Genomic DNA, 57,671 nt, shown 5'->3' with positions numbered 1-57,671 from the left:
AGACGGGCATTTTTATTGCCCATGCTCCCATATGGACTATAGTCAGTAAGCATTTTTATTTAACTATGAGGAGTTGAAGCAATAATTCTGTGCGAAATGTCGGTTTGGAGAGTATATTTTTCACTTAACATGAGAAAACCTATAAGAAATTGAAACTCCACTCGTACAAACATGAGCAATTGCAGAGCTTGTTATCTATAAGATAATGAAATTCCACAGCCGGATGATTTTGCAAATCGTCCTTTCCTTATTTTTATTTGTCCCATCTAGGCGCTTGCCGCTGTGAAGGGCTTTTTTATTGTAATTCATTGCCACATTTGTTATAAAGGTGTAAAAGGGAAACAATAGCAATTAAACAAACACTAAAAACAAGTTTCGAAAGCACGTACATATTTTTGAAGTCGAAAAGGTATGAAAGCGGAATTTTATAGAATGGGAATTTCACAATATAACGGAAAGGGTCGAGAGTGGATGGGATTATTGGACAGTAATAAAATCATGGAAATAAGAAGTCATGTTGAAAAACGAGTAGTGAAGCTGCCTGATGGCACGACTGTTCCATGTATAGGTCAAGGAACATGGTACATGGGAGATAAGCCACAGGAGAAAGCTAAAGAAATAAAAGCCTTACAACTTGGAATAGAATTGGGCATGAAAGTAATTGACACTGCTGAGATGTACGGAAATGGCGCTTCTGAACGCTTAGTCGGCGAAGCAATCAAAGGGCGCAGAGATGATGTGTTTTTAGTCTCTAAAGTGTATCCGCATAATGCAGGACTAGACAAGATTTCCGTTGCATGTGAAAACAGCTTAAAACGGCTGGGGACGGACTATTTAGATTTATATCTTTTACATTGGCGAGGCCGCATTCCTTTAGAAGAAACAATCGAAGGTATGGAAAAGCTGCGAAAAGAAGGAAAAATATTAAGATGGGGAGTCTCCAATTTTGACACAGACGATATGGAAGAGCTATGGAACACGCTCAACGGATCAAACTGTGCGACAAACCAAGTGTTATACCATATAGGTTCGAGAGGAATTGATTTTGATCTGCTGCCTTGGCACCGGGAACATCATATACCGATTATGGCGTACAGCCCCCTTGCCCAAGGAGGTACATTAAGAAAGCAGTTGTTGACGGATCCAACTGTTAATGAAATTGCCAAAAAATACAATGTAAAACCATTACAAATTGCACTTGCTTGGACGATACGCACGAATGATGTCATCGCTATTCCAAAAGCTGGGCAAGAGCAGCATGTTCTGGAGAATGCTGAAGCTGCTGCTATTGAATTAACCCAAGAAGACTTGAACCGACTTGATGAGGCATTTCCAAAACCTCGTAAAAAAGTGCCTTTGGATATCATTTAACATGTTGCTGAAGCAATATTCGGTAATACGCCGGAGTTGTCCAGAAAGTCAAGCTCCCATCGAAAACAAAAAATCATAAACACCGATATATCAAAGTTTCTAAAACATTAAAGGGGTCAATAACCCGAAAAAACAACTTATTAGACAGCCCCTTCATTAAAAGGAAATAGAAACGAAGGTCGTCATGAAAACTTTTTTTCAAGGATTGACGTTTCCCGAGTTAGCTCTGGCAGGCAAGGAGCAAGCAAAAAGGGCAGCTAAAGGACATGATGATGAACGGATTCAAGAAACGAATCATCAGCAGCTTAAACTATTGCACCTGCTGGCAGCTGTGAGAGTGTGCCGACAGTCTTTTCTTGAACAGCGTAACTTTTTGGTCTATAGGCGTCTAATGAGCGGCTTATTTTTAGTTCTTCTTTGAAAAATAGAGCCGATGTCTCTTTTTATGGCATAATGAACAGCGGCGAAAATCAGCTTTTTCTCGTTTCTCTAAAGCAAAATGCTAGAGGGGTAACGAGTTTTTTTATTTCTTTACGCTGTGTTCTAAAAGTGATTGATAGGAATGAGGAAGAGATTGATCTCAAATTTTATTTGCGGTTCAAGAAATGGGGAACGACTGACGAAGAAAGGAGAAATCATCCGCTTTGTGAAGCGAGTGACGAAGGAATACGATAGGTTAGTCGTGCTTGATGATGTCAGTTTTTAAGATTGAACGCGGGAAGTTTTACACGCTGCTTGGGATCGGCGGATGCGGGAAGACGACGATGATCGAAGATGACGTTGTTGAATTCACAAAAAAGCAGCTACGTGCGTGGACAAAGGCTTTCGTCTGAATGAGCCCGTCTATGTGATGATCTTTTCTTTTTCATTTCAATTTACTTATGTTAATATTGCATTGCAAAGTGTTAGAAAATATAATTCAAAGGGGTATACAACCGATGCTTTACTTGGATAATAGTGCAACTACAAAGCCTTACCCTGATGTACTTGATACGTACCGGCAAGTGGCGGAAAAGTTTTTCGGGAACCCATCATCTCTTCATCATTTGGGTGTTCAAGCGGAAAGACTTTTAACAAAAGCAAGAGAACAAGTAGCCGATTTGCTAGGTGTAAGCGGACAGGAAATCATATTTACGTCTGGAGCAACGGAAGGAAATAATTTGGCGATTAAAGGCGCGGCTTTTGCACAAAGACATAAAGGAAAGCATTTGATTACGACTGTAATTGAACACCCTTCTGTCAGTGAAGCATTTGAACAGCTTGAAAAAGAATTCGGGTTTGAAGTGACGTGGATTCCTGTAAATGAAAATGGCATTGTGTCTCCAGCTGACATACAAAAGGCTGTACGTAACGATACAATCTTAGTGTCCGTTATGCATGTCAACAATGAAATCGGAGCGATTCAGCCAATTGAAGAGATTGGCGAAATACTTAAAAACTATCCGAACATCGTTTATCATGTCGATCACGTGCAAGGAGTCGGGAAGGTTCCTTTAAATATAAAAAAAGCGGGAATTGATTTATGTACAATATCTGGCCATAAATTTCATGCCCTAAACGGTACAGGAGTGTTGTACATTAGAAAAAATACACCAATTCTCACTCTTTTATCAGGGGGTGGCCAGGAAGCAAGCATTAGATCAGGCACTGAAAATTTAGCGGGCAGCGTGTCCCTAGCGAAAGGTTTAAGGCTGGCATTCAACGACTATGAAGAGAAGATCGATCGTCTGATTAATACGAAAAACTATCTTATAAATGAGCTTGAAAAAATAGATGGCATTATTATCAACACACCAAAGGAATCTTCCGCCCCTCATATTATCAACTTTTCTGTACCTGGTATAAAAGCGGAAGTTTTAGTTCATATGCTTGAAGAGGAGAATATTTATGTCTCCACTACTTCAGCTTGTTCTTCAAGGAAAAAGGGAGAAAGCAAAGTATTGAAGGCGATGGGCAAAAAAAGCAGCATCACCGAAAGCGCCATCCGCATAAGCCTTTCAATTGGGCAGACGATCGATGATGTCAAGCCGTTGATTGACGTCCTGCCATCATCTATACAAAAATTAAAAAATATAATGGGGTTATAAACATGCAATATGATCATATTTTAGTCAGATATGGTGAAATGTCTTTAAAGGGAAAAAATCGTAAACATTTTATTAACCATTTGAAAAACAATATAAAACTTGCATTGTCTTCCTTTTCGTCTTTAGAGTATACAGCGAACAGAGATCGCCTTTTTATCAAATTAAATGGAGAAGAAGGGGAAAAGGTAGCGGAAAAATTGCAAACAGTTTTTGGCATACAGTCCTTCAGTTTGGCAATCAGAACGAAAAGCGACATCGAAGCCATAAAGGACACGGCTTTACAGGCAGTCAAGCAATTGTATAAAAACGGAGACACTTTTAAAGTGTCGGCCAAAAGAGCAGATAAATCGTTTCCGTTAACTTCAGACCAACTCAATTATGAAATTGGTCGGCATATACTTATTCATACTGACGGTTTGAAAGTAGATGTTCATCATCCGGACATAAACGTGCGCGTAGAAGTCCGTCCGCATGCCACATATATAATGTGCAAAGATTTTAAAGGGGCGGGAGGGCTTCCGGTTGGTTCAAGCGGAAAGGCGATGCTGATGCTTTCTGGAGGAATTGACAGCCCTGTCGCTGGGTATTTGTCAATGAAAAGAGGCTTGGAGATTGAAGCGATCCATTTCTTCAGCCCTCCATATACGAATGAAAGAGCGAAGCAAAAGGTTATGGATCTCGTAGAAAAATTAACCGAATTTGGCGGCAAAATCGTGCTTCACATCGTTCCGTTTACAGAAATTCAAGTGACCATTCAGCAAAAAATATTAGAAAATTATACAATGACATCGACTAGAAGAATGATGTTAAAAATTGCCGATGAAATTCGGAAAAACCGAGGCGCCTTAGCCATTGTAACAGGCGAAAGTCTAGGGCAGGTAGCAAGCCAAACGCTTGAGAGCATGTATGCTATTAATGAAGTGACGACAACTCCTATACTGAGACCTTTAATTTCAATGGATAAAAATGAAATCATTGAAATTGCCGAAAAAATTGATACGTTTGAGATTTCAAACAGACCTTATGAAGACTGCTGTACTATTTTTACACCAGCTTCACCGAAAACGAAGCCGAAAAGGGAGAAAATATTAAAGCTTGAAAGCTATGTAGATTTTCAACCTCTCATTCAGAAGGCGATTGAGGAAACAGTAACAATTGAATTTCCAAGAAAACATGATATACAAGAAAAAATAGAAGAGGATTTTGAAAATTTACTATAATATTCCACAAGTTCAAAACAATTACCATTTCGTTTTATGCATGAAGCCATGTGTTTTTTCACATTCTATATCCACAAGGAGGTGAATGACACATGGCTCAAAACAGATCTAGCAACTCTAACCAAATTTTAGTTCCTGGTGCTGAACAAGCACTTGAGCAATTAAAAACAGAAATCGCATCAGAATTCGGTGTAAACTTAGGTCCTGATACTACATCCCGCGCGAACGGCTCCGTTGGAGGAGAAATTACAAAGCGGCTTGTATCTTTTGCTCAGCAGCAACTATCTGGCGGTGGCGGAACATTTCAATAAATAAATATTTTGGCTTTTGAGCGAAAAGGTGATCCTTTTCGCTCATTTTCATGTGCGCCCGGCATGGGTGTAATCTATAGGGTGAAAGTCCCGAGCTGCGAAGGCAGAAGTAGCAGTTAGCTTAACGCAAGGGTGTCCGTGGTGACGCGGAATCTGAAGGAAGCGAGCGGCAAACTTTAAGGTCTCTCGGAACACGAACTTCATATGAGGCTAGGTATCACTGGGTGAGTTTGCAAGACAAAACAAAGCCCTTTCTGCCGAAGGTGATACAGAGTAAATGAAGCAGATGGATGGAAGGAAAGATTACACTCTTACCCGGGGAGGTCTGGCTGGCACGCCAAGTAACCTTGGTAACCTATCTAGTGATAGATAGCTGAACAGTCAGAAGTCAGCAGAGGTCATAGTATTAGTTGGTCTAGAACAACTAAGAAGGACCGAACAATTAAGAGAGAATAGCCCTTGGCATTCAGTGTGTCATGATGAACACAGAAAACGTAGTACCTCACTTGAGGGAGGAAGCGGTGAATCCCGTGGGAGATCTCTTGGAGGGTGGAGTGACCACTGGCATAAAGAGAACAGCTATTCACGGAAGTTATAAAGACTTGCGTCAATTATCTTAATTGAACCGCCGTATACGGAACCGTACGTACGGTGGTGTGAGAGGACGGGAGTTAATCGCTCCCTCCTACTCGATTTTATAAAAAGGTTCTTTTCACTTTATCCCAGAAAGAATTATCTTTTAATTTAACAGTTTTAATTTTTTTCTTTCCTAATTCAATATCCAGCTGGTTGACATGACGAATGCTTAGAGCTTCGTTGTCCATTCCGATAATCGGATAATCGTTGCCGTCCTGCACAACTTTTAATGTAAGCTTTCGATTTCCGCTTAAAATAAAAGAGGATCCTAACGTCCGATATAGATTATTGTTCAAAGATGCAAGTTCAGTTACTTGTAAACAGTCTATGAGCGGATCGACGACAGCTCCCTTCACAGATTTATTGTAGGCTGTGCTCCCTGTTGGAGTGGCAATAATCATTCCGTCGCCTCGGAACGTTTCAAAATGCATATCATCAATAAATACATCCAGAACAAATGTTTTAATAATTGCTGATCTGACACTGCATTCATTTAAGCAGGAAATCTTTACTTCATGGTCGACGGTGACATCGATGGTTGGATATCTTCTTACCTCGACCTTTTCCAGCTGAAAAGCTTCAACTAATTTGTCTTTTTGATCTATATGGAAATCACAATAAAAACTGATATGCCCTTCAGTTGCGATGCCTATGTACAGACAGTCGTCGCGAAATTGCGTTTTTCTAACCGCTTGCAAAAATGTTCCGTCCCCTCCGATTGCTACGATAATGTTCGCATGTCTCCAATCTTCAACAGGACGAAAATCATACTGCTTCGCCAAGTCAATCAACGAAGCTATTTTCTGTTCAAGGTGATCGCTATGTTTGTAAAAGAAGTAGATATTTCGGCGTGGATCCATCAAAAAAACCTCCTCTTTTTGGAAGATTCTCCACAATTATATAAATAAATGTTAAAATACACTATGATATATAGTTTAACATTTTTATAATGGAACATGTCAAAAAAGGTGAAATTGAATCAAGGAGGTAAACATCTTGAGTGGAAAAAGGTGGGCTGCGTTAGGAATTGCCGCAGCATTATTTGTTTTTTCGATGATCATTAGCTTTGCTTCTATGGCTGTTTCAAATGCAGAAAAATTGTCTGGGAATTTTTTTGAATCGCAGTTTTCTGAGGAAGTCCTTGAAGAAGGAATGCCGGATGAAAAAATTGCGGTACTGGAAGTAAATGGAGTGATTCAAGATACGGGAGAAGATGTTACATCGATTTTTGCCAGTGAAGGCTACAATCATAAAGAATTTTTGAAATTGATTGAAAAGGCCGGCGAGGATAAAAGCGTAAAAGGAATCATTTTGCGAGTCAACTCTCCTGGCGGGGGAGTAGTGGAAAGTGCAGAAATTCATAAAAAACTAATGGAAGTTAAAGAAAAGGCGAAAAAGCCGATTTATGTTTCGATGGGAACCATGGCAGCTTCAGGAGGATATTATATTTCAACTCCTGCCGATAAAATTATTGCAGCACCGGATACGATGACAGGCTCGCTAGGGGTCATTATGCAAGGAATAAACTACAGTGAATTGGCAAAAAACTTTGGGGTGAAAGTAGAAACGATCAAAAGCGGTCCATATAAAGACATTTTTTCTTCAGCAAGAGATATGACAAAAGAGGAAAGAGAAATTCTTCAAAAAATGGTGAATAACGCTTATGAAGGCTTTGTAGACGTAATCTCGCAAGGAAGAAAGATGGATGAAGGGGAAGTGCGGAAAATTGCCGATGGACGAATTTATGACGGCCGGCAGGCGAAGCAGCTCCATTTAGTTGACGAGCTAGGCTATTTTGATGATGCGGTGGAAATGATGAAAAAAGACTTAGACTTATCAGATCCATATGTATTCAAATATAAATCGAGCTTTGGATTTGAATCGTTCCTTTCCATGATGGCTGGGAAGGTGATCTCTAAAGATCTGGAAATGCAGGGACTATACAAATTGTTTTCACAACCGAATTCTCCCCGCCTGATGTATTTATATTCGGAGTAGGAGGTGCCAACATGGATGGAACATTTGAAGAAATAAATCAAATTGAACAAAAGCATGAGATTCAAACAGACATCTCTTATCACTTTGCGGGATTTTGGATGCGGTTTTGGGCATACTTGCTTGACCTCATTGTTGTTTCAAGCGTCATCCGAATTGTTGCCAATCCGCTTTTTTTACTGATCGGATTGGAAAAAAGCGATTTTATTTTTTCACCTTATCGAATTTTAAGCGCCTTGTTTTTCTTTTCCTACTTTATTCTTATGACGAAGTTTTTAGGACAAACGCTCGGGAAAATGGTTTTTGGCCTGCGTGTTATATCTTTAAAAAATGATAAGCTTACATGGACCGATGTTTTCTTCAGGGAATGGATCGGACGGTACATCTCCAAGGTTACGTGGATTGGATATTTGATCGTTGCTTTTACAAAAAAGAAACAAGGACTGCACGATTTATTCAGCGATACAACAGTTATTCATGATGAACGGTTTTCAAGATGACCTGCCGAAAAGGCAGGTTTATTTTTTTATAGAGAGGTGATAATGGTTCACTGAAAGGATGTGAAATTATGCCATTTTGGCTTGCAATAGTCTTTTTCCTATTTTTGATATTTGTGCTTCTTGTTGCAATGACAAAATTAACGATTGTACTTTCATATAAACACGATAAATATGACGATCGGTTAAGAGTGACATTTCTATTGTTTTTTGGCCTTATTCGCTACACAATCAAAATCCCTTTTATAAAACTGGATCAAGAAGGTCCAAATATTGTTTATAAACAAGAAAAAGAAACGAAACATTCAACTCAAAAATCGTCCGAAAAAGTGACTCCTGAAGAGCTGTTTGAGATGCTGCAAAATTTTAAAGAAATATTGGAAAATGTTATCCATTTTTGCTTTATTATTCAGAAATTTTTGAAGAAGGTTCGGATTGTGAAATGGGAGTGGCGTACTGAAATCGGAACGGGAGAAGCTGCCTCAACAGGAATGTCGGCGGGTACACTATGGGGGATGAAAAGCTCTATTATTTATTTCGCTTCCCGATACTTTACATTAATAGGTTATCCAGTTGTTTCAATCTTTCCTAATTTCAACCGAATGGTTTTGAAAACGACATTTGTATGTATGATGCAATTCCGACTTGGGAATGCTATCATAGCAGGATTGCGTCTCGTAAAATGGTCGAGATCAAAAACAGCATTATGGCGAAACTTACCGTTTGCCAAGAAAAACAAGAAGAATGAACATAGTTTAGAGGAGGCAAAAGTATGAGCGATCATCCGATTCAAGGGTTAATGAAAACGGCAATGGAAAACTTGCAGCAAATGATCGATGTCAATACCATAATTGGCGATCCAGTTGAAACTCCTGATGGGAGTGTTATACTAACCGTTTCAAAAGTGGGATTCGGATTTGCGGCAGGTGGCAGTGAATTTTACGGTCCGACAGGTGAAAAACATTCAAGCAGTCCTTATGGAAGCAGCACTACAGGTGAAAAAGGAAAACTTCCTTTCGGCGGAGGAAGCGGAGGCGGTGTATCGATTACGCCAATCGCATTTCTTATTGTTGGAACAAATGGAATCAAAATTCTTCATTTAGATGAAAATACCCATCTTTATGAAAAAATTTTAGATGCAACTCCTCAAACGGTAGAAAAAATTCAAGAACTGTTTCGAAAGAAAAAACATATACAAGACGATAACAATGAAAAAGAAAAAATTGATTTTGACATTTAAAGCTGCTTTGGCAGCTTTTTGAAATTTTCAAACACTTTTTCTTTGAAAAGTCTTCAAAAACAAGCTATAGTTAAACTATACATAGATTTGGAGGGGATAAAATGGCAAACGTAACATTTAAGGGAAATCCAGTAACTCTTTTAGGAAATGAAGTGAAGGTTGGAGATAAAGCGCCTGATTTCAAAGTGCTTGCGAATGATTTGTCGGAAGTTACTTTAGCTGATACAAAAGGGCAGGTCCGAATCATTTCTGTTGTTCCTTCGATCGATACTGGCGTATGTGATGCACAAACACGCCGCTTTAATGAAGAAGCTTCCAAGCTGGATAATGTTAAAATTTTAACAATCAGCATGGATCTTCCTTTTGCGCAAAAACGTTGGTGCGGTGCGAACGGAATTGAAAATGTACAATTGTTATCTGACCATCGCGACGCTTCTTTCGGACAGGCGTACGGAGTATTAATCAAAGAATTGCGTCTGCTTGCTCGCGCTGTTTTTGTTGTTGATTCAAACGATAATGTAACATATGTAGAATATGTCAGCGAGGCGACAAATCATCCAAACTATGAAGCGGCGATTGAAGCTGCAAAAGCAGCAAATTAAGGACCTGATGCAAGGTCCTTTTTTTTCTTGCTTATAAAACAATGAAACGCTAAAATGAAAGGATGTGACGAGCTTAAAGGAGGAAGCCTTTATGCAAGGATTTTCAAATGTTGAAAAACTGTTTTCACTCATTAATGAGACGGCAGAAATCATTAAAAACGAAATGAATTGTACATACATTGAAGCGATAGCGAATACAGGAGAAAACCTGTTTCACGGAACTGCAGTTCAAGATTTCATTAGCGAAATTACAAGTAAAAAACTGAACAATATATACCGGACGTTTCATCTGGATCACTACTCAAATGAAGAAATTCGGAGAGCTTTTCAGCTCGCTGTTTTAAAAGGATTAAAGGAAGATAATCAGCAAATCCACCAAATGACCCCTGACAGTGTTTGCATATTGCTCGGCTATCTTGTGCAAAAATTTTTTCAAGATGAAAAAAATTTAATGATTTTAGACCCTGCTGTAGGTTCGGGTAATTTACTCTCGGCTGTCTTAAACCAACTGGAAGCAAAGCAAGTTGAAAGCATTGGAATCGATATAAATGATTTGTTAGTTAAAATCGCTTATGTGAATGCAAATTTGCAGAAGCATTCTATTGACTTTTATAATCAGGACAGCTTAAAAAACCTTTTTATCGACCCTGTGGATGCGGTGGTGTGCGACTTGCCAGTCGGCTATTATCCCGATCATGACGTCGCAAAGCATTTTGAATTGAAGGCTGATGAAGGCCATTCTTACGCCCATCATCTTTTTATTGAGCAGAGCATCCGCTATACAAAAGAAGGCGGTTATTTGTTTTTCCTTATACCAAACCATCTTTTTGAGACGCCTGAAGCTCCAAAATTGAATCGATATCTAAAAGAAAATACAGTGATCCAAGGCCTGTTGCAGCTCCCGCGCTCCATGTTTAAATCGGAAAATAGTCGAAAAAGCATCTTTATTTTGCAAAAAAAGGGAGAAGGAATTGTACCGCCCAAACGGGTTATGCTTGTTGATCTACCGAAATTTTCGAATAAAAAAGCTCTTGCTTCGATTATGGATCAAATTGATGAGTGGATCCGGACAAATAAATGAAAAGATGAAGACACTAAAAGGTGACAGCGATGTCGCCTTTTTTTTAGGATTCGGTTTATTTCTTCTATTTTTCATAAAAACTAAACTAGAGAAAAGAAATCTTCGGTTTTAGCGAATAGTGGCTTCCCGTTTCATTTAGGAAGTGGATGGAAGCGCTTTTTGTTTTTAGAAATTTTTGTATACAGATAGACATTTATTTTTCACTTGAAATGTTGCTTTATCAATGTTTAAATGTATAGAGCGATCATCTCTCTTTTTAAAATTAGACAAGTCTGGTGTTTCACATATTTTGCTAATTTCTATGTCACATGCAGGAATTTTTAAAAAAGTTTCATCAACAAAAAGAAGGAGAGAATGAAAATACATGCCTAAGATTTTAGCTGTAAATGCTGGAAGCTCTTCATTAAAGTTTAAATTGTTTGAAATGCCGAATGAAGAAGTTTTAACAAAAGGGGTAGTTGAAAGGATTGGTTTGGACCAATCATTTTTTAAGATATATGTTAACGGAGAAGAAAAGAAAGAAAGTTGTCAAATTACCGATTTTTCAATAGCGGTACAGCTTGTGCTAAATAAATTAACTGAATATGGAATTATCCGGACGTTAAATGATATTGACGGAATCGGTCATAGGGTTGTACATGGAGGAGAGATCTTCAGTGACTCAGCGCTTATTACGGAAGAAACTTTAAAGAAAATTGAAGAACTCTCTCATTTGGCGCCTTTGCATAATCCAGTCAATGTGCTTGGCATTCGAGCCTTCCAAAAGGTGCTTCCGGACGTTCCAGCGGTAGCGGTGTTCGATACTGCCTTTCACCAATCGATGCCGGAACAATCTTACTTATACAGTTTGCCATATGATTATTATGAAAAATACGGAATTCGCAAATACGGCTTCCATGGAACGTCTCATAAATATGTAACGGAACGGGCAGCTCAATTGCTTGAAAGACCTTTAAAGCATTTGCGGCTTATTTCCTGCCATCTAGGAAATGGTGCCAGCATTGCAGCAGTTGAAGGCGGAAAATCAATCGATACATCGATGGGATTTACGCCTCTTGAAGGTGTTGCGATGGGAACTCGTTCCGGAAGTATTGATCCAGCGCTTATCCCATATATCATGGAAAAAACAGGTAAAACTGCTGATGAAGTTATTAATGTATTAAATAAAAAGAGCGGACTTTTAGGAATATCCGGTTTCTCAAGCGATTTGCGCGATATCGAAGATGCTGCAGCGAAGGGGAATGCTCGCGCCGAATTGGCATTGGCGGTTTTTGCTGACCGCATTCATAAATATATCGGATCTTATGCGGCGCGGATGTGCGGTGTGGATGCGATTATCTTTACCGCCGGCATTGGTGAAAACAGTGACGTTGTCCGCGAACGAGTGCTGCGAGGATTGGAATTTATGGGCGTTTATTGGGATCCTGCCTTAAACAAAGTACGTGGAAAAGAAGCGTTTATTAACTATCCACACTCACCAGTAAAAGTTCTAGTTATACCGACAAATGAAGAAGTGATGATTGCAAGAGATGTAATGAGAATAGCGAATTTATAAGGTTTTGCCGATGGATAACAGCAAAACCTGAACTCATAACCAACGCAACCTTTTTTCATATTCCGAAATGGATATGAACGGAGGTTGCTTTTTTTTACCAATAAAAAGTGGAAATAATCTATTTATATGATGAACGATGCATGGGAACTAAAATGATTCATTCCCTCCAACATTTCTTAAGTGATGATTGGGGGGATGAGAATGATAATAGCGTTGAATATTGCTCCGATTTAAAAAACCGGAGTTTTTTGCATGATTTTCACCTTCTAGACAAATTCTAATAGCAAATAAACGATGAGGATGGAACAAAATGGCTAACAAAAATGTGATATTGTTGATTATCGATACTCTCATGCTCCCTTTTTTGAAAAAAGCAGTAGACAATAAAATGGCGCCGGCTTTCGCCTTTTTCATGAAGCATGGTACTGCTTCAGAAATTATCAGTCCTTTTCCGACGATGTCCGTCAATGTGGAAAGCAGTCTGCTTACCGGGCATTACTCAGATGTGCATCACGTTCCAGGATTAGTTTGGTTTCATGATGAAGAAAAGCGTCTTATTAATTATGGAACAAATGCATCTGAGCTTTTACAGCTGGGGCTCACAAATTCATTAAAGGATCCGCTGTACAATATAAATCATGAGCATTTAAACAAAAAGGCCGCAACCATTTTTGAAGAACTGAGCAAAAAGGGGAAAAATTCCGCGTCTATTAATGGACTTCTCTATCGAGGAAGTCAGGAAAAAGTAATGCAGCTTCCGTTTTTATTATCTTTGCTGCCTACTTTTCATAGAAGCCTTACTGTTAAGGGGCCGGATTTGTTAACTTACGGCTCCTTCATTAAACAAAACCCATTTGCAAAGTATGGACACTTCTGGCAAAGATTTGGCTTTAATAATCGATTTTCTGCTCAGGAGCTTATTTATCTTATTAAAAATCATTCTTTGCCTCCTTTTACAATGGTCTATTTTCCTGATATGGATCAAATTATACATAAAAAAGGAGTTGAGGATCTGTCAGGAATCGTAAAAACAGATCGTGAATTGCAAAAAGTGTTAGACAGTTTTCATTCATGGGAGGAAGCGCTGAAGAACAATGTTTGGATCATTATGGGCGATAACGGCCAAGCGGTTGTCCGCCCGAGAAATCAAAATCCTCTGATCCATTTAGAAAAGCTACTCAGCCCATATCGTATTACCAAGCTGTCAAAAGGTGTACGGAAGGATGATGATATCGTACTTGCGGTCAATCAACGCATGGCGTTCGTATATTTATTACAGCCGAACCATTCGCTTGAAGAAATTGCAAACATTTTGAAAACAGATGCACGCATCGATGTCATCGCTTGGCGGGAAGAAGAGGAAAAAATAAAAGTTGTTTCAGGGCGGCGGGAAGGAATGCTAATGTTTAAAAAAGGAGGTCAATGGGAAGATCCGTATGGAAGTATGTGGACTTTAAACGGAGACATTGAAGTGTTGGATATTTTCACGGAAGGAAGCCGAATTAAGTACGGGGAATATCCGGATGCGCTGGCAAGATTACATGCAGCCGCTTTGTCACATAAAGGACAATTTCTTATGATTAGCGCTTATCCTGGCTTTGAATTCAAGTACGGGTCATCTCCAGTGCATGTGGGCGGTGCGAGTCATGGCGGTTTACACCAGCATGACTCTTTAGCAGCAATCATCGTTTCAGGGACAGAGCGATTGCCGAAGTATAATCGGATGATAGATGTAAAGGATTGGATTTTATCAATGCTCGACTCTTAAGAGTTATATCAATTCCGTGATATAATATCATTGTATATTTGCGCGCATTTTTTTAAAAAGAAAGGCGGTGCATTTTTGGGGGCCATTTTGGAAGAAAGCTGGGAAAATCAAATGAAATGCTGGGAGGAAGAGTTGGAAAAATGTGCATGTAAATGCACGCTTCCATTTGACAAATGGCTGGAAACAAGATTGAATGACCTTCCTGAGCATATTCAAAAAGAAATGTTTGAGAAGGTCGATTACGTTTTGTTTCATATGCATTCGATTTTGCAAAGCTCGATCTTCTATTCAGAAACACGGAAGCGGATCCTCTCATTTGCACGTGTTATTTCCGATCAAGTTCAAACGATCACTGATTTAAAAAAGCTCCCTTTAGAAGAATGCTATCAATTGGCTGAGAAGGAAATGGCGAAGCAGCGGCTGTATTCCTTTATTCAAGGAGGAATCGCTTCTTCCGGTGGAGTTTTTTCGCTAAGTGCAGATATTGTGCTGCAAATGATTTTTCATATGCGGGCTGTGCAAACATTATCTCTTGCGTATGGTTATGAAGTTTCGTCCCCTTATGAAATGATGCTGTCTCTAAAGGTTTTTCACGGCTCTTTAATGCCGAAACATTTAAAATTTGAAGCGTGGAATCAATTAAAAGAGGAATTACAAAATGGAGATGATGCTTATTTTTATGAGCAGAACGAACCATTTGTCAACCATCAAACTGTAAATCAAATCTTAAAATGCATTGCCGTGCAAACATTCAAATATAAAACAATTCGGGGAAAACCGATTTTAAGCTTAATGATCGGAGGCGGCATTCGCTATCGTTCAATGAAAGTGGCCATTGAGTTTGCCCATAAATTTTATCAATATAGACATCATTATGAAAGGATGAGCTTGAGATGAAAATATAACTTCTCAAGCTTCTGTTATATGCGGGTCAATCCGGTACCAAAGCCATAAATCATTAATGATGGAAGCAATCTCACTGATTTCTTCATTTAGTCTGCACGAAAGCTCAAAATCCTCTTCGTTATTCAACTGCTCTTGCTTTTTATTTATTATCGCTTCTAAATGTTTAATGCGGTCAGGAATTTGTCCACGTATACATTCCCAATCCGATAAAATTTGCTGTTGAACCTCATTTGGATATTCCTCCCAATGCTTGCTGAAAGCAGGAAGAGGAATCCCCAATCTTTCGTTATATTCAAACATTTCCATTCCTCCATTTTTTATTATGCAAATTATATCATAAACAAATAATGCTTTTTAAAAAAAACTATTGAAAAAAGTCAGCAAAACTGTTACATTTTTAATTAATGATTGCATTTTTATGAATAAAAAAGTATTTTTATTCATTTTGTATACATCGGAGAGGAGAATGAACATGTCAAAACCAAAAGTAGTATTGGCCTATTCTGGAGGTTTAGATACATCTGTCGCCATCAAGTGGCTGCAAGAAAAAGGATATGACGTCGTTGCCTGCTGTCTGGACGTTGGGGAAGGGAAGGATTTAGAGTTTATTAAAGAAAAAGCACTAAAAGTCGGTGCTGTACAATCTTATATTATAGATGCGAAAAAAGAGTTTGCGGAAGAATATGCGTTGATCGCCCTTCAGGCACACACCCTTTATGAAGGTAAATATCCTCTTGTTTCCGCTCTTTCAAGACCGCTCATTGCCAAAAAATTAGTGGAAATAGCGGAAAAGACCGGCGCTGTCGCAGTTGCTCACGGTTGTACCGGAAAAGGAAACGACCAAGTGCGCTTTGAAGTTTCCATAAAAGCGTTAAATCCTGAGCTGGAGGTTTTGGCACCTGTTCGGGAATGGAAATGGTCGCGTGAAGAGGAAATTGAATATGCGAAACAGCATGACATTCCAATTCCGATTGATCTGGACAGCCCATATTCCATCGATCAAAACTTATGGGGAAGAAGCAATGAATGCGGAGTTTTAGAAGATCCATGGGCTGCACCGCCTGAGGATGCCTATGAACTGACTTCTTCCATTGAAAATGCACCGGATGAAGCGGACATCATCGAAATTGAATTTGAACAAGGCGTACCGGTAGCAGTGAACGGTCAAAGAATGCAGTTAGATGAACTTATTTTGAAGCTGAATGCGCTCGCTGGAAAACATGGCGTCGGCAGAATCGATCATGTGGAAAACAGACTTGTCGGCATTAAATCGCGCGAAGTGTACGAATGCCCTGCGGCTATGACATTGATCAAAGCGCATAAAGAATTGGAAGATTTAACACAGGTTAAAGAAGTAGCGCATTTTAAACCGCTGATCGAACAAAAGCTTGCCGAGCTTATTTACAACGGTCTTTGGTTCTCTCCGCTGAAAAGCGCATTGGAAGCATTTTTGAAAGAAACTCAAAAATATGTAACAGGGACAGTGCGCGTAAAATTGTATAAAGGGCACGCAATTGTTGAAGGAAGAAAATCTCCGTACTCGCTTTATGATGAAAAGCTGGCCACCTACACGCAAGAAGATTCATTTGATCATGAAGCAGCAGTCGGCTTTATTAAACTGTTCGGCCTTCCAACAGCGGTGAACAGCATCGTGAAAAACAAGAAGGTGACAATATGAAAAAACTTTGGGGCGGCCGTTTTCAAAAGACGCCCGAAGCATGGGTCGACGAATTCAATGCGTCGATCACGTTTGACAAACAGCTCGTAGAGGAAGACATTCAAGGGAGCCTCGCCCATGTTAAAATGCTTGCCAAGTGCGGCATTTTAACAAAAGAGGAAGGAGAAGCGATTGAAAAAGGGCTGCACCGTCTTTTGGAAAAAGCAAAAAATGGGGAGCTTGAATACTCCGTTCAATATGAAGATATTCATTTAAACATTGAAAAAATGTTAATAGATGAAATCGGACCGATCGGCGGAAAGCTGCATACATCAAGAAGCCGCAACGACCAAGTGGCGACCGATATGCATCTATACTTAAAAAAACATGTTGAAGCCATTGTGGAACTGATCAGAGAATTGCAAAAAGCGCTTGTAAACAAAGCTGAACAGCATATTGAGACGATTTTGCCGGGATATACACATTTGCAGCGGGCGCAGCCGATTTCATTCGCCCATCATTTATTGGCTTATTTTTGGATGCTTGAGCGTGACAAATCTAGATTTACAGAATCTTTGAAACGGATTAATATCAGTCCGCTTGGCGCTGCCGCATTAGCTGGGACAACCTTTCCGATTGACCGGAAATATACGGCTGAGCTTTTAGGCTTCGATGAAGTTTATTTAAACAGCCTGGATGCGGTGAGCGACAGGGATTTTATTGTTGAATTTATGAGCAACAGCTCGCTGTTGATGATTCATCTATCAAGATTTTGCGAAGAATTAATTTTATGGTGCTCGCAGGAATTCCAGTTCGTTGAAATGGATGACGCTTATTCGACCGGCAGCAGCATCATGCCACAAAAGAAAAATCCGGATATGGCGGAATTAATTCGAGGGAAGAGCGGTCGCGTCGTCGGCAATCTCGTCGGTTTGCTGACGGTTTTAAAAGGTCTCCCTCTTGCCTATAACAAAGACTTGCAGGAAGATAAAGAGGGCATGTTCGATACTGTAAAAACAGTAGAGGGCTGTTTGCAAATTATGACGGGAATGATCGAAACGCTGAAAGTAAATAAAGAGCAGATGGAAAAATCGGTGAAGCAGGATTTTTCAAACGCTACTGAACTCGCTGACTATTTGGCGAAAAAAGGTCTTCCTTTCCGCGAAGCTCATGAAGTAGTCGGGAAACTTGTATATAAATGCATTCAAAAAGGAATCTATTTACTTGACTTGCCATTAGAAGAGTATAAGGAAGCATCCTCTCTGTTTGAAAATGATGTATATGAAGTTCTGAACCCATACGAAGCGGTCAACAAACGAAACAGCTTAGGTGGAACCGGATTTAAGGAAGTAAAGGAGCAAATCAATAAAGCAAAGGCGATTATATAAATCCAACTCCATTTGTTTTAATTGAATAAAGACCTTCAATGAAAAATCAGTCTTCTGCGCATAAGCTGAAACAGGCGGGTACTCATTGTGCCCGCTTTTTTGTATGGAAAGGCCGCCTTGCACTTGCATTCCAACCTCTTGCTGATAAAAATCGTGGAAGCTATTCCGTTTTTGCATTTTAAAAAATTATTGTAAAATGATTGTAGTAAATAAAGGGAGGAATTGATGGGTGCGCCATGCAATTGTTACGGCAGGCTCAAGAGGTCTTGGACGAAAGGTGACCGAATTATTTTTGGAAAAGGGGTACAGCGTGACGGTCAGTTATCACAATAATCAAACAGGAGTTGAACAACTGCAGGAAAAATATGCTTCTATGCGCGACCGTTTGCTGTTTATACGATGTGATGTGACGAAAAAGGAAGATTTAATTCGGCTGATTGATCAAACTTATCAGTGCTTTGGCCGTATTGACTGTTTAGTTAATAATGCGGGTCCGTATATATTTGAGAGGAAAAAGCTTGCTGATTATTCTGATCAGGAATGGTATGAAATGATTGAAGGAAATTTAAGCTCGGTGTTTCATTTAGTGAAACGAACAATCCCGATTATGAGGAAACAAAAGTATGGCCGAATCATTACCTACGGCTTCCAAGGTGCCGGGGATGCTTCAGGCTGGCTTCACCGCTCGGCGTTCAGCGCGGCTAAGACCGGACTAGTCTCTTTGACAAAAACGATTGCTATTGAAGAGGCGGAAAACGGCATCACAGCAAATATGGTTTGTCCAGGAAACATTACGGCGGAAATGAAAGAGGCGACCATTGAAGAAGCTAGAAAGCATATTGACGTGAACACGCCGATTGGAAGATCAGGTACAGGAGAAGATATCGCAAGAATTATAACCTTTTTGTGCGATGAACAGTCAGATTTTATTACAGGCGCCATAATTGAAGCGACGGGAGCCGCTAATGTCATTCATCGATTTCATCAATAATGATAAAACGTTTTCAAAAGCATAAGTTTCCAGTAAAATGAAAGTAGATTCAAAAAGGAGGGGTTTTTTATGAAGGTTTCCTTTCACGGTCATTCCATCGTTCAAATTGAAACAAATGGGAAAAACATTATCATTGATCCGTTCATTAATGGGAACGGGCAAACCGATTTGAAGGTTGAAGATGTGAAAGCAGATGTCATTTTGTTGACACACGGCCATAATGATCATGTAGGGGATACGGTTGAGATTGCAAAAAGAAATGATTCGTTAGTCGTGGCGATTGCAGAGCTGGCTACATACTTGAGCTGGAAAGGGATTAAAACCCATGGAATGAGCATCGGGGGAGCATACGAGTTTGAGTTTGGAAAAGTAAAGCTGACTCAGGCTTTCCATGGCTCCAGCTATACGGAAGATAACCAAAACATTGTGTATACTGGCATGCCAGCAGGAATTTTGTTGACAGCTGAGGACAAAACGATTTATCATGCAGGCGATACAGCATTGTTTTCTGATATGAAATTAATTGGAGAACGCAATGAAATTGATTTAGCCTTTTTGCCGATTGGCGATAATTATACAATGGGGCCGGAGGATGCTCTTACAGCAGCAGAATGGATTCGAGCTAAAAAAGTCGTGCCGATTCATTACAACACGTTCCCAGTGATCCAGCAAAACCCTGAAGATTTTGTTTCCAAGCTTCCAGACGGTGTCGGTCTCCTATTGAAACCAGGAGAAACAATCGAACTGTGAGATTTTTGATGGACGGCTTTTAGCCGTTCATTTTACGTATTATGAGTTCCAAGCATTTGTTTGCTAAACAGTAAATTTTAGGAAAAAATAAGTAAATGTTTGAAGAATTCGCCAATCTTGTAACTTAAAAGGAGGGAAGAAATTGGCGACAAAGCATGAACAAATTTTGAACTATATTGAGTCTCTGCCCGTCGGAGATAAAATTTCAGTCAGACAAATTGCCAAAGTTATGAATGTCAGTGAAGGAACTGCCTATCGTGCGATTAAAGATGCGGAAAATAAAGGCTTTGTCAGCACAATCGAAAGGGTCGGCACCATTCGAATTGAAAAAAAGAAAAAAGACAATATTGAAAAGCTGACATTTGCGGAGGTTGTCAATATTGTCGACGGACAAGTGTTAGGCGGAAGGGCCGGCCTTCATAAAACATTAAATAAATTCGTTATCGGCGCCATGAAATTGGAAGCGATGATGAGATATACAGGTGCTGGAAACTTGCTCATTGTCGGCAACAGGACAAAAGCTCAGCAGTCGGCTTTGGAAGCAGGAGCCGCCGTTTTAATAACCGGGGGATTTGACACAGATGATTATGTAAAAAAACTGGCGGATGAGCTCGAGCTCCCGATAATATCCACTAGCTACGATACTTTTACAGTGGCTACGATGATAAACAGAGCGATATATGACCAGCTGATCAAAAAGGAAATCGTGTTAGTGGAAGACATTTTGACCCCGTTAGAAAAAACTGTCACGTTAACCCCGAATGATCCGATTGAACGCTGGTTTGAATACAACCGGCAAACTGGACACGGACGATTCCCGGTCATTGATCAAGGTTTGAAGGTTGTTGGAATTGTCACGGCAAAGGATATTATGACGTCAGATCGAAAAACATCCATTGAAAAAGTGATGACAAAAAGTCCGATAACCGTTACAGGAAAAACATCTGTCGCTTCAGCTGCGCAAATAATGGTTTGGGAAGGAATTGAAGTATTGCCTGTTGTGGACGGAAACGGCCGCCTATCAGGTATGATTTCCAGACAGGACGTTTTAAAGGCTCTCCATTCAATTGAACGGCAGCCGCACACAGGTGAAAAAATTGATGACATCATCACGAGGCAGATGATCAATCTTTCTGATGAAGCAAAAGAATCAAACATTTTTAAATGTGAAGTAACACCGCAAATGACAAACCAGTTCGGTACCATTTCATACGGTGCCTTCACAACTCTAGTTACAGAAGCGGCCAATTATCATTTGAGACAGAAAAAGAAAGGCGAGCTTGTCGTTGAGAATATGACGATTTATTTTTTGAAACCTGTTCAAATGGAAAGCATGATTGAAATTCATCCGAAAATATTAGACGTGGGTCGAAAATTCGGGAAAATTGATGTGGAAGTATTCCACGAAAACACTTTAGTCGGCAAAGCTATGTTAATGGTGCAAATCATGGATCGTAATTAAAAAAAGACTGTCTGAAAAATAAGGACAGTCTCTTCCATATAATTTTCTTAGCGGGCATTTTCGCTTTCTTTGATTGCCAAAGGCAAATAATATTTGTAAGCTTTATATCCTGCCCAAATGCTCAGACAACCTGTTATAATAAAAACAACACCGACGATGAGCGCAACAGTGGATCGGTTTAAAAACATTTGGTTTAATCCGAAAAAGAAGACAAACAATCCTAGAGAAATGCTAGATTTAGATGAAATCCAGCTTCTTTCCATCGGACGTTTCGTGCGAAAATATTTGATTTTGTAAAAAACATAAAAAGATAAAGAAATGACCGTTAGGATAGCTAAAACAGGCATGATGTCAACCTCCATCTAAGTATCGTATATCATTTTACCATTAGTAAATGATGAAATAAAACATTTATGATGATAAAGGAGAGCTGAAATGAAACAACAGATTTTAAATGAAATAAAAGCATTCGATACGATTATTATACATAGACATGTCCGGCCGGATCCTGATGCATACGGTTCTCAGTGCGGGCTTGCGGAATTGTTAAAAGAATCGTTTCCTGAAAAAAACATATATGTAGTCGGCAACGATGAGCCTTCTTTAACGTTTTTATACAAAATGGATGAAATTCAAGATGACGTCTATCAAGAAGCGCTCGTCATCGTATGTGACACAGCTAACCAAGAACGAATTTGCGATCAAAGATATGATAAAGGGAAAAAATTGATCAAAATCGATCATCATCCAAATGAAGATCCTTATGGAGATATAGTCTGGGTAGACACATCTGCCAGCTCTGTCAGCGAAATGATTTATGAATTTTATCTATTTGGCAAAGATCAAGGCTTAACGTTATCGAAAAAAGCAGCCAGTCTCATTTATGCCGGAATTGTTGGGGATACAGGAAGATTTTTGTTTTCAAATACGACGAAAAAAACGTTCCAATATGCAAGCGAGATTATAGACTATGGGTTTTCATTTACGCAAATATACGACGAAATGTATAAAACGAAACTTAATGTGGCGAAGCTGAACGGTTACGTCCTGCAAAATTTCGTTTTGACTGATTCAGGGGCCGCTTATATAAAGCTTCCTAAAGAACTATTGGACGAATACCGCGTCACTCCTTCCGAAGCTTCACAGCTCGTCGGTGCTTTAGGAAATATTGAAGGGATCAAGGCGTGGGTGCTGTTTGTCGAGGAAAACAACGAAATTCGGGTCAGATTCCGCTCGAAGGGAATCGTGATCAATGAGCTTGCAAAACGCTTTAAAGGCGGAGGCCATCCGCTTGCGGCCGGAGCTACGATCGACAGCTGGGAAACTGCGGATCTAATCATTCAAGAGCTGGTCGCTTTATGTAAAGCATCTTAAGGAGGGCGCTTTTTCCCTCCTTATAATAGGAGAAAAGTTGCCATTATTATTTGCTCAATTTCAATTCTACTTCAACAATAATGGTCGGTGTAATGACAAGCTCCACGACAGTAGCGTTGTATTCTTTGTCATCTATTTTATATTTTCTATTTTCAATCGTTTTGGCAATTAAATGCCTTGTTTTCACAACACTGTCAATATCTTTTGCAATTAAATCAGCTAAATCGTTTTTGATCGTATTTTCAATCGAATATTTCATTAATTCATCCAGCTTATATTTTTCCGCATTTTTAATTTCGATTTTGACATCCTGTACAGTCAATAATTCTAAGTTTCTCTTATTTAGCTCTTTGTAATCCCTCTGCCAAATTTGAATGTCATTTTTTAATTGTTCGATCGTTTCTTGCTGCGTTGAAATGATTTTTACTTGTTTTTCTTGGTAATAGCCAAAGGAATATAGAAAAAACCCCCAGCTAATAAGAGCTCCTACGGCAACTCCGGCAAAAAAACGCTGCCATGAAGGCTTTTTATAATAAGGCGGGATTCTCATTGCGAAACATGCTCCTGTGTGAACCAAGAGATTAAGAGCCAGCCTGTTTGAGAACCACCCATGGCGGAAATGATTAACAAAATCTGTTTCACAATGTCCTTTGTCGCTCCTTCAAAAATCCCTCGTTCAAAGCTGTAAAACGCATCAAACGTCCCTCCAATAGCTGCAACAAGAGCCCAAATTTTCAATTTGTTTGCCATTCTGAAAATGGAGGTGAGAGGAGCATCGCCTGTAATATATGCGCCAATACCGCCGATTAACGAGCCGCCGAAAATGACTCCTAACGCAATAAAATACACTTTAATAAAGGTTGCAATAAAAGTATCTGTTTCCATTGAGCTTCCACCATCCTTTCTTCCGTTCATTGGTGAAATATGATTATAATAAACTTGCTAAATAGCCGGTTTCAGCAAGCAGTGAAAAGGCTTGTTTTATTCTCTTTCTTTATATGTATATGGATGGGAAGATAAAAGTATGAAGTTTGTCTTTCATTGAAAACAATGACTATAATTGTTTTAAGAAATCATTGAAAAAAGGTGGGGTCTTCATTGCCTTTTGTTCACCTACAAGTGAAGAGCGCCTATAGTTTGCTGACTAGTGCTGCGGGATTGGACAAGCTTGTCCGCTATGCGAAAAAAACTGGTCAAACAGCTCTAGCCTTGACAGACCATCATGTCATGTATGGAGCGATCTCTTTTTATAAAATTTGTAAAGAACACGGGATTAAACCGATTTTCGGTTTAACTGCTACCGTTATCATAAAAAACGAACCGTATCCTTTTGTTTTGCTTGCTAAAAATAACAGCGGATACCGCAATTTGCTTAAATTAAGCAGTTTGCTGCAAACAAAGTTTCCGAAAGGACTTCCGCTTTCTTTTTTTAAACAATACAGCAGGGATCTTTTTGTGATCACACCTGGCAGACAAGGCTTGATTGAGCAGCTGCTTATAAACGGACAGATTGCAGAGGCAGGAAAAGCGGTGGAGTTTTTTCAAAGCATGCTCGATCCCAATTCTTTTTACATATCCGTACAAAATCACGGCTTGCCGGAAGAGCAGCAATTAAACGAAAAAATTGCGGAGCTGAGAGAAACGATCAAAGTTCCGATTGTCGCAACGAACGATGTTTTATATGTTGAAAAGGATGATGCATTTGCACACCGCTGTTTGCTGGCGATTAAAGACGGAACGACTGTAGAAGAACAAGACGCAGCGTTTGCTTGCGAATATTATTTAAAATCCCCGGCGGAAATGCTAAACAATTTCGCGAACTTTCCTGATTCCATTGAGAATACTGTTCGGATCGCCTCCGAATGCCATGTTGAAATAGAATTAGGCAAAACAAAATTGCCTAAATACCCCTTTTCTGGAGGATTGAGCAGCGATGATTTTCTTGAACAGCTGTGCTTTGAAGGATTAAGAAAAAAAGTAACATCCCCTTCGAACGAGTATGTCAAAAGGCTGTCGTATGAGCTGTCTGTTATAAAAAAAATGAATTTTAGCGATTATTTTTTAATCGTTTGGGATTTTATGAAATACGCGCATGAAAAAGGTATTGTAACCGGTCCAGGCCGCGGTTCAGCAGCCGGCTCTTTAGTGGCATATGTACTAGATATTACGAATGTAGATCCAATTCGCTATAATCTATTGTTTGAGCGTTTTTTAAATCCTGAACGTGTTTCTATGCCAGATATCGATATTGATTTTCCGGATACAAGACGGGATGAAATGATTGAATATGTTGCGCGAAAATACGGAAAAGGGCATGTGGCTCAAATCATCACTTTCGGTACTTTTGCGGCCAAAGCTGCTATTCGAGATGTGGCAAAAGCGCTTGGAGCTTCGAATAAAGAGGTGGATGTGCTCGCAAAGCACATACCTTCAAAGCTTGGAATTACTTTAAGAGAAGCATTTGAACAATCGGCAGTATTTCGAAACATCCTTCATTCAATGGAAAAAGGAAAGGAAATTTTTGAAACGGCTTTAAAGCTGGAAGGCTTGCCGCGCCATGTATCGACGCATGCTGCGGGAGTGGTGCTAAGCGATCACCCGCTGACTGAAGTCATTCCGATTCAAAATGGTCATCACGATATATATTTAACACAATATTCAATGGATTTTTTAGAAGAAATCGGGCTGTTGAAAATCGATTTTTTAGGTCTGCGAAATTTAACGTTAATAGAAGATATCAAACGTTTAATTGAACGTTACGAGGGAACAAAGCTCTCTGTTCACTTTACAAATTATGATGATGAAAAAACGTTTTCCCTTTTATCGGAAGGAAATACGACAGGTGTGTTCCAATTTGAGTCAGAAGGAATGAGGAAAGTTTTACAAAAGCTAAAACCTACTAATTTGGAAGATTTGGTTGCTGTTAATGCTTTGTATCGTCCAGGACCGATGGAAAACATTCCTGTCTATATCGAACGGAAGCACGGCCGGATGCCGGTAGAATATTTGCATAAAGATTTGCAGCCTATTTTAGAAAAAACATACGGAGTCATTGTGTATCAAGAGCAAATAATGGAAATCGCAGCGAAAATGGCCGGTTTTTCGTTAGGGGAAGCAGACCTGTTGAGACGAGCCGTCGGCAAAAAAATTAAAACGATTTTGGATGAAAACAGAAATCGCTTTATTATAGGTTGTTTAAAAAAAGGATACGACGAAAAAACCGCGAATAAAGTATACGATCTCATTGTTAAATTTGCCAACTACGGTTTTAACCGCAGCCACGCTGTTGCCTACAGCATGATTGCCTATCAGCTTGCTTATTTAAAAGCCCACTATCCTTTATATTTTATGGCTGCGTTAATGTCGAGCATCGGAGGAAATCAAGAAAAATTAGCGCAATATGTTCGAGAAGCTTCAGAAATGGGAATTACAATCCTGCCGCCGTCCATTCATAAAAGCGGTTTTTCTTTTTTAGTGGAAAACGGATCTATCCGATTCGGACTTGCCTCGATTAAAAATGTTGGCATTGCCGCCATGAAAGAAATTGCAAAGGAAAGAAAAAAGAAGCCTTTTGAAGATTTGTTTGATTTTTGTATCAGGATGTCTTCAAAGGCAGTCAATCGCCGAACAATAGAAGCGCTCATTTTTTCTGGTGCGATGGATGATTTTGGGCAAGATCGGGCAACGTTGCTTGCTAGTATTGATGTTGCGCTCGAGCATGCAGAATTATTCAAAATGGATGAAAAAGAGCAAATCGTTTTTCCGCTTGACGATCTTGCTGCGATTAAACCAAAGTATGTGGAAGTGGAACCGTTCACCATTGAAGAAAAATTAAAATTCGAAAAGGAAACATTAGGATTTTATTTATCAAGCCATCCGATTCAGCCTTACGATTCGGTTTTGAAGCAGCTGGGGGCAGTTCGATTAATGGATTTATCGCAATGGATTGAAAAAAAAGTTCATGTGGGCGCGTATGTGACGAACGTAAAGGCAATTCGCACAAAAAGCGGCCAGGCGATGGCTTTTCTCAATATAAGCGATCAAAGCGGGGATGTAGAAGCGGTCTTGTTTCCTAATGAATACGCAAAGTTCAGCGGAAAAATAAAGAAAGGGAATGTATATTTGTTGACCGGAAAACCGGAAATTAGAAATGAACATGTTCAATATATAATTCAAGACGTAAAAGACATCTCGGAATTTAAACGGCAGCGTGCTTTATTTTTAAAAATTGCAGATGAAGCATCAGAGAAACAAAAGCTTCTCGAAATAAAAAAAGTATTGCAGGATTATCCAGGCAGCATACCTGTATTTATTTACCATGAACGAAAAAAGAAAGCGGTCAAACTTCCCGAAACATTTGGTGTACAACCGTCTGAACAATGTTTGAATCGATTGCGGGCATTGCTCGGAGAAAGGAATGTCGCCTTGAGAGAATAAACATGTCTTTTTCTTTACAACGGATTGCATGTATAATAATTTAGAAATATCTAAAAAGTGGTCTTTCCATTTTGACGATTATCCATATTGTTAAGGAGTGATAAAGGTTGTCATTAAGAGAAGAAGCTTTACATATTCATAGTGTTCAGAAGGGAAAACTTGAAACAAAATCAAAAATTCCGGTACGAAATGCAAAAGATTTAAGTTTAGCATACTCTCCTGGAGTGGCTGAGCCGTGCAAGGCAATTTATGATGATAAAAGCAAAGTGTATGAGTATACGATGAAGGGGAATATGGTGGCGGTTGTCTCTGATGGAACAGCCGTTTTAGGGCTTGGAAACATCGGACCGGAGGCAGCTCTCCCTGTCATGGAAGGAAAAGCTGTTTTATTTAAAAGCTTTGCAGGTGTCGATGCGTTCCCGATTTGTATAGATACGACAGATGTGGAAAAAATTATTGAGACAGTAAAGCTTCTTGAGCCGACTTTTGGCGGCATAAACTTGGAAGATATTGCCGCACCAAATTGCTTCGAAATTGAAGAGCGTTTAAAAAAGGAAACGAACATTCCGATTTTCCATGACGATCAACACGGAACCGCCATTGTAACTGTCGCTGGTTTATTAAATGCGTTGAAGCTGGTCGGCAAAGAGATGTCAAATATTAAAGTTGTCGCAAACGGAGCAGGAGCGGCTGGAATAGCTATTATAAAATTATTATATCGCTATGGTGTTCGTGACATTATTTTGTGCGATTCAAAAGGAGCCATTTTCGATGGACGCCCTTACGGAATGAACAGCATAAAAGCTGAAGTGGCTAAATATACAAATCATAATCGCTTAGAGGGCTCTTTGACCGATGTAATCGAAGGAGCGGATGTTTTTATCGGTGTGTCAGTCGCAGGAGCCCTAACAAAAGAAATGGTAAAATTAATGGCGGATAATCCGATCATTTTCGCTATGGCCAATCCAGATCCGGAAATTATGCCTGACGATGCGAAAGAAGCTGGAGCAAAAGTCATTGGAACAGGACGTTCAGATTTCCCTAACCAGGTGAATAACGTTTTAGCATTTCCAGGGATTTTCCGTGGAGCATTGGATGTAAGAGCAACACATATAAATGAACAGATGAAAATGGCTGCTGCTGAAGCGATTGCTTCTCTTATTAAGGAAGATGAGCTTCGTCCTGATTATGTTATTCCGGCGCCGTTTGATCCAAGGGTTGCACCATGTGTTGCTGCAGCTGTTGCGAAAACGGCAATGGAAACAGGTGTTGCACGCATAAAAGTAGATCCGGAAGAAGTTGCGGAAAAAACAAGAAAGCTTGCTATTATTGGAAAATAAAAGCGGCTACAAATGGCGAAAGAATGAGAAACCTCTCTTCTCTGCTGTTGGGAGAAAGAAAAATATGATATATTTATAATATTTGAATACCTCTCAAAAGATATAGGAAGAAGATCCGGAAGATTTAAGATTGATTGAAGGTGTCATCCCTTGCAATGAAGACATTATTCAGCCAAAAAGGGAGGTTCTATTTTGATAAAAAACATTTTTTCAAAAAAGAAAAAATATGCATCGATCCCTTCCGGACATGCAAAATATGATGTTCCTGAAGGTATTATGACAAAATGTCCAAAATGTAAAAAGATTATGTACTCAAAAGAAATTGAAAAAAATTTGAAAGTGTGCAACAACTGCGGCTACCATTTTCAAATGGGAGCGAGAGAAAGAATTGCCAGCCTTTTAGATCATGGCAGCTTTTTAGAATATGACAGCGATATGCGTTCTGAAAACCCTCTTAATTTTGAAGGGTATTTAGAAAAGCTAGAAAAAGACAAAGAGAAAACGAAGCTAAATGAAGCTGTCGTAACAGGCGAAGGAACAATCGGCGGATTTCCAGTAGTGATTGCCGTTATGGATGCGAGTTTTCGCATGGGGAGCATGGGTTCGGTAGTTGGAGAAAAAATTACAAGGGCAATTGAAAAAGCGAAGAAAAAAAACATCCCCTTTATTATTTTCACAGCTTCAGGCGGTGCTCGTATGCAAGAAGGCGTCCTCAGTTTAATGCAGATGGCGAAAACTAGCGCTGCTTTAAAATTATTCAGCGATGAAGGCGGACTCATTATTTCGGTTATGACCCATCCGACTACAGGGGGTGTATCGGCTAGCTTCGCTTCTTTAGGTGACTACAATTTTGCCGAGCCTGGTGCATTAATCGGTTTTGCAGGGCGCAGAATCATAGAACAAACGATCAGAGAAGAGCTTCCGGAAGATTTCCAAACTGCTGAATTTCTGCTGAAGCATGGGCAGCTTGATTCTGTATTGCACCGCCACCAACTGCGGGATACGTTAATCAACCTCTTGGATATACACCAAGCAAAGGGGGATGTAGATTGGTAGGAGAACTGGAATTTGAAAAGCCGATTATAGAATTAAAGAAAAAAATTCATGAATTAAAGGAATTTACAAAAACAGCGGATGTAGATTTGTCGGCTGAAATTGAAAAGCTGGAAACAAGACTAAAAAATTTAGAAAAGGAAATATATGATCACCTCTCCCCGTGGAATCGCGTCCAAATCGCACGCCATCCGAATCGCCCTACAACGCTTGATTATATTGAGCTGTTATTTGAAAATTTTTTCGAATGCCACGGAGACAGATATTTTGGTGATGACGAAGCGATTGTAGGAGGCGTTGCAAAATTTCATGGGATCCCTGTAACGGTAATCGGGCAGCAAAGAGGAAAAGATACGAAAGACAATATCCGAAGAAATTTTGGTATGCCGCATCCTGAAGGTTACCGTAAAGCATTGCGCCTTATGAAACAGGCGAACAAGTTTAACCGCCCTATTATAACATTTATCGATACAAAAGGAGCTTACCCAGGAAAAGCTGCAGAAGAGCGGGGACAAAGTGAAGCAATTGCCAGAAATTTGTTTGAAATGGCTGGTTTTTCTGTTCCAATTATATGTATTGTCATTGGAGAAGGAGGAAGCGGCGGCGCATTAGCATTAGGAGTAGGAAATCATATATATATGTTGGAAAATTCTACTTATTCAGTTATTTCTCCCGAAGGGGCTGCCGCCCTATTATGGAAGGATGCCGGCTTAGCTAAAAAAGCGGCAGAAACAATGAAGATCACTGCCCAAGATTTAAAAGAGCTTGGTGTCATTGATGATATCATTCCGGAAGTAAAAGGCGGGGCACATAGGGATGTCCAATTGCAAGCTAAACACATTGAACAGGCTTTAAAACGATCATTAAAAGAATTGACCAATATGAGCGGAGAAGAGCTGATCAGGCATCGGTACGAAAAATTTAAAAGTATTGGGGCCGTTATTGACGAACAAGTGACAAATACTCAGTAACGTGCACTCCTTGATGGAGCCGCACGTTATTTTTTTATTTTTATCTTTCGCATCGCTTCTTTTTGTGTATAATAATAAAGAATTTAACTATTCTAAGCTTACTATGCTCAGCGATTATCAGATAATATGATCATTATTTTATGTAAGCTTTGTTTGAGCAGTCCAAGAGAGGTGAAATTATGAAAAAAATCGGCGTTTTAACGAGCGGCGGCGATTCTCCTGGTATGAACGCTGCAATTCGTGCCGTTGTCCGCAAAGGAATTTTTCATGGATTAGAAGTTTATGGAATTTATAATGGTTACTCAGGTCTTATTTCGGGAAAAATTCAAAAGCTTGAACTTGGTTCAGTAGGTGACATCATTCATCGCGGTGGAACGATGCTCTATACGGCACGGTGCGAAGAATTTAAAACAATCGAAGGACAAAAAAAAGGAATTGAACAATTGAAGAAATTCGGGATTGAAGGTCTTGTCGTTATTGGCGGAAACGGCTCCTACATGGGCGCAAAAAAGTTGACTGAACATGGATATCCATGCGTTGGGGTGCCGGGCACCATCGACAATGACATACCTGGAACTGACTATACGATCGGTTTTGATACAGCACTTAATACGGTGATACAAGCAATTGATAAAATTCGTGATACAGCTACCTCCCATGAGCGTACATACGTAATAGAAGTAATGGGTCGGGATGCCGGTGACATCGCTTTATGGTCCGGGCTTGCCGGAGGTGCGGAAACCATTTTAATTCCGGAAGCAGATTTCAAAATAGAGGAAATCATCGATCGATTAAAACGAGGCCATGAAAGAGGGAAAAAACATAGTATTATTATTGTCGCTGAAGGTGTGGGAAGCGGCGTCGAAATAGGCCAAAAGATCAAAGAGATGACAAACTTTGAAACGCGTGTTTCTGTATTAGGTCACATTCAACGCGGCGGATCGCCTACCGCATTTGATAGAGTATTGGCAAGCAGACTAGGCGCTTATGCGGTGGAACTGCTTCTTAATGGTAAAGGCGGACGATGTGTAGGCATCCAAAATAATCAGCTTGTGGATCATGACATTTTAGAAATTTTGGATCAGCCTCATACGGTTGATAAGTCAATGTACAAGCTTTCAAAAGAACTTTCTATATAAAGTATGAACATGGGATCGTTTTCATAATGTTTAGGAGGTATGCCAATTTATGCGAAAAACGAAAATTGTTTGTACAATAGGTCCTGCAAGCGAGAGCATCGAAATGTTGGAAAAACTAATTAAGGCCGGCATGAATGTGGCACGGCTCAATTTTTCGCATGGAGATCATGAGGAGCATAAAGCGAGAATTCAAAACATTCGGGAGGCAGCGAAGCGCTTGGGCAAAAGTGTTGCAATATTATTGGACACAAAAGGCCCTGAGATTCGAACGCATACAATGGAAAACGGGGAGATACAATTAGAAGCAGGATCCCGCCTTCTTATTTCAATGGAAGAGGTTGTCGGCACGAAAGAAAAAATCTCGGTTACATATAAAGGATTAATCAATGATGTTTCCGTTGGTTCTAAAATATTGCTTGATGACGGATTAATTGGTTTAGAAGTTACAAAGATTGATAAAGAAAAACAGGAAATTGAAACGAAGGTATTAAACAGCGGAATTTTGAAAAATAAAAAAGGAGTCAATGTTCCTGGAGTTAGTGTCAATCTTCCTGGAATTACGGAGAAAGATGCAAAAGATATTTTGTTTGGCATTGAGCAGGGAGTCGATTTTATCGCTGCATCATTTGTTCGCCGCGCTTCCGATGTATTGGAAATTCGTCAACTGTTGGAGGAACACCAAGCTGACGATATTCAAATTATCCCGAAAATAGAAAATCAAGAAGGCGTTGACAATATTGATCAAATTTTGGAAGTTTCCGACGGGCTGATGGTTGCTCGAGGAGATTTAGGAGTAGAAATTCCCGCTGAAGATGTTCCGCTTGTCCAAAAGGAACTGATTCGCAAATGCAATCAATTAGGAAAACCTGTTATTACTGCTACTCAAATGCTTGATTCGATGCAGCGAAACCCAAGACCTACCCGGGCGGAAGCCAGCGATGTAGCAAACGCTATTTTTGATGGAACCGATGCAATTATGCTTTCAGGCGAGACAGCTGCCGGTTTATATCCGGTAGAAGCAGTGGAGACGATGCATAAAATTGCTTCCCGCGTTGAACAAGCTTTAGATTATCGCCAAGCCTTAACGAAACATACGAAAGTTGCTGATTCAACGATCACAAATGCAATTGGACAATCAGTAGCTTATACGGCGATAAATTTGGACGTTTCGGCCATTATCACGCCAACAGTCAGCGGCTATACGGCCAAAATGATTTCGAAATATCGGCCAAAAGCGCCGATTATTGCAGTAACATCCAGCAGTAAAGTATGCCGTAAGCTTGCCCTTGTATGGGGTGTGCATCCAACAATAGGACAAATTGCTACAACAACAGATGAAATGCTTGACATAGCTGTGCGTGAATCTATAAACACTGGAATTATTACACATGGAGATCGAGTGATTATTACAGCCGGAGTACCTGTAGGAGAAACAGGTTCCACAAATCTGATGAAAGTCCATGTTGTTGGCGATGTTTTAGGAAAAGGTCAAGGGATTGGACGAGCATCGGCATTTGGAAAGGTTATCGTTGCAAAGAATAGTAAAGAAGCTGTTGAGAAAATGGTGAAAGGTTCAATTCTCGTTACGAATGGAACCGACAAAGACATGATGGAAGCGATTGAAAAAGCAGCTGCACTTGTTACGGAAGAAGGCGGCTTAACGTGCCATGCGGCCGTAGTCGGTTTGAGCCTTGGCATTCCAGTCATTGTCGGGGTAGAAAATGCAACAGAAATTTTGAAAGATGGTATGGAAGTTACTGTGGATGCAATACAAGGGATGATATATAAAGGACATGCGAGCGTTCTATAATTTTGATTGAAAGGAGAAGGATTTCAGTTCCTTCTCTTTTTTTGTATAGTAAAGATTAAGAAACGAGTATTTTACATCTCTCTTTTGTATAGTAAAGAGTAGGGAACGGGTATTTTATATATGGAGGAGATAGCATATGCGAGCATTATTGATTTTTTTTATTGTTGCACCGGCTTGTGAAATAGGGGTTTTGCTTTTATCTGGAAAGACGATCGGGGTGCTTCCGACTGTGCTATTGATTATCTTAACAGGCTTTGTTGGGGCTTATTTGGCGAAAAAACAAGGAATTCAGGCTGTGCGAAATCTTCAAAAGGAAATTCAATATGGGCGCATTCCAAGCAATGCCATTTTGGATGCAATGGCTATTTTAGTCGGAGGAATCATGCTATTGACGCCGGGATTTATTTCGGATATCGTCGGTTTGTTTCTTTTATTTCCAATCACAAGAAATTGGGTAAAGCCTTTTCTTATTCAATTCATAAAAAAATGGATTGATAAACATACGATCCATATTATTCGGCCATAATTCAATAAAAGATTTATTATGCTGAAATAAGTAATTCTTATTCAATTCTATAAGATTTTTTTATTAAAAAAAAGAATTCCGTAAAAAATATCTTATTTATCTGATTCACAAAAGTCTGATAATTGTTTATAATAGAGGTGTATTTTTTAATTCATATGTTTGGTGATCATTTCACTGATAAAAAATATTTCACAAAAGAAATGAAAGCATTTTCTTTTTGTGAAAAAATGAAAGTTTTATGAATTTCGTTTATTTCTATTTGAATTGCAGTTGAAAATTTTATGTAAAGGGGAGATAGCCATGACAGCAACGCGTGGACTAGAAGGCGTGGTAGCCACAACTTCATCAATAAGTTCTATTATTGATGATACATTGACATATGTTGGTTACAATATTGACGATTTAGCTCAAAACGCAAGCTTTGAAGAAGTTGTTTACCTGCTTTGGCATCGAAAGCTTCCGAATAAGGAGCAATTAGAGGAATTAAGAAAGCAGCTTGCTGAGAATGCGTCGATACCGAATGAAATATTAGAACATTTTAAAACTTATCCGATTGATAAAGTACATCCGATGTCAGCTTTGAGAACAGCTGTATCTTTGCTTGGATTGTATGACGAAGAAGCGGACAACATGTCTGATGAGGCAAATTATCGAAAAGCAATTCGATTGCAGGCGAAAATTTCTACAATTGTCGCTGCTTTTGCCCGCATCCGCAAAGGATTGGAGCCTGTTCAACCGAGAACAGATTTAGGCTTTGCCGCTAATTTCTTATATATGTTAAAAGGTGAAGAACCTGATCAAACTTCCATTGAAGCCTTCAACAAAGCGCTCGTCCTTCATGCAGACCATGAATTGAATGCTTCGACATTTACTGCAAGAGTATGTGTGGCAACGCTTTCGGACATTTATTCCGGAATTACTGCGGCAATTGGAGCATTGAAAGGACCGTTGCATGGCGGTGCGAACGAACGCGTTATGCGAATGTTAACAGAAATTGGTGAACCTGAAAATGTAGAATCTTACATTCGCGAAAAATTAGCAAACAAAGAAAAAATTATGGGATTTGGTCATCGAGTTTATCGCAAAGGGGATCCTCGTGCCAAACATTTAAAAGAAATGTCCCGCAGACTAACAGAAATCACCGGTGAAACGAAATGGTATGAAATGTCAACTAAAATTGAGGAAATCGTAACATCTGAAAAATCTTTACCGCCGAATGTTGATTTTTATTCAGCGTCTGTATACCATTGCTTAGGTATTGATCATGATTTATTTACGCCGATTTTTGCAATAAGCCGCACATCTGGATGGTTAGCCCATATTTTAGAGCAATATGAAAACAATCGATTGATTCGTCCTCGTGCGGAATATACAGGACCAGAAAAACAAGTATTTATCCCTATCGAAAAGCGCAGCTAACAGGTAAAATAGAAAAGGGATTCCTTTTTCTTCCCTGTTAAGCATGGCCATGCTTTTATACACAAATAGAGAATACATATTTAGGAGGTAATGATTGTGGCAGAAGGTCAAAAAATTACAATGACAAATGGTACTTTAAACGTTCCAAATGATCCTATAATTCCGTTTATTGAAGGAGACGGCACTGGTCCTGATATTTGGAGAGCTGCGTCAAAAGTGCTGGAAGCAGCTGTAGAAAAAGCATACAATGGCGAAAAGAAAATCGTTTGGAAAGAAGTGCTTGCTGGTGAAAAAGCTTTTAAAGAGACTGGGGAATGGCTTCCTCAAGAAACGCTTGATGTGATACGCGAGTATATGATTGCGATCAAAGGTCCGTTAACAACTCCTGTAGGTGGAGGAATCCGTTCTTTAAACGTTGCTCTTCGCCAAGAGCTGGATTTATTTGTGTGCTTAAGACCTGTCCGTTATTTCAATGGAGTTCCTTCCCCTGTAAAACGTCCTCAAGATACAGACATGGTAATTTTCCGTGAAAATACCGAAGACATCTATGCCGGCATAGAGTATGCAAAAGGGACAGAAGAAGTAAAAAAAGTCATTGAATTTTTACAAAAAGAGCTGGGAGTAAACAAAATCCGTTTCCCTGAAACGTCCGGAATCGGCATTAAGCCTATTTCTGAAGAAGGAACGAAACGGCTTGTCCGTGCGGCCATTAACTATGCAATTGAACACGGAAGAAAATCTGTCACCCTTGTTCATAAAGGGAACATTATGAAATTTACAGAAGGCGCGTTTAAAAATTGGGGATATGAATTGGCTGAGCAAGAGTTTGGCGATAAAGTATTCACATGGGCTGAGTATGACCGCATTGTTGAAAAAGAAGGAAAAGAAGCGGCTAACAAAGCGCAAGAAGAAGCAGAAAAAGCTGGAAAAATTATTATTAAAGATGCAATTGCAGATATTTTCCTACAGCAAATTCTTACTCGTCCGCGCGAGTTTGATGTAGTAGCAACGATGAATTTAAATGGAGACTACATTTCGGATGCTTTGGCTGCACAAGTAGGCGGAATCGGTATTGCTCCAGGAGCAAACATTAACTACGAGACAGGGCATGCGATTTTTGAAGCAACACACGGTACAGCACCAAAATACGCCGGACTTGATAAAGTGAATCCATCTTCCGTAATTCTTTCTGGAGTGCTTATGCTTGAACATTTAGGCTGGAAAGAAGCAGCTGATTTAATCATTCAAGCAATGGAAAAAACGATCGCTTCAAAAGTTGTCACCTATGACTTTGCACGCCTCATGGACGGAGCTACGGAAGTAAAATGCTCTGAATTCGGCAATGAATTGATTAAAAACATGGGTTAAATAAAGAACTGAGAGCTGCTTCTTTACGAAGTAGCTCTCCATTTAGATTCATTTTTGAAAAATCACTTACATAAAAGAGAGGATGGATGCTTGAAATGGCGATTAAAAGAAAGAAAATTTCTGTCATTGGTGCTGGATTTACTGGTGCGACAACAGCTTTTTTGCTGGCAAAAAAAGAGCTGGGAGATGTTGTGCTCGTTGACATTCCGCAAGCAGAGAATCCGACAAAAGGGAAAGCGTTGGACATGCTTGAATCAAGCCCTGTTCTTGGATTTGATGCGAACATTATCGGAACATCAAACTATGAGGAAACGGCTGATTCCGATATTGTTGTGATCACGGCAGGAATTGCAAGAAAACCTGGAATGAGTCGAGACGATTTAGTGCAGACCAACCAAAAAGTAATGAAAAGCGTCACAAAAGAAGTTGTAAAATATTCCCCAAATTCCATTATCATTGTGCTGACAAATCCGGTTGATGCAATGACTTACACTGTTTATAAAGAATCCGGATTTCCAAAACACCGCGTCATCGGTCAATCTGGAGTTTTAGATACCGCAAGATTCCGCACATTTGTTGCTCAAGAATTGAATTTATCAGTCAAAGACATTACAGGATTTGTGTTAGGCGGCCACGGAGATGATATGGTGCCATTAGTTCGCTATTCATACGCAGGGGGCATTCCGTTAGAAAAATTAATTCCGAAAGAGCGCTTGGATGCGATTGTTGAAAGAACTAGAAAAGGCGGGGGAGAAATTGTTAACCTGCTTGGAAACGGAAGCGCATACTACGCACCAGCCGCGTCTCTTGTAGAAATGGTGGAAGCGATTGTTAAAGATCAGCGCCGCGTATTGCCTGCCATTGCATATTTAGAAGGAGAATACGGTTTTGAAGGTATTTATTTAGGCGTTCCAACAATTCTTGGAGGCAATGGCTTAGAGCAAATTATTGAGCTTGAACTGACGGATGAAGAAAAAGCAGCTTTGGAAAAATCTGCAGAATCTGTAAGAAATGTTATGAAAGCATTAATATAGTGCACGATAGAAAAAGGAGGACATGTTATGTTCCTCCTTTTTCTTATAAAAGAAAAAAGAAAGTTTGCACAGAAAATTCGTCCGCTTTTTCAATTTCTGCTTCAAAACCGCTCCATCATGTTTCTATCAATTCTTTAAAATCTTCTGAAAGCAGCTTTTCTTGTATTGGTTCTTTCTGCTTCGTGGACTATAATAATAATAAAGAATAATAAGAACAGTAGGAGAAAATTATTGGAGGATTTTATGAGTAAAAAAATATTAGTAGTGGATGATGAACAATCGATTGTCACTCTTCTTCAGTATAATCTTGAACAAGCAGGTTATGAAGTCATTACTGCTCAGGATGGAAGCGAAGGATTTGAAAAAGCAATTACAGATGCGCCGGATTTAATTGTGCTTGATTTAATGCTCCCGAGTATAGACGGTATGGAAATTTGTAAACAGCTTAGACAGCGCAAAGTGATGACTCCCATTTTAATGCTTACGGCAAAAGATGATGAATTTGATAAGGTGCTTGGGCTTGAGTTAGGGGCGGACGATTACATGACAAAACCGTTTAGTCCAAGAGAAATTATCGCTCGGGTAAAAGCAATCCTGCGGCGTGTTAGATCAGAAGATGCTCACATGCATGTAAAAAAAGAAGCGGAAGAAAACAACATTATTATCGGTGATTTAAAAATTATGCCTGAACGATATGAAGCTTATTTTGAACAAGAAAGACTTGACTTTACACCGAAAGAGTTTGAACTGCTTCTTTATCTTGCGAAACATAAAGGCCGAGTTTTGACAAGGGATCAGTTATTAAGCGCTGTTTGGAATTATGATTTTGCCGGTGATACAAGAATTGTGGATGTTCATATCAGCCATTTAAGAGAAAAAATTGAACGGAATACGAAAAAGCCTGAATATATTAAAACGATCAGAGGTCTAGGCTACAAACTGGAGGATCCAAAGCTAAATGAGTAAGTTCCGTTCAAAACTGCTTCTTGCGTTTACAGCATTAATTATTACTGTTCTGCTTGGTTTTGGATTTATTTTAGGACAATTATTTCAATCGTTTTACTTCATCAATTATGAGAAGCAATTTAAAAAAGAAGCCGAGTTGATCAAGCTGGTCATTGAGAATGAAAAGATCGGTTCTACCGAAATGAAGCATAAAATGGAGGAAATGAGCGAAAAGTTAAACTCACTCCTTCTTTTTATGGATATGGACGGAAACATCGTTTTTAAAACAGGTCCTAGCTTTCATCAAAGCGACGAAAGGTTATCAGAACTGATCTTGACCAACCACCGAAATGCAAAGGAAGGATTTCGCCTAGGTCTCGATCAAGCTGATTTGTTATTTTACGGTATTCCCATCTTTCAACAAGATGAACGAAAGGGATTTTTAGTTTTCGGGACTTCCATCAAATATTTCGAAGCGATGAATAAAGAAATTTGGTTTTTCATTATAGGGAGTCTTATTGCGGCATTAACGATCATTTTAATTTTTGGCACCCGCATTATGAAGCAGTATACGAAACCGATCGAATCGGCGACAGAAGTGGCGATGGAGCTTGCAAAAGGAAATTACAAAGCGAGAACATATGAAAATTCATCAGGCGACGAAACGAGTATGTTGAGCAAATCCATCAACATTTTGGCACGCAACCTTCAAGACATGACAAGAACCCAGGAATTGCACCAGGAAAGGCTGCAAACATTGATTGAAAACATGGGAAGCGGTCTTCTTTTCATTGATGAACGTGGCTATATTAGCCTGATGAATAAAGCCTTTAAAGAAATTTTTCAAATTAATCAAGAGGATTATTTATATAAATCTTACCAAGAAGCGATCGCATATAAAGAAATTATTCAAATGGTCGAAGAAATTTTTTTGACGGAATCAAATATAAGAAAGCATATTATGCTTCCTGTTAACATCGAAAGAAAGCATTTTGAAGTTTACGGTGCTCCGATCATTGGAAAAAGCGAAGTATGGAAAGGCGTCGTTCTTGTTTTTCACGATATTACCGAATTGAAAAAGCTTGAACAAATACGAAAAGATTTTGTAGCAAATGTATCTCATGAATTAAAAACACCGATCACCTCCATCAAAGGGTTTTCTGAAACATTGCTGGATGGCGCCATGAAAGATGAACAAACATTGCATTTTTTTTTATCCATCATTTTAAAAGAAAGCGAACGAATGCAATCTTTAATTCAAGATTTATTAGATTTATCAAAAATCGAGCAGCACGGCTTTCAGCTGGAGCTTAGAAAATGCAATGTAAACGAGTTTTTAAAAGAAATTCATCATTTGCTAGATAGAAAAGCGAAAGAAAAAAATATTGATTTTATATTGGATGTTCCAGACGAGCCTGTTTTTATTGAAGGCGATCCTCATCGGCTGAAGCAAATTTTTATAAACTTAGCCAGCAACGGAATTATGTATACGCCAGCTGGCGGAAAAGTGACCCTTTCTGTTAAGGCTGGACATGATGAAGTAGCCATTTCTGTTCAAGACACCGGAATTGGAATTAGAGAAGAGGAAATTCCTAGAATTTTTGAGCGTTTTTATAGAGTTGATAAAGCTAGAAGCAGAAACTCAGGTGGAACTGGTTTAGGGCTTGCGATCGTAAAACATTTAGTAGAAGCCCACCAAGCAAATTTGTCAGTCAAAAGCACCGTTGGTGTTGGAACGACTTTTACTGTGACTTTTCAAAGATACAATGAATAGTTTAACATAAGATTTACATCCAATTTATGCTAAGTTAACATTTGATTGTTAAAATGGCATTCGAAAACCCCTTCATCCAAGGAGCCCATTTGCAGATGGAAACAATTACGTTTCCGTCTTTTTTTTTATGGCTGCGTTTTTTAAATGAAACAAAATCGTACTTTTTTCGTATGAAATAATAAATAGAGAGAGATGGGGGGATATAATGGTAAGCATAAGAAGATTATTAACAATTATTGGATTTATTTTTCTGATCAGCATTCTCGGTCTTGCTGCGATTACTTCCTGGTATACTGTAGACGAGTCGGAACAAGCGGTTATTACTACATTTGGAAAAGTGGAAGAGGGTATAACTGAGCCTGGGCTTCATTTTAAATGGCCATGGCCGATTCAATCGGTAAAAAAACTATCCAAAGAAACATTCAGTTTACAATTTGGATATAAAGAAAAAGATGGAAAAGTTGAGTCTTTTCCAAAGGAAACAAAAATGATTACAGGCGATGAAAACATTGTGTTAGCAGATATGGTCGTTCAATGGAAAATAACGAATCCGGCAAAATATTTGTTCAATGCTGAAAATCCAAAGGAAATTTTGCGGGATGCAACATCTGCTTCGTTAAGAAGCATTATTGGAAGCACAAAAATTGACAATGCTTTAACGAGCGGAAAAGTGGAAATTGAAGCTCAAGTGCAAGAATTATTAAGCTCGTTGATGAAAAAGTATGATATTGGCATTTCAATCATTGCGGTCAAATTGCAGGATGTTGATTTGCCGAACGAAGAAGTTCGAAAGGCGTTTACAAACGTTACGGATGCAAGAGAAATGATGAATACGAAAATAAACGAAGCCAATAAATACAGGAATAAACGAACAAAAGAGGCAGAAGGAGAGCGCGATGCAATCATCTCCAAAGCTGAAGGTGACAGAGCGTCCAGAATTGAACAAGCGAAAGGGGAAGTCGCACTATTTAATTCTTTATACAATGAATACAAAAATTCAAAAGAAATCACAGAAAAACGTCTAATTTTAGAAACGATAGACAGCGTGCTGCCAAATGCGCAAATTTACATTATGAAGGATGATGGAAATACAATGAAGTATTTTCCTGTTCAGCCTATGCAGCAAGTGCTGCCTAATGATCAGCAAAGTCAGCAAAAAGCTGATCAATCGAGCGAGAACACGCAAAAAAGAGGTGAAAACAATGGACAAGAATGAAAAGAAAATTAATTTTGAATGGAAGAAATACATACGCCTAGGGTCTGTTATAGCCGGTTTATTTGCGTGTTTGCTATTTTTATTCAGCAACGTTTTTGTTGTGAAAGAAAATGAATATAAAGTCGTTCGCCAATTTGGCGAAGTTGTAAAAATTATAGAGAAGCCTGGCCTCCATTTAAAAATTCCTTTCATACAAACAGTTGAAAGTCTTCCAAAGCATCAATTAACGTATGATGTGGAGGAAGCGGAAATCAATACAAAGGATAAAAAACGAATATTAATTGACAACTATGCGGTTTGGAGAATCGAAGATCCGAAAGAAATGATCGCCAATGCAAGAACAGTTGTCAATGCAGAGGCAAAAATGTCGGAATTTATCTTTTCCACTGTGAGATCGGAGCTTGGAAAACTGAATTATGATGAAATTATTAATGATGAAAAGTCTTCCCGCGGGAGCCTCAATGACAAAATCACAAATATTGTTAATAACCTGCTTGAACAAAATCATTTCGGCATTAAGGTGGTTGATGTAAGAATTAAACGGACGGATTTGCCGGAAGCAAATGAAAAATCGGTATTTACTAGGATGATATCAGAGCGGGAATCAAAAGCCCAAGAATATTTATCGATGGGGGATGCAGAAAAAAATCGAATTGTTGCTGAAACGGACAGACAAGTAAAAGAAATGCTGGCAAAAGCTGAAGCTCAAGCTGAAACCATCCGCGGTCATGGAGAGGCGGAGGCAGCGAAGCTCTATAACCAGGCTTATTCAAAAGATCCTAAATTTTATGAATTATATAGAACACTTCAATCCTACAAGAAAACAATCGACGGTGAAACAGTCATCGTTCTCCCGTTCGATTCTCCATACGCCAAAATATTAATGGGAGAAACAGAATAAAATCGATAAGCCATGTTTTTTCTTCTGCTGAAAGTAATGGTAGAATAGAAGGAAGGCATGGCTTTTTTAGTTGAAGGAGGCTAGTAGTAGTGACAAAGAAGCTAGTTTTAATTGATGGAAACAGTATTGCTTACAGAGCGTTTTTCGCTTTGCCGCTTTTAAATAATGATAAGGGGATTTATACGAATGCAATTTACGGCTTTACAAATATGCTGTTAAAAGTACTGGAGGAAGAAAAACCGACACATATCCTTGTTGCATTTGATGCAGGGAAAACAACGTTCCGGCATAAAACTTTTAAAGAATATAAAGGAACTCGGCAAAAAACCCCGCCTGAATTGTCGGGGCAGCTACCATTTATACGGGATTTGCTTGATGCCTACAAAATTACAACATATGAGCTCGAAAATTATGAGGCTGATGATATTATTGGAACAGTTGCGAGACAAGCTGAGAAGCAAGATTTTGAAGTGAAAATTATTTCCGGAGATAAGGATTTAACACAGCTGGCAACTGAAAAAACGACCGTTTCCATCACGAAAAAAGGAATTACGGATGTTGAACCGCACACGCCTGAATCGATTCAAGAGAAGTATGGGCTAAGCCCGGCACAAATTATTGATTTGAAAGGATTGATGGGCGATCAATCAGATAATATCCCAGGCGTGCCCGGCGTTGGAGAGAAAACCGCGATTAAATTGCTGAAACAGTTTGAGACAGTCGAAAATATTTTAAATTCGATTGAAGAAGTAAATGGAAAAAAATTAAAGGAAAACTTACAAAACTATAAAGAGCAAGCATTAATGAGCAAACAGCTTGCGACAATTAATTGTGAAGCTCCTGTCGAAATAAAAATTCAAGACCTTGAGTATAAAGGCTATGACAAAGAAAAAGTAGTGAAAATTTTTAAGGAACTAGGCTTCCAATCGCTCCTAGACAAAATGGGAGAGCATGAGAATGAAGAAGCGGATGAAATGCCGACGATTAAGTTCGAAAAAGTTGAAAAGCTGTCAGACAAGGTTTTATCAGAGAAGGCAGCTCTTTTAGTGGAAATCATTGATGAAAATTATCATACTGGAGAAATCATCGGGTTTTCTATCGCAAACGAAAATGGATGTTTTTATATTCCAGCCGAAATTGCGCTACATTCAAAAGAGTTCATAGAATGGGTGAAGGATGAAACAAAGCGGAAAGTGGTGTATGATGCGAAAAAATCAATTGTGGCGCTGCGCTGGCGAAACATTGATTTAGCAGGTATTGAGTTTGATGTTCTCATTGCCTCATACATTTTAAACCCGTCTGAATCGATTGACGACATAGCCGAGCTTGCCAAGACAAAAAATAAACATTTAGTTCAAAAGGATGAAGTGATTTACGGAAAAGGCGCTAAACGTCATATCCCTGATGAAGACATTTTAGGCGAACATCTTGCCAGAAAAGCGTTAGCCATTTATGAGCTGGAAGAATTATTAATACAAGAATTAGAAGAAAATGAACAATTTCATTTATTCAGCGAATTGGAGCTTCCGCTGTCAGCCATTTTATCTGACATGGAAACAACAGGAGTAAAGATAGACGTCAACCGTCTGAAAGAAATGGGAAAAGAGCTTGATGAACAGCTGAAGCAATTAGAAAAGGATATTCATCGTCTAGCTGGAGTGTCATTTAACATTAATTCTCCGAAGCAGCTTGGGCCGATTTTATTTGAAAAGCTCAATCTACCGGTTTTGAAAAAGACCAAAACGGGGTATTCGACCTCTGCGGACGTTTTAGAAAAATTGAGAGGACAACACGAAATTGTGGAGAAAATTTTGCATTACCGGCAGCTCGGAAAGCTTCAATCGACGTATATTGAAGGGTTGCTGAAGGTTGTCCATCGTGATACGCATAAAATCCACACCCGATTTAATCAAGCATTAACGCAAACCGGAAGATTAAGCTCCACAGACCCGAATTTGCAAAACATTCCGATTCGCCTTGAGGAAGGCCGCAAAATTCGTCAAGCATTTATCCCTTCTGAAAAAGATTGGGTCATTTTTGCTGCGGACTATTCCCAGATTGAACTGCGAGTGCTTGCGCATATATCTGGAGATGAAAAATTGATTGAAGCGTTTAAACAAGATCTTGATATTCATACAAAAACGGCGATCGATGTGTTCCATGTCGAAGAAGATAAAGTGACCTCCAACATGAGAAGACAGGCAAAAGCAGTTAATTTCGGGATTGTTTACGGAATCAGCGATTACGGATTGTCGCAAAACTTAGGAATTACCCGAAAAGAAGCTGGTGAATTTATTAAAAAATATTTTGAAATTTATAAAGGTGTTAAAGAATATATGGATGGCATAATCCAAGAGGCGAAGCAAAAAGGCTATGTAACGACACTAATGCAGCGTCGGAGATATATTCCGGAAATTACGAGCAGAAATTTCAATATCAGAAGCTTTGCCGAGCGAACAGCCATGAATACTCCGATTCAAGGAAGTGCAGCGGATATTATCAAAAAAGCGATGATCGATATGGCGCAAGAAATTGAAAAACGAAATTTGCAAACGAGGCTGCTGCTTCAAGTTCATGACGAATTGGTGTTTGAAGCGCCAAAGGATGAAATTGAAATTTTAGAAAAGCTTGTTCCGGAAGTAATGGAAAATGCCATTCAGCTAAAAGTGCCGTTAAAGGTTGATTATTCTTACGGTTCTACGTGGTATGAAGCGAAATAATTTGAAAAAGGCGGAAAGGGAAGCTCCCCCGCCTTTTTCGAGTGTAGATAAGGGGTGAACATAATGCCTGAGCTTCCTGAAGTAGAAACGATTCGAAAAACATTAAGGGAGCTTGTCATAGGAAAAGTCATCGATGAAGTTATCGTATCATGGCCGAAAATCATCAAACGTCCCGAAGACGCAGAGCAGTTTTGCCGCGTTTTGAGAGGGGAAACAATCAATGAAATCGGAAGAAGAGGGAAATTTTTAAAATTTTATTTAGATCGATATGTTCTTGTATCACATTTACGAATGGAAGGAAGATATGGACTGTATCCAAAAATAAAGCCCATTGAACCTCACACACATGTCATTTTTCGCTTTCAAGATGAAACGGAATTAAGATATCGGGATGTTCGCAAATTTGGCACTATGCATCTGTATCAAAAGGGCGAGGAGGAGAAGCATCCTCCTTTGTCCCAGTTAGGGATGGAGCCTTTTTCGGAACAATTTACTGCTGAAAGACTTATGAGCAAGCTTCAGTCTACCTCTAGAAACATCAAGACGGTTTTGCTTGACCAAAAAATAGTGGCGGGATTAGGAAACATTTACGTTGATGAAGTATTGTTTCGATCAGGCATTCATCCGGAGCGGCTGGCAAAAGATTTGACAGCGGAAAAAGTGAAAATATTGCATCGGGAAATTATTCAAACGCTGAAGGAAGCAGTTGAAAAAGGAGGAAGTACTGTCCGATCCTACGTCAATTCACAAGGGCAAATCGGGATGTTTCAACTGGACTTATTTGTCTATGCAAGAGAAAAAGAACAATGTAAAATTTGCGGAAGCCCTATCCAAAAAATAAAAATTGGGGGAAGAGGCACACATTTTTGTTCATCTTGCCAAGTGTAGAAAGATTTATGCCACCTTCTTTAAGCGAACACATTTTAGGCGGTTTTCATATTACTATGTTAGCAATAAAAGGAAAGAAGGGGCATTTGATAAAATGACGGAAATCGGATCGGTTTTAATATTGGCGTTGGCAGTCAGTCTTGATAGTTTTTCTGTTGGCTTAGCGTTCGGTTTGCGTAAAGTAAAAATTCCAATTAAATCGATTATCACTATTTCATGCTGTTCGGCGATTGTGTTGCTCGCTGCGATGATGGCCGGACAAATAGCTCAAAGTGTTCTTCCTCCCTATTTTACGGATAGGCTTGGCGGAGCTATTTTCATTTTGCTTGGCATGTTTGTGTTATATTCCTTTTTCCGCAACAATGAATCAGAGGATGAGAAAGATGAGGAAAAGAGTGAAAAAACGATTTTAAATATGGAATTAAAATCGTTAGGCATTGTCATTCATATATTGAAAAAGCCTGCTGCAGTTGATATGGATCGATCTGGCGAGATTACAGGCGTGGAAGCTTTGCTGCTTGGAATCGCTCTTTCGCTCGATTCATTCGGAGCAGGAATCGGTGCGGCTTTAGCAGGGTATGAACCTTTTTTAACAGCTATTTTCGTCACTTGTATGAGCACGCTGTTTGTTTATATTGGAATGAAATCCGGCCGATTTGCTTCATCCTATTCGTTTTTTGAAAAGTTTTCATTTATCCCGGGTTTATTATTAATAATGATCGGTGTTTGGGCCATGTAAGGATAAAGGAGAATGATGATATGACAATGATTATTGGATTAACTGGAGGCATAGCAAGCGGAAAAAGCACTGTGTCTGAAATGCTTAAAAAAAGAGGCATTCCAGTTATTGACGCAGATCTAATTGCAAGAGAAGTGGTAGAAGTCGGCAAAAAAGCATATACAGAGATCGTAAATGCTTTCGGAAAAGAAATATTAAACGAAGACTTAACGATCAACCGAGCTCGATTAGGCTCCATTGTATTTCAAAACGAAGATAAGCGGGAGAAGCTAAACAGTATTGTACATCCTGAGGTCAGGCTGGGAATGAAAAGGCGACAGGAACAATTGATCTCAGAAGGTGCGAAAGCAGTAGTTCTCGATATTCCCCTTCTATTTGAAAGCAATTTGAAGCATTTAGTGGATAAAGTGATTGTTGTTTATACGGAAGAAAAAAATCAACTGGAACGATTAATGAAAAGGAATAATTTTTCGAAGGAAGAAGCTTTATCACGCATCAATGCACAAATGCCTTTGAAAGAAAAAGTAAAATTTGCCGATGCAGTGATCAATAATGATGGAACATTAGAAGAAACGGAACAGCAATTGGAAAACATTCTCATGAATTGGGGAATTGGTTAATCCGCTCGTGAATAGAGCGGTTTTTTTTATTTTTAGTATATATTTTTTAAGAAACGATTAAAATAATTGTTTCGTTATTTTATAAATATGATATACTAATTAACAGAATAGGAGATAAAAAGTGTAACATAATGCCGGAAGGGGATATTCACATGAGTGCTAAGGTTGCCATTAACGGTTTCGGCCGAATTGGCCGAATGGTATTCAGAAAAGCAATTTTAGAAGGAGATTTGAATATCGTAGCAATCAATGCAAGCTATCCAGCAGAAACATTGGCTCATTTAATTAAATACGATACAAACCATGGGAAATTTGAAGGAGAAGTCATTCCAAAAGAAGATCATTTAATTGTAAATGGCCATAAAGTGCTTCTTTTGAACAATCGAAATCCTATTGAACTTCCCTGGAAAGATCTAGATGTGGACATAGTGATTGAAGCGACAGGAAAATTCAACTCCCGTGAAAAAGCGATGATGCATGTTGAGGCAGGGGCGAAGAAAGTCATTTTAACAGCACCTGGAAAAAATGAAGATGTAACGATTGTTATCGGTGTAAACGAAGAACAATATGATCCTGACAACCATGTCATTATTTCGAATGCTTCTTGCACAACAAACTGTCTAGCGCCTGTTGCAAAAGTTCTTGATGAACAGTTTGGCATTGAATATGGTTTAATGACTACTGTCCACGCATATACGAACGATCAAAGAAATATTGATAATCCGCATAAAGATTTAAGAAGAGCGCGAGCATGCGCCCAATCAATCATTCCGACAACTACCGGTGCAGCAAAAGCGATCGGCTTAGTTTTACCGCAATTAAAAGGAAAATTGCACGGTCTTGCATTAAGAGTGCCTACACCAAACGTCTCCCTCGTAGACTTTGTTGTAGATCTAAAACGCGATGTGACCGTTGAAGAGGTAAATGAAGCGTTTATCCAAGCTTCTCAAGGAAAGCTGAAGGGGATATTAGATTTTTCTTCAGAACCGCTCGTATCAGTTGACTACAACACAAACCCGCACTCTGCTATTGTCGACGGTTTAACGACAATGGTTATGGGAACAAGAAAGGTAAAAGTGCTTGCATGGTATGATAATGAATGGGGCTACTCTTGCCGCGTTGTGGATTTAGCAAAACTTGTAGCAAGCAAATTGAATAAATTGGCCGCAGCTGTATAAAATGATGGGAGGGTTGATCTTTACAAAGATTGACCCTCTTCTTCTTTTTGTTTGGATACTTTTTTCAGCGCAAAATTTTTGACAAAGTATGTTGCAAAAACAAATCAAACCATATATACTATTTTTCGTGAACTTCTTAAACGCAAGGTAATGTGGCTACTTAAAGGGTTAGGACCTCTTTGGACTAACTTTCCCCCGTGGTAGTTAAACATACCAGAGTGCGAAGAATTCATAAAAATTTATAAAGGGGGATCCATGGCTATGGAAACAATGGGACGTCACGTTATCTCTGAGCTGTGGGGATGCGACTTTGATAAGTTGAATGACTTGGAATTTATTGAAAAAACGTTTGTAAATGCAGCATTAAAATCAGGTGCTGAAATCCGGGAGGTTGCGTTTCATAAGTTTGCGCCTCAGGGTGTAAGCGGAGTTGTGATCATCTCAGAGTCACACCTAACAATTCATAGTTTTCCAGAGCATGGATATGCTAGCATTGATGTGTACACTTGCGGTGATTTAAATCCAAATATTGCAGCGGATTACATTTCTGAAGCTTTAGGTGCTCAAACGCGTGAAAATATTGAAATTCCTCGCGGTATGGGTCCTGTTCAAATCAAACAGGGTCAAGCAAAAGCACTTTAAAGTGAAAACAGAATAAAATTTGAATGGAAATGCAAAGAGGTGTCAGCTTTTTACTGCACCTCTTTTTATATTATAATTAAGAATAATATTTCATATTGAATGGTATTTAGAGGCATCTTATTTGCGGCCTCAAAGGACCGAGTTATTCTACCCCCTGCAAAGCCGTTATGAAAAAGAGGCTTTGATGTTTTTAAAATCATTCATGGTAGTGATGCAAAAATAAAAAAGCTTTTATTGGCATGGCTGCCATCACTGTTTGGCGGTTCGAACATCATTTGATTGGACCGGACTGACAGAAATCCATTTCATTCAGTCGAATTATCTATAACAAAAATACAAGAGCTTGAAAGTTTCTTGTCTGATCCAATGCTATTTAATAAGATGTAGGTAGAGCTTTTTTGATTTAGTTAAAAAGATTGGAGCTGGTGATATGAAATGCCCTTCCTGCCACCATTTTGGAACACGTGTTTTAGATTCGCGTCCAGTCGATGAAGGGAGATCAATTCGGAGGCGAAGGGAATGTGAGGAATGTCAATATCGGTTCACAACGTTTGAAAAAGTGGAAGAAATTCCGCTCATCGTTGTGAAAAAGGAAGGAACACGTGAAGAGTTCAGCAGGGAAAAAGTTTTGCGCGGGATGATTAAAGCTTGTGAGAAAAGACCGGTTTCTTTAAAAAAATTGGAAGATGCTGCGCATGATATTGAAAAAGAACTAAGAAATCTAGGTACATCGGAAATATCAAGCGAAACGATCGGCGAAATGGTGATGGACAGACTAGCCGAAATTGATGAAGTCGCATACGTTCGATTTGCTTCTGTTTACAGGCAATTTAAAGATATAAATGTCTTTATTGAGGAATTGAAAGAACTGATCAAAAAAGAACGTTCATAAAGAGCTGCGAGATTATGACATGCTATTTGGGAAGGTTTTGAAAAAATGATTGGACATCATCACTGGAAAGAGCTGCTGCCTGTTGATCGCTACGTTGTGAAATGTACGAGCAGTTTGATTCATGAATTTGACCGAAAAGTTCTTACATTACTATACCAGCCTTTAATCGGGCCAAGAACGTTAAACTTATACATGACGCTTTGGAGCGAGCTTGAACAAAACCGTCTTTGGGGGACGGAATCGACCCACCATTTTTTAATGGCTGTTACTCAATCCCCATTAAATGAAATTTATCATGACCGTTTGAAATTAGAAGGAATAGGTCTTTTAAAAACATACCTTGTCGATGAAAGCGAACCGAAAAAATATATTTATGAACTTCAACGACCTCTTTCCCCCAAACAATTTTTTTATGATGGAATGTTGAACATATATTTATATAACAGAGTTGGAAAAACGGTGTACCAAAGATTGAAAAGCTATTTTTCCGATAAATCGGTTGATAGCAACGCCAAAGATGTGACAAGATCATTTCATGAAGTATACCAATCGATCCACCCATCTGAGCTTTCAGCCAATATTGCAATGGAACCCGAGGAAAACGATCAGGAGCTTTTTGATCATGCGCCTGGAGAACCGATTTCGATTCAAAACCAGTCCTTTGATTTTCAATTGTTTTATGCCGGTTTATCAGAGCATATTGTGCCCAAAAAAGCGATCACGCCTGCGGTTAAGGAAGCTGTTGAGAAATTAGCATATGTTTATGGAATTGATCCAATTGAAATGAAAAATCTGGTCATCCGTTCTTTGGATCATGATGAGCAAATTAATTTAGACGAGCTGCGAAAATGGGCGAGGGATTGGTATAAGCTGAATCACGGCAACCGTCTTCCAGAGCTTGTTGATAGGCTTCAGCCTTTGAATCAGCGGGTGAAAGACGAAGAAATTGAACAGTCAAAAGATAAGGAATTAATTCGACAGCTTGAATCCATCTCTCCAAGACAGTTTCTAAAAGATATTTCAGGCGGTATTGAACCGTCCGCAGCGGATTTGAAAATTATTGAAGATGTCATGTTTCAGCAAAAGCTGCTTCCCGGAGTTGTCAACGTTTTAATTTATTATGTCCTGCTAAAAACAAATATGAAATTGTCAAGAGCGTATGTTGAGAAAATTGCCAGCCACTGGGCTCGATTAGGAATTAAAACTGTGAAGGATGCAGTGGATGTGGCGAAAAAAGAACATAAGAAATATTTAACTTGGGCGGAAACAAAGGATAAGAAGACTGACAGCAAAAAAATCGTTCGAAAAGAAAAACTCCCTTCATGGCTTTTGGAAAACGAAAATCAACAGGTAGAAAACATCGATCCGGAAGCGTTTGAAAAAGAAAAACAAAAGCTGCAGGAGCGGATTAAAAAATATAAAAATAAACAGAAGGACTAGGCGAAAGGAGGGAGGAAGATGGAATCCCTGCAAAATCATTTAAAACAATTCATGAACAGCAAAGGGTTTCGGGAAACGTATTTGAACTTGAAACAGCAAATAAAATCGGACAAAGATGTCAGGTTATTTTTAGAAAAGCATAAAGATCAAATCGATGAAAATATGATTGACCGCAGTTTAGGCAAACTGTATGAATTTGTAACGCAGAGCAAGTTTTGCCGTGAATGTCGAAATTTAGATGAGTGCAAAAATATTTTAAAAGGATATCACCCTACATTAATTATTGAAAGAAAAACAATCGACCTGAAATATGATAAATGCCCGAGAAAAGAAGCATATGATGCTCGAAAAAAACAAGAATCGCTCATTAAATGCATGTATGTACCAAAGGAAATCCTCAATGCACACCTTGAGGATATTGATTTAAACGAACCGAACCGTCTGAAGGCAGTGTCTCTCGTGCAAGATTTTGTTGAGCAATACGGTCAAAATGATCGGTTAAAAGGATTGTATTTATACGGTTCTTTCGGCGTGGGAAAGACATTTATTCTTGGAGCGATCGCGAATGAGCTGGCGGAAAAAGGCGTTCCTTCCATGCTTGTATATGTTCCGGAGTTTGTCAGGGAGTTAAAAAGCGCTCTTCAAGATCATTCACTGAATGAAAAGATTGATGCGGTTAAAAAAATTCCGGTATTAATGCTTGATGATATTGGTGCTGAATCGATGTCGAGCTGGATGAGAGACGACATTTTAGGTTCGATTCTCCAATTCCGCATGCTTGAAAATTTACCGACCTTTTTTACATCCAACTTTAATTTTAGCGAATTGGAACACCACCTGACTTATTCACAAAAAGGCGAAATAGAACAGTTAAAGGCAAAAAGAATTATGGAAAGGATTCGTTTTTTGGCCATTCCCGTGGAATTGAAAGGAAAAAATCGCAGACAAGAATAGCCGCTGGACAGCAAACACTTCTAAATAATGCCATCCCCCCATATATATAGAAACAGGACTTGCTATATAAAGGGGGGGATCTTTTTTTGCTGGAAATAACTTTTCAAACGGAAAAAGAAGCTTCTTATCTGCATCAATTGCTTAATACAGAGAAGGAAAACTTTGATTTCCAAGCAGCCTTGCTGAACGGCACAGTATTAACATGTGAAACAGATGATTGGGAAACATTTATATCTGATGTGCTCGTACCATCATTTGTTGATTTTTTTCTAAATGTGAAAGAGCCCCGTCTCCTTCTTTTTATAATTGAAAAACAATTTTATTTTGAGGATGAAGATGAAAAACAGCAAATTTTACATATTGCTCAATCGATCTTGGAAGGAGAGCGGGCGGAAATTCCAATGATCAAACATTTTGAGCCGAGGGAAAACTTAATTATTTCTGCTTTAACGAATTTCCTTCGGCCAAACCAATCTTTTTCTATAGAATCATTTATTCAGTTCCGCTTGTCTGATTATTTATCAAGACTTTCGGAATATGTCGGTCTCTCCATTGAAGAGTATAAAATGGAGCAGGAATACCAAAATTTTATTCAAAGCTTGCGGGAATATGTTCTCAATAAAAAACCGAAATTATCAACGATTCATATTTTGCATGATACTTCCTTTCAAGTGTTTAATGAAAAGTTCATCGAAATAAAAGAGCTGGAATTGAAAAAGTGGATTGATCGGGAATTTATTTATCGCCACCCGATGTATATTGATTCCCATTTGCTGGCCCCGCTTGTATCCATTGCTCCTTTAGAAATTTATATATACTCCGATCAACAGGAGGAAGCAATGATTCAAACGATCCAAAACATCTTTCAGGAACGGGTTCGATTTTTTTCAAGGGCTAGCTTTCAAAAACGATAAGTTTCTTTCAGTACTCCTTGATTTTTGGTGGCGAATCAGTCTATAATACGGTTGAAATCATTCATCACGAAAAGGTTATGATGAGGACACGGGAGTATTATCACAGTTCAAAGAGAGGGAAGGCACAGGCTGAAACCTTCCTAACTCGTGTAATGCTCTTACCACCTCTAAACTTCAGCTGTGAACGGCTTTTGCCAAGTAATAGCTGGCGGATTGCTCCGTTATCAAAATGAGCCGCTCAAAGTTTTGAGCGGGAACTAGGGTGGAACCACGGGTTTTACATACAACACTCGTCCCTTCTTTTAGGGACGGGTGTTTATTTTTGCAAGAAAAAACAAAGGAGGAAAGAAGATGAAAGAAGCCATTAAAATTACTTTTCCAGACGGTTCTGTAAAAGAATTTCCGTACGGAACAACAACGGAAGAAATCGCTGCATCCATCAGCCCTGGATTAAAGAAAAAAGCCATTGCAGGTAAAATAAATGGAAAGCTTATTGACTTAAAAACCCCGATTGAACAAGACGGCCATATTGAAATTTTGACGCCTGATACAAAAGAAGCGTTAGAAATTTTACGACATAGTACAGCACATTTAATGGCGCAAGCGATTAAACGGCTTTACCCAAATGTAAAATTGGGAGTTGGGCCCGTCATTGAAAACGGTTTTTATTATGATATCGATATGGATGAAGCGATCTCTCACGAAGATTTGCCTAAAATCGAAAAAGAAATGAAAAAAATTGTCGGCGAAAATTTGCCGGTTATTCGTAAAGAAGTAAGCCGCGATGAAGCAAAAAAAATGTATGAGGAAATCGGCGACCATTTAAAGCTTGAGCTTATCGATGATATTCCGGAAGGCGAAATCATTTCCATATATGAGCAAGGAGAATTTTTCGATCTATGCCGAGGAGTCCACGTTCCTTCTACCGGAAAAATAAAGGAATTTAAATTGCTCAGCGTAGCCGGCGCCTACTGGCGTGGAGACAGCAAAAACAAAATGCTTCAACGCATATACGGTACAGCATTTTTTACAAAAGAAGAGCTTAAAGAACATCTCCGCATGCTTGAAGAAGCGAAAGAGCGGGATCATCGCAAGCTTGGAAAAGAATTAAACCTGTTTACCACTTCTCAAAAGGTTGGACAAGGCTTGCCGCTTTGGCTGCCAAAAGGTGCAACTATCCGCCGGATTATCGAACGCTATATTGTTGATAAAGAAATTAAACTCGGATACCAGCATGTATACACACCTGTTCTCGGCAGCGTCGATCTTTATAAAGCTTCCGGCCATTGGGACCATTATCAAGATGATATGTTTCCGCCAATGAAGATGGATAACGAAGAGCTTGTATTGCGTCCGATGAACTGCCCGCATCATATGATGATTTACAAAAATGAAATTCACAGCTATCGGGAATTGCCGATCCGCATTGCAGAACTTGGAACAATGCACAGATACGAAATGTCAGGGGCATTGACAGGGCTGCAGCGTGTTCGCGGGATGACGTTGAACGATGCGCATATTTTCGTGCGGCCGGATCAAATTAAAGACGAATTCATCCGAGTTGTCCGCCTTATTGAAGAGGTATACGAGGATTTTGGTATAAAAGATTATTCGTTCCGATTATCTTACCGCGATCCTGAGGATAAAGAAAAATATTATGATGATGATGAAATGTGGGAAAAGGCCCAGTCGATGCTGAAAGCCGCAATGGACGAACTCGGGCTGGATTATTATGAAGCGGAAGGTGAAGCGGCATTTTACGGACCGAAATTGGATGTACAAGTGCGGACGGCTTTAGGAAAAGATGAAACATTATCGACTGTTCAGCTAGATTTTCTCCTTCCGGAACGGCTTGATTTAACATATGTTGGCGAAGACGGCAAACATCATCGGCCAGTTGTTATTCACCGCGGAGTTGTTTCAACGATGGAACGGTTTGTTGCCTTCTTAATTGAGGAATATAAAGGCGCCTTCCCAACTTGGCTTGCACCTGTGCAAGTGAAAGTCATCCCTGTTTCGCCGGAAGTGCATCTTGATTATGCCAAAACAGTAGAACAGCGTCTTCAGCAAGAAGGCTTGCGTGTTGAAGTCGATATTCGGGATGAAAAAATCGGCTATAAAATTCGTGAGGCACAAATGCAAAAAATCCCGTACATGGTCGTTGTCGGTGATCAAGAAGCAGAAAATGAGACGGTCAATGTCAGAAAGTATGGAGAACAAAAATCAGAATCCATGCCGCTGGAGACATTTGCTGTATCTGTTGGAAAAGAAGGGAGAAAATAAGGAAATCGGCGTTTGCTGATTTCCTTTTTTTGAAACATAAGCGAGGGGTGTACGGATGGAAATAGTAGGAATTGATGCAGGGGGAAGTTTATTAAAAATTGCTTATGTCGAACATGGGCGATATCGGTATAAATGGTTTCCAATTGATGAAATGGATCAAGCTCTTTCTTGGATGAAGAGATTGAAGCCGGCTGCCCGCTATAGAATAACAGGAGGCAAAGCTGCAAAAGTAAAAGAAAAATTGACCGGAGCTGATGTGACCTTTATTCCAGAATTTGATTCAGTTTGTATAGGAACAAGAGAGCTTTTAGTAGAAGAAGGAAAGGAGCCAAAGAGCGATTTTTTAATCGTCAGCATCGGAACGGGAACATCTTTTTTCCTTATGAAGGGCGAGCGTTATGAGCGTTTGCTTGGTAGCGGTATCGGCGGCGGTGTTATTTCCGGTTTAAGCCGGCTCATTTTGCAGGAGAGCAATTTTTATCAAATCGTTGATTTGGCGAAAAAAGGTGATCGAAGCCATGTTGATTTGTTGGTAAAAGATTTGTATGGAGAAGAGGCTCCTCCAATTTTAGGAGATTTAACCGCTGCTAATTTTGGCAATCCGGATTTATCGAGAGCACGGAAAAAAGATGCTGCTACAGCGTTATTTCAATTGATTGGTGAAACGATCGTTCTTTTGGCAAAGCAATGTGCCGAGCTTCATCAAGTGGACACGTGTGTCTATGTTGGAGCTGCAATTTCGCAAAACCCTCCTTTACAACAAATCATCCAAAGCTTTGATTCCATGACAGGTCTGCAATGCATATTTTTATCAAACGGTTCTTTTACCGGAGCATTGGGAGCTATTTTATATCAATAATGTTTAAAACAATGGAGGAATTATTTTTCTTCAAGCTCAGAAATATCTACAACCGTACGTTCTTTAAACGGACCTCTTACATGAACGGTTGCTGTTTTTCCATCTTCATTTAGCTGATCAATCCAAACGGAAGCTCCGTTATAGAGAACTTCAATATCAGCCGGCGAGGATAAAATTTGTTTTACGCGGTTTGCATCCATTTCGATCACTCCAATAGTTATATGATATATTGATTATCATGTCCACTCCATTCCGATTTATGTATGTTCATTCAAATATAGACTCTTGCATTTTCTGTTTGAATAGTTTAAAATGGTATCGTTTTTGAAGAAATGTTGTTTTGACAAAGCTGCTTTGCCATGGTAGAATATTATAGTCAAGGAGAACAAGTAGAAGCACCCGCTTCTCACCTGATTGACGCACATCGTTGCTGTTGACAGGTTTATACATTGGACAAAAAGTTCGTGTATTCAACGTGTGGGTGCAGTGTGCGTCTACGCGTTTTTTATTTGCATAAACGAATGTATAAGCTCTGTCAAGGCGAACGTGCACTTTGTTTATAAAATCTTGGAGGTGGCTCATTATTAGCAAAGATATGTTAGTAAACGAGGGCATCCGCGCTCGTGAAGTTCGACTGGTCGATCAAAACGGTAATCAGTTAGGCATTAAATCACGGCAAGAAGCGCTTGATATTGCCGCAAATGCCAATTTGGATCTC

Annotated in this window: 53 protein-coding genes, 1 pseudogene and 2 other annotated features (1 of these 56 only partly in view); of the genes and pseudogenes, 48 read left to right on the top strand and 6 right to left on the bottom strand. The window is 39.2% G+C overall.

From position 1 onward, the window contains the following. Positions 1-471 precede the first annotated feature (471 nt). From NSR00_RS08740 to NSR00_RS08715, 6 genes and pseudogenes are all read left to right on the top strand, one after another. Entirely contained in the window at positions 472-1,371 is a 900-nt protein-coding gene (locus tag NSR00_RS08740; protein ID WP_094246540.1) for an aldo/keto reductase, read from the top strand. A 184-nt stretch (positions 1,372-1,555) separates the two neighbouring features. Further along, positions 1,556-1,792 (top strand): hypothetical protein, encoded by a 237-nt coding sequence (locus NSR00_RS08735; RefSeq protein ID WP_340788163.1) that lies wholly within the window; start codon positions 1,556-1,558, stop codon positions 1,790-1,792. A gap of 141 nt (positions 1,793-1,933) precedes the next feature. After that, positions 1,934-2,141, top strand: a pseudogene (locus NSR00_RS08730) (hypothetical protein); the annotation flags it as partial. Positions 2,142-2,309: 168 nt separating this feature from the next. Continuing rightward, positions 2,310-3,458 (top strand): cysteine desulfurase family protein, encoded by a 1,149-nt coding sequence (locus NSR00_RS08725; protein ID WP_117017221.1) that lies wholly within the window; start codon positions 2,310-2,312, stop codon positions 3,456-3,458. Between the two features lie 2 nt (positions 3,459-3,460). Continuing rightward, the gene (gene thiI / locus NSR00_RS08720; protein WP_117017222.1) at positions 3,461-4,678 is read left to right on the top strand and encodes a tRNA uracil 4-sulfurtransferase ThiI; all 1,218 of its coding nucleotides are present in this window, start codon (positions 3,461-3,463) and stop codon (positions 4,676-4,678) included. 92 nt (positions 4,679-4,770) lie between these two features. Beyond that, positions 4,771-4,989, top strand: coding sequence for an alpha/beta-type small acid-soluble spore protein (locus NSR00_RS08715; RefSeq protein ID WP_063387370.1), 219 nt, complete (start codon positions 4,771-4,773; stop codon positions 4,987-4,989). A 695-nt stretch (positions 4,990-5,684) separates the two neighbouring features. Here the strand turns inward: NSR00_RS08715 and NSR00_RS08710 are convergent. Beyond that, a complete protein-coding gene (locus NSR00_RS08710; protein ID WP_094246343.1) occupies positions 5,685-6,485 on the bottom strand; it encodes an NAD kinase in 801 nt (266 codons plus the stop codon). Positions 6,486-6,621: 136 nt separating this feature from the next. Between NSR00_RS08710 and sppA the strand changes: the two genes are divergently transcribed. The 9 genes from sppA to NSR00_RS08665 all read left to right on the top strand — a co-directional run bounded on the left by sppA (position 6,622) and on the right by NSR00_RS08665 (position 15,260). Then, complete coding sequence (sppA, locus tag NSR00_RS08705) at positions 6,622-7,623, top strand: signal peptide peptidase SppA (RefSeq protein ID WP_340788157.1); 1,002 nt, start codon at positions 6,622-6,624, stop codon at positions 7,621-7,623. 11 nt (positions 7,624-7,634) lie between these two features. Continuing rightward, positions 7,635-8,120 carry an RDD family protein gene (locus NSR00_RS08700; RefSeq protein WP_130156158.1) on the top strand — a complete coding sequence of 162 codons (486 nt, stop codon included), beginning with the start codon at positions 7,635-7,637 and terminating at the stop codon, positions 8,118-8,120. A 68-nt stretch (positions 8,121-8,188) separates the two neighbouring features. Beyond that, positions 8,189-8,893 (top strand): DUF2953 domain-containing protein, encoded by a 705-nt coding sequence (locus tag NSR00_RS08695; protein WP_340788151.1) that lies wholly within the window; start codon positions 8,189-8,191, stop codon positions 8,891-8,893. Next, positions 8,890-9,357: a GerW family sporulation protein gene (gene ytfJ, locus NSR00_RS08690; protein ID WP_066247839.1), complete on the top strand. Its 468-nt coding sequence runs from the start codon at positions 8,890-8,892 to the stop codon at positions 9,355-9,357. The genes NSR00_RS08695 and ytfJ overlap by 4 nt, the downstream gene beginning before the upstream one ends. Before the next feature lie 101 nt (positions 9,358-9,458). Then, the gene (tpx, locus tag NSR00_RS08685) at positions 9,459-9,959 is read left to right on the top strand and encodes a thiol peroxidase (RefSeq protein WP_063387376.1); all 501 of its coding nucleotides are present in this window, start codon (positions 9,459-9,461) and stop codon (positions 9,957-9,959) included. Between the two features lie 91 nt (positions 9,960-10,050). Further along, positions 10,051-11,040 (top strand): class I SAM-dependent methyltransferase, encoded by a 990-nt coding sequence (locus NSR00_RS08680; RefSeq protein WP_340788149.1) that lies wholly within the window; start codon positions 10,051-10,053, stop codon positions 11,038-11,040. Between the two features lie 364 nt (positions 11,041-11,404). Then, positions 11,405-12,595: an acetate kinase gene (locus NSR00_RS08675; RefSeq protein WP_094246339.1), complete on the top strand. Its 1,191-nt coding sequence runs from the start codon at positions 11,405-11,407 to the stop codon at positions 12,593-12,595. Between the two features lie 310 nt (positions 12,596-12,905). Then, positions 12,906-14,363: an alkaline phosphatase family protein gene (locus NSR00_RS08670; RefSeq protein ID WP_340788146.1), complete on the top strand. Its 1,458-nt coding sequence runs from the start codon at positions 12,906-12,908 to the stop codon at positions 14,361-14,363. 75 nt (positions 14,364-14,438) lie between these two features. Continuing rightward, positions 14,439-15,260 carry an EcsC family protein gene (locus NSR00_RS08665; protein WP_340788144.1) on the top strand — a complete coding sequence of 274 codons (822 nt, stop codon included), beginning with the start codon at positions 14,439-14,441 and terminating at the stop codon, positions 15,258-15,260. A 12-nt stretch (positions 15,261-15,272) separates the two neighbouring features. Here NSR00_RS08665 and NSR00_RS08660 read toward each other — a convergent pair whose 3' ends face one another. Beyond that, positions 15,273-15,575, bottom strand: a complete 303-nt coding sequence (locus NSR00_RS08660; protein ID WP_066247832.1) for a hypothetical protein — start codon at positions 15,573-15,575, stop codon at positions 15,273-15,275. Positions 15,576-15,741: 166 nt separating this feature from the next. Between NSR00_RS08660 and NSR00_RS08655 the strand changes: the two genes are divergently transcribed. From NSR00_RS08655 to NSR00_RS08635, 5 genes are all read left to right on the top strand, one after another. Then, positions 15,742-16,947: an argininosuccinate synthase gene (locus NSR00_RS08655; protein ID WP_063387384.1), complete on the top strand. Its 1,206-nt coding sequence runs from the start codon at positions 15,742-15,744 to the stop codon at positions 16,945-16,947. After that, positions 16,944-18,314: an argininosuccinate lyase gene (gene argH, locus NSR00_RS08650; protein WP_066247830.1), complete on the top strand. Its 1,371-nt coding sequence runs from the start codon at positions 16,944-16,946 to the stop codon at positions 18,312-18,314. The genes NSR00_RS08655 and argH overlap by 4 nt, the downstream gene beginning before the upstream one ends. 229 nt (positions 18,315-18,543) lie before the next feature. Then, a complete protein-coding gene (locus tag NSR00_RS08645) occupies positions 18,544-19,305 on the top strand; it encodes an SDR family oxidoreductase (RefSeq protein WP_063387386.1) in 762 nt (253 codons plus the stop codon). A gap of 69 nt (positions 19,306-19,374) precedes the next feature. Then, on the top strand, positions 19,375-20,055 hold the full coding sequence (locus NSR00_RS08640) for a metal-dependent hydrolase (RefSeq protein WP_063387387.1): 681 nt from the start codon (positions 19,375-19,377) through the stop codon (positions 20,053-20,055). A gap of 142 nt (positions 20,056-20,197) precedes the next feature. Further along, entirely contained in the window at positions 20,198-21,517 is a 1,320-nt protein-coding gene (locus NSR00_RS08635; RefSeq protein WP_066247825.1) for a CBS domain-containing protein, read from the top strand. Positions 21,518-21,564: 47 nt separating this feature from the next. Here NSR00_RS08635 and NSR00_RS08630 read toward each other — a convergent pair whose 3' ends face one another. Then, entirely contained in the window at positions 21,565-21,864 is a 300-nt protein-coding gene (locus tag NSR00_RS08630) for a YtpI family protein (RefSeq protein WP_063387389.1), read from the bottom strand. A gap of 88 nt (positions 21,865-21,952) precedes the next feature. Here NSR00_RS08630 and NSR00_RS08625 point away from each other — a divergent pair, with 88 nt between their 5' ends. Next, positions 21,953-22,891, top strand: a complete 939-nt coding sequence (locus NSR00_RS08625) for a DHH family phosphoesterase (protein WP_144597843.1) — start codon at positions 21,953-21,955, stop codon at positions 22,889-22,891. 46 nt (positions 22,892-22,937) lie between these two features. Here NSR00_RS08625 and ytrI read toward each other — a convergent pair whose 3' ends face one another. Next, positions 22,938-23,441, bottom strand: coding sequence for a sporulation membrane protein YtrI (gene ytrI / locus NSR00_RS08620; protein ID WP_066247820.1), 504 nt, complete (start codon positions 23,439-23,441; stop codon positions 22,938-22,940). Next, a complete protein-coding gene (locus NSR00_RS08615; protein ID WP_063387392.1) occupies positions 23,438-23,776 on the bottom strand; it encodes a YtrH family sporulation protein in 339 nt (112 codons plus the stop codon). The genes ytrI and NSR00_RS08615 overlap by 4 nt, the downstream gene beginning before the upstream one ends. 213 nt (positions 23,777-23,989) lie before the next feature. Between NSR00_RS08615 and dnaE the strand changes: the two genes are divergently transcribed. The 26 genes from dnaE (at position 23,990) to coaW (ending at position 56,953) form a co-directional block, all read left to right on the top strand. Beyond that, the gene (gene dnaE / locus NSR00_RS08610; protein ID WP_340788136.1) at positions 23,990-27,328 is read left to right on the top strand and encodes a DNA polymerase III subunit alpha; all 3,339 of its coding nucleotides are present in this window, start codon (positions 23,990-23,992) and stop codon (positions 27,326-27,328) included. Positions 27,329-27,435: 107 nt separating this feature from the next. Then, complete coding sequence (locus NSR00_RS08605) at positions 27,436-28,668, top strand: NAD(P)-dependent malic enzyme (RefSeq protein WP_340788133.1); 1,233 nt, start codon at positions 27,436-27,438, stop codon at positions 28,666-28,668. Positions 28,669-28,860: 192 nt separating this feature from the next. Next, positions 28,861-29,724 (top strand): acetyl-CoA carboxylase, carboxyltransferase subunit beta, encoded by an 864-nt coding sequence (gene accD, locus NSR00_RS08600; protein WP_066247816.1) that lies wholly within the window; start codon positions 28,861-28,863, stop codon positions 29,722-29,724. Further along, positions 29,718-30,692 carry an acetyl-CoA carboxylase carboxyl transferase subunit alpha gene (accA, locus tag NSR00_RS08595; protein ID WP_063387396.1) on the top strand — a complete coding sequence of 325 codons (975 nt, stop codon included), beginning with the start codon at positions 29,718-29,720 and terminating at the stop codon, positions 30,690-30,692. The genes accD and accA overlap by 7 nt, the downstream gene beginning before the upstream one ends. Positions 30,693-30,871: 179 nt before the next feature. Further along, a complete protein-coding gene (gene pfkA, locus NSR00_RS08590) occupies positions 30,872-31,831 on the top strand; it encodes a 6-phosphofructokinase (RefSeq protein ID WP_063387397.1) in 960 nt (319 codons plus the stop codon). 49 nt (positions 31,832-31,880) lie between these two features. Then, on the top strand, positions 31,881-33,641 hold the full coding sequence (pyk, locus tag NSR00_RS08585; protein WP_130156149.1) for a pyruvate kinase: 1,761 nt from the start codon (positions 31,881-31,883) through the stop codon (positions 33,639-33,641). A gap of 136 nt (positions 33,642-33,777) precedes the next feature. Next, positions 33,778-34,167: an FxsA family protein gene (locus tag NSR00_RS08580; protein ID WP_340788129.1), complete on the top strand. Its 390-nt coding sequence runs from the start codon at positions 33,778-33,780 to the stop codon at positions 34,165-34,167. A gap of 300 nt (positions 34,168-34,467) precedes the next feature. Next, entirely contained in the window at positions 34,468-35,586 is a 1,119-nt protein-coding gene (gene citZ, locus NSR00_RS08575; RefSeq protein WP_340788126.1) for a citrate synthase, read from the top strand. A 96-nt stretch (positions 35,587-35,682) separates the two neighbouring features. Further along, positions 35,683-36,954: an NADP-dependent isocitrate dehydrogenase gene (gene icd, locus NSR00_RS08570; RefSeq protein WP_066247811.1), complete on the top strand. Its 1,272-nt coding sequence runs from the start codon at positions 35,683-35,685 to the stop codon at positions 36,952-36,954. A gap of 95 nt (positions 36,955-37,049) precedes the next feature. Beyond that, complete coding sequence (mdh, locus tag NSR00_RS08565; protein ID WP_063387488.1) at positions 37,050-37,988, top strand: malate dehydrogenase; 939 nt, start codon at positions 37,050-37,052, stop codon at positions 37,986-37,988. A 243-nt stretch (positions 37,989-38,231) separates the two neighbouring features. Then, a complete protein-coding gene (locus tag NSR00_RS08560; protein ID WP_063387489.1) occupies positions 38,232-38,954 on the top strand; it encodes a response regulator transcription factor in 723 nt (240 codons plus the stop codon). Continuing rightward, positions 38,947-40,707 (top strand): two-component system histidine kinase PnpS, encoded by a 1,761-nt coding sequence (pnpS, locus tag NSR00_RS08555; RefSeq protein ID WP_340788124.1) that lies wholly within the window; start codon positions 38,947-38,949, stop codon positions 40,705-40,707. Before NSR00_RS08560 ends, pnpS begins: the two co-directional genes overlap by 8 nt. A gap of 205 nt (positions 40,708-40,912) precedes the next feature. After that, positions 40,913-41,923, top strand: coding sequence for an FtsH protease activity modulator HflK (gene hflK, locus NSR00_RS08550; protein WP_066247808.1), 1,011 nt, complete (start codon positions 40,913-40,915; stop codon positions 41,921-41,923). Further along, the gene (gene hflC / locus NSR00_RS08545; protein WP_063387405.1) at positions 41,910-42,824 is read left to right on the top strand and encodes a protease modulator HflC; all 915 of its coding nucleotides are present in this window, start codon (positions 41,910-41,912) and stop codon (positions 42,822-42,824) included. Before hflK ends, hflC begins: the two co-directional genes overlap by 14 nt. Positions 42,825-42,913: 89 nt before the next feature. Beyond that, positions 42,914-45,544 (top strand): DNA polymerase I, encoded by a 2,631-nt coding sequence (gene polA, locus NSR00_RS08540; protein WP_340788120.1) that lies wholly within the window; start codon positions 42,914-42,916, stop codon positions 45,542-45,544. A 63-nt stretch (positions 45,545-45,607) separates the two neighbouring features. Continuing rightward, positions 45,608-46,432, top strand: coding sequence for a DNA-formamidopyrimidine glycosylase (gene mutM, locus NSR00_RS08535; protein WP_130156137.1), 825 nt, complete (start codon positions 45,608-45,610; stop codon positions 46,430-46,432). Further along, complete coding sequence (ytaF, locus tag NSR00_RS08530) at positions 46,389-47,171, top strand: sporulation membrane protein YtaF (protein WP_340788118.1); 783 nt, start codon at positions 46,389-46,391, stop codon at positions 47,169-47,171. The genes mutM and ytaF overlap by 44 nt, the downstream gene beginning before the upstream one ends. Before the next feature lie 20 nt (positions 47,172-47,191). Continuing rightward, a complete protein-coding gene (coaE, locus tag NSR00_RS08525) occupies positions 47,192-47,791 on the top strand; it encodes a dephospho-CoA kinase (RefSeq protein ID WP_340788115.1) in 600 nt (199 codons plus the stop codon). 152 nt (positions 47,792-47,943) lie between these two features. Beyond that, positions 47,944-48,969: a glyceraldehyde-3-phosphate dehydrogenase gene (locus tag NSR00_RS08520; RefSeq protein ID WP_063387490.1), complete on the top strand. Its 1,026-nt coding sequence runs from the start codon at positions 47,944-47,946 to the stop codon at positions 48,967-48,969. Between the two features lie 261 nt (positions 48,970-49,230). Beyond that, positions 49,231-49,611 (top strand): adenosylmethionine decarboxylase, encoded by a 381-nt coding sequence (gene speD, locus NSR00_RS08515; protein ID WP_063387410.1) that lies wholly within the window; start codon positions 49,231-49,233, stop codon positions 49,609-49,611. 430 nt (positions 49,612-50,041) lie between these two features. Further along, a complete protein-coding gene (gene nrdR, locus NSR00_RS08510) occupies positions 50,042-50,503 on the top strand; it encodes a transcriptional regulator NrdR (protein ID WP_063387411.1) in 462 nt (153 codons plus the stop codon). Positions 50,504-50,548: 45 nt separating this feature from the next. Continuing rightward, positions 50,549-51,943 carry a replication initiation and membrane attachment family protein gene (locus tag NSR00_RS08505; RefSeq protein ID WP_327862619.1) on the top strand — a complete coding sequence of 465 codons (1,395 nt, stop codon included), beginning with the start codon at positions 50,549-50,551 and terminating at the stop codon, positions 51,941-51,943. 18 nt (positions 51,944-51,961) lie between these two features. Beyond that, a complete protein-coding gene (gene dnaI / locus NSR00_RS08500) occupies positions 51,962-52,897 on the top strand; it encodes a primosomal protein DnaI (RefSeq protein ID WP_327862620.1) in 936 nt (311 codons plus the stop codon). 86 nt (positions 52,898-52,983) lie between these two features. Beyond that, positions 52,984-53,811 (top strand): putative sporulation protein YtxC, encoded by an 828-nt coding sequence (ytxC, locus tag NSR00_RS08495; protein ID WP_063387414.1) that lies wholly within the window; start codon positions 52,984-52,986, stop codon positions 53,809-53,811. Between the two features lie 68 nt (positions 53,812-53,879). Beyond that, positions 53,880-54,112 (top strand) — a binding site (T-box leader). Positions 54,113-54,162: 50 nt separating this feature from the next. Beyond that, a complete protein-coding gene (gene thrS, locus NSR00_RS08490) occupies positions 54,163-56,094 on the top strand; it encodes a threonine--tRNA ligase (RefSeq protein WP_311066375.1) in 1,932 nt (643 codons plus the stop codon). Between the two features lie 55 nt (positions 56,095-56,149). Next, positions 56,150-56,953: a type II pantothenate kinase gene (gene coaW / locus NSR00_RS08485; protein ID WP_340788107.1), complete on the top strand. Its 804-nt coding sequence runs from the start codon at positions 56,150-56,152 to the stop codon at positions 56,951-56,953. 20 nt (positions 56,954-56,973) lie between these two features. Here coaW and NSR00_RS08480 read toward each other — a convergent pair whose 3' ends face one another. Continuing rightward, complete coding sequence (locus NSR00_RS08480; protein WP_063387416.1) at positions 56,974-57,153, bottom strand: H-type small acid-soluble spore protein; 180 nt, start codon at positions 57,151-57,153, stop codon at positions 56,974-56,976. Between the two features lie 181 nt (positions 57,154-57,334). After that, positions 57,335-57,465: a sequence feature (ribosomal protein L20 leader region), on the top strand. Positions 57,466-57,533: 68 nt separating this feature from the next. Here NSR00_RS08480 and infC point away from each other — a divergent pair. After that, a protein-coding gene (gene infC, locus NSR00_RS08475; RefSeq protein WP_222422773.1) for a translation initiation factor IF-3 crosses the window boundary here: on the top strand, positions 57,534-57,671 show its start. Its footprint extends 384 nt past the window's final position; only the first 138 of its 522 coding nucleotides appear in the window; it begins with the start codon at positions 57,534-57,536; the stop codon falls past the right edge of the window.

Source organism: Aeribacillus sp. FSL K6-8394 (assembly GCF_038008865.1).
GTDB lineage: Bacteria > Bacillota > Bacilli > Bacillales > Aeribacillaceae > Aeribacillus > Aeribacillus composti.
This window is presented reverse-complemented; position numbering and strand designations above follow the sequence as displayed.

Bases quoted from the DNA above. Each gene is read 5' to 3' on its own strand.
- NSR00_RS08740 (WP_094246540.1), top strand. From the start codon at position 472: ATGGGATTATTGGACAGTAATAAAATCATGGAAATAAGAAGTCATGTT.
- NSR00_RS08735 (WP_340788163.1), top strand. From the start codon at position 1,556: ATGAAAACTTTTTTTCAAGGATTGACGTTTCCCGAGTTAGCTCTGGCA.
- NSR00_RS08725 (WP_117017221.1), top strand. From the start codon at position 2,310: ATGCTTTACTTGGATAATAGTGCAACTACAAAGCCTTACCCTGATGTA.
- thiI (WP_117017222.1), top strand. From the start codon at position 3,461: ATGCAATATGATCATATTTTAGTCAGATATGGTGAAATGTCTTTAAAG.
- NSR00_RS08715 (WP_063387370.1), top strand. From the start codon at position 4,771: ATGGCTCAAAACAGATCTAGCAACTCTAACCAAATTTTAGTTCCTGGT.
- NSR00_RS08710 (WP_094246343.1), bottom strand. From the start codon at position 6,485: ATGGATCCACGCCGAAATATCTACTTCTTTTACAAACATAGCGATCAC.
- NSR00_RS08700 (WP_130156158.1), top strand. From the start codon at position 7,635: ATGGATGGAACATTTGAAGAAATAAATCAAATTGAACAAAAGCATGAG.
- NSR00_RS08695 (WP_340788151.1), top strand. From the start codon at position 8,189: ATGCCATTTTGGCTTGCAATAGTCTTTTTCCTATTTTTGATATTTGTG.
- ytfJ (WP_066247839.1), top strand. From the start codon at position 8,890: ATGAGCGATCATCCGATTCAAGGGTTAATGAAAACGGCAATGGAAAAC.
- tpx (WP_063387376.1), top strand. From the start codon at position 9,459: ATGGCAAACGTAACATTTAAGGGAAATCCAGTAACTCTTTTAGGAAAT.
- NSR00_RS08680 (WP_340788149.1), top strand. From the start codon at position 10,051: ATGCAAGGATTTTCAAATGTTGAAAAACTGTTTTCACTCATTAATGAG.
- NSR00_RS08675 (WP_094246339.1), top strand. From the start codon at position 11,405: ATGCCTAAGATTTTAGCTGTAAATGCTGGAAGCTCTTCATTAAAGTTT.
- NSR00_RS08670 (WP_340788146.1), top strand. From the start codon at position 12,906: ATGGCTAACAAAAATGTGATATTGTTGATTATCGATACTCTCATGCTC.
- NSR00_RS08660 (WP_066247832.1), bottom strand. From the start codon at position 15,575: ATGGAAATGTTTGAATATAACGAAAGATTGGGGATTCCTCTTCCTGCT.
- NSR00_RS08655 (WP_063387384.1), top strand. From the start codon at position 15,742: ATGTCAAAACCAAAAGTAGTATTGGCCTATTCTGGAGGTTTAGATACA.
- argH (WP_066247830.1), top strand. From the start codon at position 16,944: ATGAAAAAACTTTGGGGCGGCCGTTTTCAAAAGACGCCCGAAGCATGG.
- NSR00_RS08640 (WP_063387387.1), top strand. From the start codon at position 19,375: ATGAAGGTTTCCTTTCACGGTCATTCCATCGTTCAAATTGAAACAAAT.
- NSR00_RS08630 (WP_063387389.1), bottom strand. From the start codon at position 21,864: ATGCCTGTTTTAGCTATCCTAACGGTCATTTCTTTATCTTTTTATGTT.
- NSR00_RS08625 (WP_144597843.1), top strand. From the start codon at position 21,953: ATGAAACAACAGATTTTAAATGAAATAAAAGCATTCGATACGATTATT.
- ytrI (WP_066247820.1), bottom strand. From the start codon at position 23,441: ATGAGAATCCCGCCTTATTATAAAAAGCCTTCATGGCAGCGTTTTTTT.
- NSR00_RS08615 (WP_063387392.1), bottom strand. From the start codon at position 23,776: ATGGAAACAGATACTTTTATTGCAACCTTTATTAAAGTGTATTTTATT.
- pfkA (WP_063387397.1), top strand. From the start codon at position 30,872: ATGAAAAAAATCGGCGTTTTAACGAGCGGCGGCGATTCTCCTGGTATG.
- pyk (WP_130156149.1), top strand. From the start codon at position 31,881: ATGCGAAAAACGAAAATTGTTTGTACAATAGGTCCTGCAAGCGAGAGC.
- NSR00_RS08580 (WP_340788129.1), top strand. From the start codon at position 33,778: ATGCGAGCATTATTGATTTTTTTTATTGTTGCACCGGCTTGTGAAATA.
- citZ (WP_340788126.1), top strand. From the start codon at position 34,468: ATGACAGCAACGCGTGGACTAGAAGGCGTGGTAGCCACAACTTCATCA.
- mdh (WP_063387488.1), top strand. From the start codon at position 37,050: ATGGCGATTAAAAGAAAGAAAATTTCTGTCATTGGTGCTGGATTTACT.
- NSR00_RS08560 (WP_063387489.1), top strand. From the start codon at position 38,232: ATGAGTAAAAAAATATTAGTAGTGGATGATGAACAATCGATTGTCACT.
- pnpS (WP_340788124.1), top strand. From the start codon at position 38,947: ATGAGTAAGTTCCGTTCAAAACTGCTTCTTGCGTTTACAGCATTAATT.
- hflK (WP_066247808.1), top strand. From the start codon at position 40,913: ATGGTAAGCATAAGAAGATTATTAACAATTATTGGATTTATTTTTCTG.
- hflC (WP_063387405.1), top strand. From the start codon at position 41,910: ATGGACAAGAATGAAAAGAAAATTAATTTTGAATGGAAGAAATACATA.
- mutM (WP_130156137.1), top strand. From the start codon at position 45,608: ATGCCTGAGCTTCCTGAAGTAGAAACGATTCGAAAAACATTAAGGGAG.
- coaE (WP_340788115.1), top strand. From the start codon at position 47,192: ATGACAATGATTATTGGATTAACTGGAGGCATAGCAAGCGGAAAAAGC.
- NSR00_RS08520 (WP_063387490.1), top strand. From the start codon at position 47,944: ATGAGTGCTAAGGTTGCCATTAACGGTTTCGGCCGAATTGGCCGAATG.
- speD (WP_063387410.1), top strand. From the start codon at position 49,231: ATGGAAACAATGGGACGTCACGTTATCTCTGAGCTGTGGGGATGCGAC.
- nrdR (WP_063387411.1), top strand. From the start codon at position 50,042: ATGAAATGCCCTTCCTGCCACCATTTTGGAACACGTGTTTTAGATTCG.
- NSR00_RS08505 (WP_327862619.1), top strand. From the start codon at position 50,549: ATGATTGGACATCATCACTGGAAAGAGCTGCTGCCTGTTGATCGCTAC.
- dnaI (WP_327862620.1), top strand. From the start codon at position 51,962: ATGGAATCCCTGCAAAATCATTTAAAACAATTCATGAACAGCAAAGGG.
- thrS (WP_311066375.1), top strand. From the start codon at position 54,163: ATGAAAGAAGCCATTAAAATTACTTTTCCAGACGGTTCTGTAAAAGAA.
- coaW (WP_340788107.1), top strand. From the start codon at position 56,150: ATGGAAATAGTAGGAATTGATGCAGGGGGAAGTTTATTAAAAATTGCT.
- NSR00_RS08480 (WP_063387416.1), bottom strand. From the start codon at position 57,153: ATGGATGCAAACCGCGTAAAACAAATTTTATCCTCGCCGGCTGATATT.